General features: G+C 69.4%; 55 protein-coding genes (1 of these 55 cut by a window edge). 35 read left to right on the forward strand and 20 right to left on the reverse strand.

All coding sequences use genetic code 11. From position 1 onward, the window contains the following. Both DJ73_RS20620 and DJ73_RS09235 read right to left on the reverse strand, forming a co-directional pair. On the reverse strand, positions 1 to 272 hold a 272-nt coding region (locus DJ73_RS20620; protein ID WP_217900437.1), incomplete at its 3' end, for a hypothetical protein. 45 nt (positions 273 to 317) lie between these two features. After that, positions 318 to 746 carry a desampylase gene (locus DJ73_RS09235; RefSeq protein ID WP_094525486.1) on the reverse strand — a complete coding sequence of 143 codons (429 nt, stop codon included), beginning with the start codon at positions 744 to 746 and terminating at the stop codon, positions 318 to 320. 127 nt (positions 747 to 873) lie between these two features. Between DJ73_RS09235 and DJ73_RS09240 the strand changes: the two genes are divergently transcribed. Continuing rightward, positions 874 to 1350, forward strand: a complete 477-nt coding sequence (locus tag DJ73_RS09240) for a DUF302 domain-containing protein (protein WP_094525487.1) — start codon at positions 874 to 876, stop codon at positions 1348 to 1350. A gap of 32 nt (positions 1351 to 1382) precedes the next feature. On the opposite strand, the gene DJ73_RS09245 is transcribed toward DJ73_RS09240, so the two are convergent. Next, a complete protein-coding gene (locus tag DJ73_RS09245) occupies positions 1383 to 1847 on the reverse strand; it encodes an MGMT family protein (RefSeq protein WP_094525488.1) in 465 nt (154 codons plus the stop codon). 136 nt (positions 1848 to 1983) lie between these two features. On the opposite strand from DJ73_RS09245, the gene trpC reads away from it, so the two are divergent. From trpC to DJ73_RS09265, 4 genes are all read left to right on the forward strand, one after another. Next, positions 1984 to 2862, forward strand: a complete 879-nt coding sequence (gene trpC / locus DJ73_RS09250; RefSeq protein WP_094557825.1) for an indole-3-glycerol phosphate synthase — start codon at positions 1984 to 1986, stop codon at positions 2860 to 2862. After that, positions 2859 to 4163 carry a tryptophan synthase subunit beta gene (gene trpB / locus DJ73_RS09255; RefSeq protein WP_094525490.1) on the forward strand — a complete coding sequence of 435 codons (1305 nt, stop codon included), beginning with the start codon at positions 2859 to 2861 and terminating at the stop codon, positions 4161 to 4163. Before trpC ends, trpB begins: the two co-directional genes overlap by 4 nt. Continuing rightward, on the forward strand, positions 4164 to 5048 hold the full coding sequence (gene trpA, locus DJ73_RS09260) for a tryptophan synthase subunit alpha (RefSeq protein WP_094525491.1): 885 nt from the start codon (positions 4164 to 4166) through the stop codon (positions 5046 to 5048). An 82-nt stretch (positions 5049 to 5130) separates the two neighbouring features. Further along, positions 5131 to 5922, forward strand: a complete 792-nt coding sequence (locus DJ73_RS09265; protein ID WP_094525492.1) for a 2-amino-3,7-dideoxy-D-threo-hept-6-ulosonate synthase — start codon at positions 5131 to 5133, stop codon at positions 5920 to 5922. Between the two features lie 21 nt (positions 5923 to 5943). Here DJ73_RS09265 and DJ73_RS09270 read toward each other — a convergent pair whose 3' ends face one another. Next, complete coding sequence (locus tag DJ73_RS09270) at positions 5944 to 6522, reverse strand: NADPH-dependent FMN reductase (RefSeq protein WP_094525493.1); 579 nt, start codon at positions 6520 to 6522, stop codon at positions 5944 to 5946. 83 nt (positions 6523 to 6605) lie between these two features. Then, the gene (locus tag DJ73_RS09275) at positions 6606 to 8153 is read right to left on the reverse strand and encodes an HTTM domain-containing protein (RefSeq protein ID WP_094557826.1); all 1548 of its coding nucleotides are present in this window, start codon (positions 8151 to 8153) and stop codon (positions 6606 to 6608) included. A gap of 185 nt (positions 8154 to 8338) precedes the next feature. Here DJ73_RS09275 and DJ73_RS09280 point away from each other — a divergent pair, with 185 nt between their 5' ends. Both DJ73_RS09280 and DJ73_RS09285 read left to right on the forward strand, forming a co-directional pair. Continuing rightward, positions 8339 to 9511, forward strand: coding sequence for a 3-dehydroquinate synthase II (locus DJ73_RS09280; protein ID WP_094525495.1), 1173 nt, complete (start codon positions 8339 to 8341; stop codon positions 9509 to 9511). Between the two features lie 136 nt (positions 9512 to 9647). Continuing rightward, a complete protein-coding gene (locus DJ73_RS09285) occupies positions 9648 to 10259 on the forward strand; it encodes a hypothetical protein (protein WP_094525496.1) in 612 nt (203 codons plus the stop codon). Positions 10260 to 10316: 57 nt separating this feature from the next. Here the strand turns inward: DJ73_RS09285 and DJ73_RS09290 are convergent, their stop codons facing one another. Then, positions 10317 to 11843 carry a carboxypeptidase M32 gene (locus DJ73_RS09290; RefSeq protein ID WP_094557827.1) on the reverse strand — a complete coding sequence of 509 codons (1527 nt, stop codon included), beginning with the start codon at positions 11841 to 11843 and terminating at the stop codon, positions 10317 to 10319. A 104-nt stretch (positions 11844 to 11947) separates the two neighbouring features. Here DJ73_RS09290 and DJ73_RS09295 point away from each other — a divergent pair, with 104 nt between their 5' ends. From DJ73_RS09295 to DJ73_RS09345, 11 genes are all read left to right on the forward strand, one after another. After that, positions 11948 to 12997 carry a low specificity L-threonine aldolase gene (locus DJ73_RS09295; RefSeq protein WP_094525498.1) on the forward strand — a complete coding sequence of 350 codons (1050 nt, stop codon included), beginning with the start codon at positions 11948 to 11950 and terminating at the stop codon, positions 12995 to 12997. Positions 12998 to 13136: 139 nt separating this feature from the next. After that, positions 13137 to 13502 (forward strand): DUF2209 family protein, encoded by a 366-nt coding sequence (locus tag DJ73_RS09300; RefSeq protein WP_094526847.1) that lies wholly within the window; start codon positions 13137 to 13139, stop codon positions 13500 to 13502. After that, entirely contained in the window at positions 13499 to 14854 is a 1356-nt protein-coding gene (gene hflX / locus DJ73_RS09305) for a GTPase HflX (protein ID WP_094525499.1), read from the forward strand. The genes DJ73_RS09300 and hflX overlap by 4 nt, the downstream gene beginning before the upstream one ends. A 63-nt stretch (positions 14855 to 14917) precedes the next feature. After that, complete coding sequence (gene acs / locus DJ73_RS09310) at positions 14918 to 16876, forward strand: acetate--CoA ligase (RefSeq protein WP_094525500.1); 1959 nt, start codon at positions 14918 to 14920, stop codon at positions 16874 to 16876. A gap of 72 nt (positions 16877 to 16948) precedes the next feature. Further along, positions 16949 to 17185 carry a DUF2061 domain-containing protein gene (locus DJ73_RS09315; protein WP_094525501.1) on the forward strand — a complete coding sequence of 79 codons (237 nt, stop codon included), beginning with the start codon at positions 16949 to 16951 and terminating at the stop codon, positions 17183 to 17185. 271 nt (positions 17186 to 17456) lie between these two features. Beyond that, positions 17457 to 19241, forward strand: a complete 1785-nt coding sequence (locus tag DJ73_RS09320; RefSeq protein ID WP_094557828.1) for a bacterio-opsin activator domain-containing protein — start codon at positions 17457 to 17459, stop codon at positions 19239 to 19241. A 145-nt stretch (positions 19242 to 19386) separates the two neighbouring features. After that, positions 19387 to 21381: an acetate--CoA ligase gene (gene acs, locus DJ73_RS09325; RefSeq protein ID WP_094525503.1), complete on the forward strand. Its 1995-nt coding sequence runs from the start codon at positions 19387 to 19389 to the stop codon at positions 21379 to 21381. Positions 21382 to 21514: 133 nt separating this feature from the next. After that, entirely contained in the window at positions 21515 to 22006 is a 492-nt protein-coding gene (locus DJ73_RS09330) for a DUF4212 domain-containing protein (protein WP_094557829.1), read from the forward strand. After that, entirely contained in the window at positions 22003 to 23706 is a 1704-nt protein-coding gene (locus tag DJ73_RS09335; protein WP_094557830.1) for a cation acetate symporter, read from the forward strand. Before DJ73_RS09330 ends, DJ73_RS09335 begins: the two co-directional genes overlap by 4 nt. 3 nt (positions 23707 to 23709) lie before the next feature. Continuing rightward, positions 23710 to 24171 carry a universal stress protein gene (locus tag DJ73_RS09340; protein ID WP_094525506.1) on the forward strand — a complete coding sequence of 154 codons (462 nt, stop codon included), beginning with the start codon at positions 23710 to 23712 and terminating at the stop codon, positions 24169 to 24171. 106 nt (positions 24172 to 24277) lie between these two features. After that, the gene (locus DJ73_RS09345) at positions 24278 to 24535 is read left to right on the forward strand and encodes a hypothetical protein (RefSeq protein ID WP_094525507.1); all 258 of its coding nucleotides are present in this window, start codon (positions 24278 to 24280) and stop codon (positions 24533 to 24535) included. A gap of 20 nt (positions 24536 to 24555) precedes the next feature. Here the strand turns inward: DJ73_RS09345 and DJ73_RS09350 are convergent, their stop codons facing one another. After that, positions 24556 to 26073 carry an MATE family efflux transporter gene (locus DJ73_RS09350; RefSeq protein ID WP_094525614.1) on the reverse strand — a complete coding sequence of 506 codons (1518 nt, stop codon included), beginning with the start codon at positions 26071 to 26073 and terminating at the stop codon, positions 24556 to 24558. Between the two features lie 288 nt (positions 26074 to 26361). On the opposite strand from DJ73_RS09350, the gene DJ73_RS09355 reads away from it, so the two are divergent. Together DJ73_RS09355 and DJ73_RS09360 are read left to right on the forward strand one after the other, a co-directional pair. After that, positions 26362 to 26556, forward strand: coding sequence for a cold-shock protein (locus DJ73_RS09355; RefSeq protein WP_004045866.1), 195 nt, complete (start codon positions 26362 to 26364; stop codon positions 26554 to 26556). Between the two features lie 117 nt (positions 26557 to 26673). Continuing rightward, complete coding sequence (locus tag DJ73_RS09360; protein ID WP_094526810.1) at positions 26674 to 27213, forward strand: hypothetical protein; 540 nt, start codon at positions 26674 to 26676, stop codon at positions 27211 to 27213. Positions 27214 to 27228: 15 nt separating this feature from the next. Here the strand turns inward: DJ73_RS09360 and DJ73_RS09365 are convergent, their stop codons facing one another. Together DJ73_RS09365 and DJ73_RS09370 are read right to left on the reverse strand one after the other, a co-directional pair. Continuing rightward, complete coding sequence (locus DJ73_RS09365) at positions 27229 to 28197, reverse strand: oxidoreductase (RefSeq protein ID WP_094525509.1); 969 nt, start codon at positions 28195 to 28197, stop codon at positions 27229 to 27231. A 91-nt stretch (positions 28198 to 28288) separates the two neighbouring features. Continuing rightward, the gene (locus tag DJ73_RS09370; protein ID WP_094525510.1) at positions 28289 to 29368 is read right to left on the reverse strand and encodes a hypothetical protein; all 1080 of its coding nucleotides are present in this window, start codon (positions 29366 to 29368) and stop codon (positions 28289 to 28291) included. Positions 29369 to 29614: 246 nt separating this feature from the next. On the opposite strand from DJ73_RS09370, the gene DJ73_RS09375 reads away from it, so the two are divergent. The 3 genes from DJ73_RS09375 to DJ73_RS09385 are packed head-to-tail and all read left to right on the forward strand — an operon-like array spanning position 29615 to position 34211. Further along, the gene (locus tag DJ73_RS09375) at positions 29615 to 32092 is read left to right on the forward strand and encodes a DNA topoisomerase VI subunit B (protein ID WP_094525511.1); all 2478 of its coding nucleotides are present in this window, start codon (positions 29615 to 29617) and stop codon (positions 32090 to 32092) included. Next, a complete protein-coding gene (locus DJ73_RS09380; RefSeq protein WP_094557831.1) occupies positions 32093 to 33178 on the forward strand; it encodes a DNA topoisomerase IV subunit A in 1086 nt (361 codons plus the stop codon). A 13-nt stretch (positions 33179 to 33191) separates the two neighbouring features. Then, entirely contained in the window at positions 33192 to 34211 is a 1020-nt protein-coding gene (locus DJ73_RS09385) for a carbohydrate kinase family protein (protein WP_094557832.1), read from the forward strand. 41 nt (positions 34212 to 34252) lie between these two features. Here DJ73_RS09385 and DJ73_RS09390 read toward each other — a convergent pair whose 3' ends face one another. Then, entirely contained in the window at positions 34253 to 34489 is a 237-nt protein-coding gene (locus DJ73_RS09390; protein ID WP_094525514.1) for a CDGSH iron-sulfur domain-containing protein, read from the reverse strand. A gap of 104 nt (positions 34490 to 34593) precedes the next feature. Here DJ73_RS09390 and msrB point away from each other — a divergent pair, with 104 nt between their 5' ends. Both msrB and DJ73_RS09400 read left to right on the forward strand, forming a co-directional pair. Next, the gene (gene msrB / locus DJ73_RS09395) at positions 34594 to 35013 is read left to right on the forward strand and encodes a peptide-methionine (R)-S-oxide reductase MsrB (protein WP_094525515.1); all 420 of its coding nucleotides are present in this window, start codon (positions 34594 to 34596) and stop codon (positions 35011 to 35013) included. Beyond that, positions 35010 to 35189, forward strand: a complete 180-nt coding sequence (locus DJ73_RS09400; protein ID WP_094557833.1) for a hypothetical protein — start codon at positions 35010 to 35012, stop codon at positions 35187 to 35189. The genes msrB and DJ73_RS09400 overlap by 4 nt, the downstream gene beginning before the upstream one ends. Here DJ73_RS09400 and DJ73_RS09405 read toward each other — a convergent pair. The 5 genes from DJ73_RS09405 to DJ73_RS09425 form a co-directional block, all read right to left on the reverse strand. Continuing rightward, a complete protein-coding gene (locus DJ73_RS09405) occupies positions 35167 to 35928 on the reverse strand; it encodes a sensor histidine kinase KdpD (RefSeq protein ID WP_094557834.1) in 762 nt (253 codons plus the stop codon). The two genes, DJ73_RS09400 and DJ73_RS09405, sit on opposite strands and share 23 nt — an antisense overlap. A 76-nt stretch (positions 35929 to 36004) precedes the next feature. After that, positions 36005 to 37159: an acyl-CoA dehydrogenase family protein gene (locus DJ73_RS09410; RefSeq protein WP_094557835.1), complete on the reverse strand. Its 1155-nt coding sequence runs from the start codon at positions 37157 to 37159 to the stop codon at positions 36005 to 36007. Positions 37160 to 37315: 156 nt separating this feature from the next. Next, complete coding sequence (solA, locus tag DJ73_RS09415) at positions 37316 to 38464, reverse strand: N-methyl-L-tryptophan oxidase (protein ID WP_094525518.1); 1149 nt, start codon at positions 38462 to 38464, stop codon at positions 37316 to 37318. Positions 38465 to 38554: 90 nt separating this feature from the next. Continuing rightward, a complete protein-coding gene (locus DJ73_RS09420; RefSeq protein ID WP_094557836.1) occupies positions 38555 to 39697 on the reverse strand; it encodes a pyridoxal phosphate-dependent aminotransferase in 1143 nt (380 codons plus the stop codon). Continuing rightward, entirely contained in the window at positions 39694 to 40182 is a 489-nt protein-coding gene (locus DJ73_RS09425; RefSeq protein WP_094525520.1) for an Lrp/AsnC family transcriptional regulator, read from the reverse strand. The genes DJ73_RS09420 and DJ73_RS09425 overlap by 4 nt, the downstream gene beginning before the upstream one ends. A gap of 134 nt (positions 40183 to 40316) precedes the next feature. Between DJ73_RS09425 and DJ73_RS09430 the strand changes: the two genes are divergently transcribed. The 3 genes from DJ73_RS09430 to DJ73_RS09435 all read left to right on the forward strand — a co-directional run bounded on the left by DJ73_RS09430 (position 40317) and on the right by DJ73_RS09435 (position 42973). After that, complete coding sequence (locus DJ73_RS09430; RefSeq protein ID WP_094557837.1) at positions 40317 to 41183, forward strand: aldo/keto reductase; 867 nt, start codon at positions 40317 to 40319, stop codon at positions 41181 to 41183. A 676-nt stretch (positions 41184 to 41859) separates the two neighbouring features. Further along, positions 41860 to 41997, forward strand: coding sequence for a hypothetical protein (locus tag DJ73_RS20295; protein ID WP_176451111.1), 138 nt, complete (start codon positions 41860 to 41862; stop codon positions 41995 to 41997). Between the two features lie 307 nt (positions 41998 to 42304). Then, on the forward strand, positions 42305 to 42973 hold the full coding sequence (locus DJ73_RS09435) for a helix-turn-helix domain-containing protein (RefSeq protein ID WP_094525616.1): 669 nt from the start codon (positions 42305 to 42307) through the stop codon (positions 42971 to 42973). A 160-nt stretch (positions 42974 to 43133) separates the two neighbouring features. Here the strand turns inward: DJ73_RS09435 and DJ73_RS09440 are convergent, their stop codons facing one another. Beyond that, positions 43134 to 44489, reverse strand: a complete 1356-nt coding sequence (locus tag DJ73_RS09440) for an adenylosuccinate synthase (RefSeq protein WP_094525522.1) — start codon at positions 44487 to 44489, stop codon at positions 43134 to 43136. Between the two features lie 336 nt (positions 44490 to 44825). On the opposite strand from DJ73_RS09440, the gene DJ73_RS09445 reads away from it, so the two are divergent. Next, complete coding sequence (locus DJ73_RS09445) at positions 44826 to 45131, forward strand: hypothetical protein (RefSeq protein ID WP_004045854.1); 306 nt, start codon at positions 44826 to 44828, stop codon at positions 45129 to 45131. Between the two features lie 163 nt (positions 45132 to 45294). Here the strand turns inward: DJ73_RS09445 and DJ73_RS09450 are convergent, their stop codons facing one another. The 3 genes from DJ73_RS09450 to DJ73_RS09460 form a co-directional block, all read right to left on the reverse strand. After that, positions 45295 to 47673 (reverse strand): hypothetical protein, encoded by a 2379-nt coding sequence (locus DJ73_RS09450; RefSeq protein ID WP_094557838.1) that lies wholly within the window; start codon positions 47671 to 47673, stop codon positions 45295 to 45297. 144 nt (positions 47674 to 47817) lie between these two features. After that, the gene (locus tag DJ73_RS09455; RefSeq protein WP_094557839.1) at positions 47818 to 48291 is read right to left on the reverse strand and encodes an NUDIX hydrolase; all 474 of its coding nucleotides are present in this window, start codon (positions 48289 to 48291) and stop codon (positions 47818 to 47820) included. 130 nt (positions 48292 to 48421) lie between these two features. Beyond that, positions 48422 to 49393, reverse strand: coding sequence for a transcription initiation factor IIB family protein (locus DJ73_RS09460; protein WP_094525525.1), 972 nt, complete (start codon positions 49391 to 49393; stop codon positions 48422 to 48424). A gap of 311 nt (positions 49394 to 49704) precedes the next feature. On the opposite strand from DJ73_RS09460, the gene DJ73_RS09465 reads away from it, so the two are divergent. Further along, complete coding sequence (locus tag DJ73_RS09465; protein ID WP_094557840.1) at positions 49705 to 50892, forward strand: Xaa-Pro peptidase family protein; 1188 nt, start codon at positions 49705 to 49707, stop codon at positions 50890 to 50892. 108 nt (positions 50893 to 51000) lie between these two features. Continuing rightward, positions 51001 to 52185, forward strand: coding sequence for a nitrate/nitrite transporter (locus DJ73_RS09470; protein ID WP_094525527.1), 1185 nt, complete (start codon positions 51001 to 51003; stop codon positions 52183 to 52185). Positions 52186 to 52219: 34 nt separating this feature from the next. On the opposite strand, the gene DJ73_RS09475 is transcribed toward DJ73_RS09470, so the two are convergent. Then, entirely contained in the window at positions 52220 to 52456 is a 237-nt protein-coding gene (locus DJ73_RS09475; protein WP_092566076.1) for a hypothetical protein, read from the reverse strand. A 378-nt stretch (positions 52457 to 52834) separates the two neighbouring features. Here DJ73_RS09475 and DJ73_RS09480 point away from each other — a divergent pair, with 378 nt between their 5' ends. The 4 genes from DJ73_RS09480 to DJ73_RS09495 form a co-directional block, all read left to right on the forward strand. Next, positions 52835 to 53428, forward strand: a complete 594-nt coding sequence (locus DJ73_RS09480) for a hypothetical protein (protein WP_141212682.1) — start codon at positions 52835 to 52837, stop codon at positions 53426 to 53428. 54 nt (positions 53429 to 53482) lie between these two features. Then, a complete protein-coding gene (locus DJ73_RS09485; RefSeq protein ID WP_094525531.1) occupies positions 53483 to 53905 on the forward strand; it encodes a universal stress protein in 423 nt (140 codons plus the stop codon). A 377-nt stretch (positions 53906 to 54282) separates the two neighbouring features. Continuing rightward, the gene (locus DJ73_RS09490; protein WP_094525533.1) at positions 54283 to 54921 is read left to right on the forward strand and encodes a hypothetical protein; all 639 of its coding nucleotides are present in this window, start codon (positions 54283 to 54285) and stop codon (positions 54919 to 54921) included. Next, positions 54921 to 55588: the 5' portion of a ubiquinol-cytochrome c reductase iron-sulfur subunit gene (locus DJ73_RS09495; protein ID WP_094525535.1), read on the forward strand. Its footprint extends 82 nt past the window's final position; the window shows 668 of its 750 coding nt (coding positions 1-668); it begins with the start codon at positions 54921 to 54923; its stop codon lies off the right edge, out of view. The genes DJ73_RS09490 and DJ73_RS09495 overlap by 1 nt, the downstream gene beginning before the upstream one ends.

Genomic DNA, 55588 nt, shown 5'->3' on the forward strand with positions numbered 1-55588 from the left:
GGAGTCTCGTGGGCTCGGAGATGTGTATAAGAAAGTGGCGTGAGGCTGCCAGGCGGTGCGGTCGGGTGGGACTCAAACGGGCAGCCGCCGGCGGCGTCGCCGCCGGCTGCCAGCGGCGCGAAGCGCCGCGCTGCCGCGAGGGCGAAGGCGGTCTTCATCGGTGACCTAGCGTCGACCGCGTACAGCCGATCGGCTGTGGATTTAGCGGTTTTCACCGCCGATCTAGAATCAACCACGTATAGACGAGCGGTCGAGGCTGCGAAGCCCGTCACCGCCGACTCCGAGATTCACAAGCGGATGTCGTATCCGAACCCGTCCTATCGCTCGCTCCGCACCGAGACGGTCTCCTGTTCGAACCCCTCCTCGTCGCCCCGCCAGCGCCACGAGCCGACGAACGGGTAGCCGTCCAGCGCGCAGATCACGTACGAGTGACCGGGCCAGGTCGCCCGCGCGGCGTCCGTCTCGCTCGGGTGCGTCGGGCCGGTCGGGTGCGAGTGGTAGAACCCCACCACGTCGAGCCCGTCGTCCTCGATCGCTTCGATGAGCTCGAACTGCTCCTCGGGGTCGATGAGATAGCGGATCTGGGGCGTGTCGGCGACGTTCTCCGCCTGATACGCCTCGGTGACGACGCTCGGCTCGCCGTCGGTGCCGTGGGTGCCGGCGAGCACGCCGCAGATCTCCGCCTCGCCGCCGCCGTACGCGTGGTACACGATGTCGTCGTACACGGCCCGTGAGAGTTCGATCATGGGCGAGCGAAGGCGACTCCGACCGATAAGTCCGTCCCGACCGGCAAAGGGCGCGCTCCGTCACAGGTAGCGGCAGTCGTTGACGGGCCGGGGGAGGGTTTTTCCCGCCGCGGTCGGAGTCACACCCATGAGCGACGCCCGAAGCGGGTCCCCGGCGCCGACCGCCGACGAGGCACTCCACACGACCCTCGACATGCCCTTCGACGACGCGGTCCCGTTCGTGCAGATCGAACACGAGCTCGCCGACTTCGAGACGGTGCAGGTGACGCGGCTCGATCAGATGATCGAGGGGATGCTCGGCCACGACGACGTCGAGCGGACGGCGCTCATCGTCGTCTGTCACCCCGAGATCGCGTTCGACGCGATCGAGATCGACCCCACGCTCGCCGGGATGCTCCCGTGCACCACCATCGTGTACGAGCGCGAGGGCGACGACTTGGTCCACGTCCACCACACGTCGGCGACGAAGGCGATCCGCGACCTCGGCTGCGCGCCCGCGGACTGCGGCGGCGCGGTCGACGACCTCGTCGAGAAGACCGGCGAGCTGATGACGGTCGTCTGGGAGAACATCGAAGAGCACGGTCGCGGGCGGCCGTCCGAGTAGGTCGCCGAACTCCCGGCCTCGGGCCCTCCCCGCTACAGCCCTTCGACGCGACGCAGCGCGTCGCGTACCTCTCCCGGCGTCTTGTAAGGGCCGCCCTGTACCCGGTGGTCGGGAAGGAGGATGGGGATCGGGTTCTCGTCCAGCGCCGTTCGCACGAGTCTGAGGTCGTCGGGGTCGTCCGCGTCGAGCGCCGCCAAGCGTGTGAGCCGACTCACGGACACCTCCTCGCCGTAGGGGACCGTCCGGAGCGCTTCGAGGACGTCGCGGCGGTCCGTCGGCACCGTGAGTCCGACGGCGACCTCGGCGAACTCGTCTCGCTCCCCGCGGACGTACGCGCCGATCCGGTCGAGGAGTTCGTGATCCGGCCTCGCGTCCGCCGGTATCTCCGCCGGGAACGACACCGAGATCACCCGTCCGCCGGCGAATCCGACCTCCACCGCGCGACCGAGGCCATCGAACTCGCGGGCGAAGACGCCCGACGCTCCCGTCGAATTCATACCCGTCATACGACGGCCCCGACGGTTAAAATGATGGGACGGACGGAGCGTCGCGTCGCCGACTCGGCCGCTCGTCCGTTCCGGGCGGGTCACGCCCGCAAGCCTTATGAACAGATACGTGCATTAGTGTACACTAATGGAGGATCCAACCGAGCTGGCCCCCGCGGTCAGGTCGATCCTGTCGGCGGCGCGCGAACGGGCGGCAGAGGGGCGTACCGACCGCGTCGCCGTCGACCCGCGCGACCTGCGCGCCGCGTTCGACCGGGCCGAAGAGGACGGTCGCGTGCCGGTCGTCGCGGAGGTCAAGCCGACGAGCCCCACCACGGACGGGACCCGCGAGGACGACCCCGTCGCGCTCGCCGAGGGGATGGTCGCGGGCGGCGCCGCCGCGCTGTCGGTGCTCACGGAGCCGGAGCACTTCGGCGGGAGCGTCGAGGTGCTCGACCGCGTGCGCGAGGCCGTCGACGTGCCGGTCCTCCGGAAGGACTTCGTCGTCGCCGAGCCCCAGCTAGACGCCGTCGAGAGCGACGTCGTCCTGCTGATCGCGCGGTTCGTCGGCGACGACCTCCCGGACCTGTTGGCCGCCGCCCGCGATCGCGGCTTTCAGGTCCTCGTCGAGGTCCACGACCGCGAGGAGCTGGCGCGGGCGCTCGACGCGGGCGCGACCGCGATAGGCGTGAACAACCGCGACCTCGCGGAGCTGGTCGTCGATCTCGGAACCTTCGAGTCCGTGGCGCCCCACGTCCCAGACGACGTGACGCTCATCGCCGAGAGCGGTGTCGGATCCCCCGCCGACGTCCGGCGGATGCGGGCGGCCGGCGCCGACGCGCTGCTCGTCGGGAGCGCGATCATGGACGGCGACGTCGAGGCGAACACGCGGGCGCTGACGCGGGCGGAGGCGGACGGCGAGGCAGAGACGGACGGCGAGGCTGAGGCGGACGAAGACGCGGAGACGGACGAAGACGCGGAGGCGGTCATCGACGAGACCACCGACACCACGGAGACACCCACATGAGCGAAACCGAATCATCGACGAGCGAGGTTGGAGAGCTTTCGCGCCGCCCGGGCCGCGAGCGCGGCCGAGAGGACGGGAAGTTCGGCCGCTACGGCGGCCAGTACGTCCCCGAGGCGCTGATGCCGGCGATCGAGGAACTGACCGACGCCTACGAGCGGTACGTCCTCGAGAACGAGGACGGCTTCATGGACGAGCTCCGCGAGCGGCTCGCGGACTTCGGGGGGCGCCCGATCCCGCTTCAGCGGGCCGACCGGCTCTCCGAGCGCTACGACACCGATGTCTACCTCAAGCGCGAGGACCTGCTCCACGGCGGCGCGCACAAGCTGAACAACGCGCTCGGGCAGGTCCTGCTGGCGAAGTACATGGGGAAAGAGCGGATCATCGCGGAGACGGGCGCGGGCCAGCACGGCACCGCGACCGCGATGGCGGCCGCCCACCTCGACATGCCCTGCGAGATATACATGGGCGAGCGCGACATCAACCGCCAGCGTCCGAACGTCTTCCGGATGAAGCTCAACGGCTCCGAGGTGAATCCGGTGACCGCGGGCCGGGGCACTCTGAAGGAGGCCATCTCGGAGACGATGCGCGACTGGGCGACCACCGTCGAGAACACCCACTACGTCATCGGGTCCATCGTCGGCCCGCACCCGTTCCCGGTGATGGTCCGCGACTTCCAGGCCGTCATCTCGGAGGAGGCGCGCGCGCAGACTATCGAGAAGACGGGCGCGCTCCCGACCGACGTGGTCGCCTGCGCCGGCGGCGGCTCGAACACGATGGGGACGTTCGCGGCGTTCGTCGACGACGAGGAGGTCGCACTTCACGCGGTCGAGGCCGGCGGCTCGACGCTGGAGGTCGACGAGGAGGCGGGCGTCGCCCCGAACTCCGCCTCGCTCTTCACCGGCGAAGAGGGCGTGCTCCACGGCGCGCGCACCAAGCTCCTGCAGGACTCCGACGGGCAGATCATGGAGAGCCACTCGATATCCTCCGGGCTCGACTACGCCGGCGTCGGTCCGGAGCTCGCGTACCTCGTCGACGAGGGCCGCGTGAATCCCGTCGCCGTCGACGACGACGTCGCGCTGGAGGGGTTCCACCGGCTCTCGCGCACGGAGGGGATCATCCCCGCGCTGGAGACGGCCCACGCCTTCGGCTTCTTAGAGGAGCACCACGAGGAGCTCGGCGAGCGCGTCGTCGTGAACGTCTCCGGGCGCGGCGACAAGGACCTCGACGCGGCCATCGAGGAGACGGACAAGCGCGACATCGACGAGGCGCCGGACATGTCGATGTTCACGGGGGGGATCTGAATGGCGGAGCGGACCGCGGAGTCGACGGCGAAGCCGGAGACGGGAAACTCGGCCGCGATAGCCGAGGCGTTCGCCGACGGCCCCGCATACGTCCCCTACCTCGCCGTCGGCGACCCCTCCTACGAGGCGTCGCTGGAGTACGTCCGCGCGCTCGACCGCGGCGGCGCCGACGTCATCGAGCTCGGACTCCCGTTCTCGGAGCCGATCGCCGAGGGGCCGACGATCCAGGGCGCCCTCGTGCGCTCGCTCGACGGCGGGATGACGCCTGACCGGTTCTTCGCGTTCGCCGAGGAGCTCGACGTCGACGCGCCGCTGGTCTGTATGACGTACTACAACCTGATTTACCAGTACGGAGAAGAGGCCGGTCCCCGTCCCTTCGTCGAGCGCGCCGCCGCGGCCGGCATCCAGGGGCTCGTCGTTCCGGACCTACCGGCGGAGGAGGCCGACCCGCTCCGGGAGGCCTGCGACGAGTTCGGCCTCGACCTCGTCTTCATCGTCGCGCCGACCACGGTCGGCGACCGGCTCGACCGGATCATGGGGCGCGTGTCGGGGTACGTCTATGTGCAGGCGCGGCTCGGGACGACCGGCGCGCGAGACGACGTCTCCGAGCAGACCACGGAGAGCCTCGACCGGCTCGCGGAGTACGACGTGCCGAAGGCCGTCGGGTTCGGCATCTCGGCGGGCGAGCACGCGGAGCGCATCGTCGCCGGCGGGGCCGACGGGATCATCGTCGGCTCGGCGCTCGTCGACATCGTCGCCGAGGGCGTCGAGGAGGATCTGCCCACCGACGAGGTCGCAGACCGGTTGGAGGCGCTCTCGCGGGAGCTGAAGGAGGGCGCCGAGCGCGGCCACGCCGCCCGCGTCGGCGCGGCGGAGTCGCGGTGACCGCGGGTTCGAGCCAATACGACCCCGAACGAAACCCACTTACCTGCGATTGCCACACTCTCACACAACGACCGAACCCATCATGACAGCAGGACTCTCGGCACGACTCGAACGCATCTCCACAAATGACCGGTACCTCATCGTCCCGATGGACCACGGGATCACGATGGGCGCCGTCGACGGCCTCGTCGACATCGAGTCGACGATCGACGGCGTCACGCGCGGCGGGGCGGACGCGGTCCTCACGCAGCGCGGCGTCGCCCCCCGCGTCCATCCGAACAAGAACGACGCGGGCTACATCGTCCACGTCAACGGGTCGACGACGATCGGCCCCGACGAGAGCGACAAGCGCGTCACCGCCACCGCCGAGGACGCGGTGCGCGCGGGCGCCGACGCGGTGTCGTTCCACATCAACGTCGGCTCCGACCACGAGCCCGACCAGATCGAAGAGCTGGCGGAGCTGACCGCCGACGCCGACCGCCTCGGCCTGCCGGTGCTCGCGATGGCCTACGCCCGCGGCCCCGGCGTCGACGAGACCGATCCGGAGTCGCTCGGGCACGCTGTCCGGCTGGCCGAGGAGCTCGGCGCCGACGTGGTGAAAACGGGGTACTCCGGCGACGGCGACTCCTTCGCCCGCGTCACGGAGTCGACCCGGCTGCCGGTCGTCATCGCCGGCGGGTCGAAGGGCACCGACCGCGAGACCGTCGAGATGGTGCGCGGCGCGATGGACGGCGACGCCGCCGGCGTCTCGATGGGACGGTCGATATTCCAGCACGAGGACCCCGAGGGGATCGCCCGCGCCGTCTCGGCGATCGTCCACGACGACGCGGACGTCGAGGAGGCGCTCCGAGCGGGCGGCTTCGTCGAGGCGTAAGGGGTCACGCAGCGCCGGCGGTCACCTCGCCCCGACGTTCTGCTCTCCCTCGAACGAGTCCGGATCGGGCTCGATGTCGGCGTACTGCACCGCGCGACGCCCGAGCGTGAGCGCTCGGTCGTCGAGGGCCTCATCGACCAGGTCACCGTCCTCGAACTGCGCGTGGGCGCGAGGAACGGCGACCTGATGCGGGATCACCCACGCGTTGAGCGCCCGACAGACGGAGCGGAGGTGTTCTAACGCGGTCACCGGGAAGCCGCCGCCGGCGACCGCGAGGAGGCCGACGGTCTTGTCCTCGAACTCCTCGAAGCCGCAGTAGTCGAGCGCCGTTTTCAGCGTCGAGGAGTACGAACCGTGGTACATCGGTGTCCCGAGGAGGACGGCGTCGGCCGCGCGGACCCGCGCGGTGAACGCGTCCGCGTCTCCCGCCGAACCGCGGTCGGCGTCGTACGTCGGCAGGTCGTACTCGCGGAGGTCGATCGGTTCCGGGGTCCCGCCCGCACGGCGGACTCCGTCGAGCGCGCGACCGACGGCCAGTCGCGTGTAGCTCGTCTCTCGGAGGCTCCCCGCGACGCCGACGACGCGTGGTGAGTCGGACATGGCTCACGCCACGCGCCATCGCCACTAATACGATCGGGGCGATCCGGTCTCGGGAAGCGACGCGACGCGGAGCGCCGCCGCGATCAGCAGGTGACGCTGACCCGCTCCTGCGGCTCCGGCTCCCCCACCGGCCCGTTCGGGTCGACCGTCTGCTCGACGTGGAAGACGGTCACGGACTCCACCGAGCCGTCCGTCCGCTCGCACGCGTACGCCGCCAGCGGTCGGTACTGCGTCTCCCCGGCGTACCGGATTCGGTGGCCGTACTGATGCCAGAGGGTCGTCGGATACGTGTCCGCCGCGTCCGGTGGACGGTCGAACGCGACCGGCCCGCCGTCCGACGCGTCGACCGTCGCCCCGGATTCGAGCGTCGCTCGGACGACGTACCAGCTGGAGGTGTCGGGCGGGTTGGGCGCGAAGAACGACCAGCTCACCTCCGAGAGCTCGCCGGCCGACTCCGACGCCGGCATGTCGACGAGCCCGACCCCCGCGGCCTGCCAGACCACGAGCGCGACGAAGACGCCCACGAGCAGGACGGCGGCCGCGACGCGGATCCCGCGACGCGCCCGCGACGTGACCGGAGACGCGGTTTCGGTCGCCCTTCCGTCGTCGCTTCGGTACGCCCGCTCTGGGAGCCGAGACGGCCCGGGGAGGTTCGACGCGAGCAACTCGACGGCGTCCCAGACCCTCGGCGGGAAAAACAGGAGCAGGACCGAGACCATGACGAACGGGAACACGCCGAGCCGCATCGTCGCGGCCATGCCGAGGTGCGCGGAGACGAACGCGAGGGCGACGCCGGTTCGCAGCCACCCGGTGGCGGCGACCAGCAGCACGGACGCCGAGAGGAGCGCGATCCAGAGCCAGTTTATCGCCGCGAGGACTGCGGTGTGGTCCGAGACGAACGGGCCGAACAGCACGACGAACTCCTCTATCTGGAAGATCCGCGGGACCGCGACGCCCGACATCCACGCGTCGCTCCGGTACTTGGAGACCACGTTGGCCGCGTAGATCGAGGCGATCGTCAGGAGGGTGACGGCGGTTCCGAGCGAACAGACCCGCTGACCGACGCCGCTCTCGCCCCCGTCAGACGCGCCTTCATCGGCGTCGTCGCGGTAACCGGGGTCGCTCGACCGGCCGGCACCGAGCGACCACCGGGCGTCGAGCGGGAGAAAGAGGCTCAAAAAGAGGAGTACTATCAGGATCGTGTTCCCGCCGTTGATCACGAACGGGTTGCGAGCGTAAAGCGACGCGAGCAGGACGAGGGAGAGACCCGTCGACGCTCGCGTTCGGTAGCCGACGAGCAGGCAGACGGCGGCGCACGCGCCGAGCGCGAGGAGCCCCGCTTGGACCCGCGCCAAGCCGGACGCCGCGTGGATCGAGACGGTCTCCAAGAACGGGTACAGCTCGGCGAGCGTCGAGCGCGGCAGGACGCCGTCATCGGTGTAGAACGCGCCCACCACCGGGAGGCGGTAGACGAGCAGGTCACCGAGGAGTAGGAGGGCCAGCCCGATCCGGAACGCGCCCAGCGCTCGCGGATCGATCCCGAGGTGCGGCGCGGCGCGCTCCCGGAGGGCCTCGCGCGCAGCGGCGTATCGGGACCCCGCGTTCGAGGGCCACCGGCGTGGTGTCTTCATTCGGGGGTGTACGTCCTACGATACAAGCTTAGTTATAAGTGCTTTGTCGTCTACGGGTCGTTGCGTCGCCAACGGCGGACGGTCCCGCCGCGCCGTCGACCGCGAATGACGCTCCCGTCGCGCAGTCGCCCGCAACGCGCGACCCTTCCGCAGTTTTCAAGCCCGCCCGCCGTGAGGTTCCGACAATGACACGCACGGTCTGGGTGAAAGCCGACGGGAGCGTCGGCGACTGGGAGGCGCGCAAGCGACGGATCACGACCGCCATCGAGGCCGGCGCGGACTGGGTACTCGTCGACGAGGCGGACGTGGGGCGCGTCCGCGAGCTTGGCGACGTCTCGGTCGCGGCGTTCCGCTCGGAGGCGGACGTCATCGACGACGCCGAGAGCGACGCCGAGGCCGACGCCTACTTCGTCGGCAAGGGCGGCGAGGGCGACGGGACGATCGACCTCCCGAACGACTTCTCCGGTTCCGCGGACCTCACGACGGTCCGCCGGAGCGACGACCGCGCCCAGGGCGTGTACGTCCGCGTGCTGGGGACCGAGTACGAGCGGTTCGCCGAGGAGGCGGCGGCGGACGCCGAGTACACGATCGTCGTCGGCGAGGACTGGTCGATCATCCCGCTGGAGAACCTGATCGCGCGGGTCGGCGAGGAGACGCACCTCGTCGCCGGCGCGACGACCGCGGCCGAGGCCCGGACCGCCTTCGAGACGCTGGAGATCGGCGCGGACGGCGTCCTCCTCGACAGCGACTCCCCCGACGAGATCCGGGGCGCGGTCGACGCCCGCGACGCCGCCGACCGCGAGACGCTCGACCTCCGACACGCCGAGGTGACCGCGGTCGAGCGCACCGGGATGGCCGACCGCGTCTGCATCGACACCGGCTCGCTGATGGACGACGACGAGGGGATGCTCGTCGGGTCGATGTCGCGCGGGCTCTTCTTCGTCCACGCCGAGACCGCGGAGTCGCCGTACGTCGAGTCGCGCCCCTTCCGCGTGAACGCCGGGGCCGTCCACGCCTACGTCCGCAACGCCGAGGGCGGCACGAACTACCTCGCGGAGCTCTCCAGCGGCGACGAGGTGCAGATCCTCGACACCGCGGGTCACACGCGCGAGGCGATCGTCGGGCGCGTGAAGATCGAGAAGCGACCGATGTTCCGGCTGCAGGCCGAACTGGAGACCGAGGACGGGGTCGATCGCGTGGAGACGCTCATCCAGAACGCCGAGACCGTGAAGGTGGCGACGAGCGACGGCAAGAAGGCCGTCACCGATCTCGAAGCCGGTGACGAGGCGCTCGTTTATTACGAGGACGTCGCGCGCCACTTCGGCGAGGCGGTCGAGGAGAGCATCATCGAGAAGTAGCGAGGCCGAGCAGCGAAACGTCGAGCGTCGCGGTAGCGGGACGGCGAACGAGGCCTTTTAAACTGATCCGCGTGTCGGTGATCGTCAAAAATGTCGCAACGAAAACCAATATGTTCTGCATGTTCCATCCGCTTCCATGGCAGTCATTCACGAGCATGACCGCGTGGAGGAGGCCAACTGGCTGGAGCGCGTCGCGCATCTCGCGCAAGCCGCCAACCCGGCGTTCGCGGCCGGGAGCGTCATTGTGCCGCTGTCGTTCGTCGCCGCCGGCGTCCTCCTCTCGAGCACGACACTCCTGTTTTATACCCACGTCGCCGCCGGCGCGGTCTGGTTCGGGTTCGCGCTGATCTTCCCGGCGGTCATCGGGCCGACCCTCGGCGGCCTCGATCGCGAGACCGCGGCGGACGTGACGACCGCGCTGACGCCGAAGGTCGTGTTCTTCGTGCTCGGGTTCTCCCTGACGACCGTCGTCTCGGGGACGATCCTGCTCGGGTCCGTCTTCGGACTCGGCTACGGGTTCTCCGGACGGTGGCCGACCCTCTCGCTGACGCTGGGCTGGGGACTCTTCGTCTTCGGGCTGCTCGTCCCGAACCGGATCCACCTGAGCGCGTACTACGAGAGCCGGTCGGCGGAGCCCGACGCCTCACGACTCGAGGCGATCGAGAAGCGGAATCTCGTCGTCGGACTCCTCGAGGCGGGCGCGATGCTCGCGATTATCGTGCTGATGACGGGGCTCCGGCTGGGGTGAAGCCCGCATAACCCACGAAACCGCGGAGACCGCCGAGAACGCGGAGACCTCAGTGCCTCAGAGGTCGTACAGCTCGCCGTACTTCTCCTCGACGTAGTCGGTGAACGCGTCGGCGGAGAACGCCTCGCCGGTGGCGCGTTTCACCAGCTCGTTCGTCTCGTAGCGCGAGCCGTGTCGATGGACGTTCTCGCCGAGCCACGACTGCAGCTCGTCGAAGTCGCCGTCGGCGATCTTCGCGTCGAGGTCGTCGATCTCCGCTTCGGCGGCCTCGAACAGCTGGGCGGCCATGACCGAGCCCAGCGAGTACGTCGGGAAGTAGCCGAAGTTGCCGTGGCTCCAGTGGATGTCCTGGAGACAGCCCTCGCTGTCGGTGTCGGGGCGGATCCCGAGGTACTCCTCGTACTTGTCGTTCCAGACCTCCGGGACGTCCTCGACCGCGAGGTCCCCGCGGATCAGGTCGCGCTCGATCTCGAACCGGACGATGATGTGGAGGTGGTAGGTGAGCTCGTCGGCCTCGACGCGGATGAGGTTGTCCTCGTGCACCTGGTTGAACGCCTCGTAGGCGTCCTCGACGCTCGCGTCTTCGGTCTGCGGGAACTGCTCTTGGAACCGCGGGAGGAACAGCTCCCAGAACGGTCGGCTCCGCCCGACGTGGTTCTCCCAGAGCCGCGACTGCGACTCGTGGACGGAGAGGTCGCGCGACTCGCCGAGCGGGGTGGCCCACTCCTCCCGCGGGAGCCCGAGGTTGTACTGCGCGTGGCCGTACTCGTGGATCGTCGAGCCGATCGCGCCGAGCGGGTCCGACTCGTCGAACCGGGTGGTCACGCGGCAGTCGAACTGGTTGCCGGAGGTGAACGGGTGCGAGGAGACGTCGAGCCGGCCGCGATCGAAGTCGTAGCCGAGGAGTTCGAGCGCCTCGCGGGCGAGTTCCTCCTGCTCGTCCTCGGGGAACGTGCCCTCGAACGTGTCGACGGCGAGGTCCGCGTCGGCGTCGCGGATCGCGTCGATCATGGGGACGAGCGTCTCGCGGAGCTCCTCGAGGATCGACTCGGCGCGGTCGATCGAGAGGCACGGCTCGTAGTCCTCGAAGAGGACCTCGTAGGGGTCGCGGTCGGGGTCGATGTGTTCGGCGTACTCCCGTTTGAGCTCGACGTGCTTCTCCAGGTACGGCGCGAACGTCTCGAACTCGTCCTCAGCTTTCGCCTCCTCCCACGCCTGCAGCGCCTCGGAGCCGGTCTCGGAGATCTCCTCGACGAGTTCGACCGGGACCGCGTCGGCGCGCTCGTACTCGCGGCGGACCTCGCGGACGACCGCCGCCCGCTCGTCGGAGAGGCCGGCGTCGTCGAGCTCGGCGAGCAGCTCGCCGGTCTCCTCGTCCGTGATCATGTCGTGGCGGATCGACGAGAGCGTCGACAGCTGCTTCGACCGGGCGGGGGTGCCGCCCTCGGGCATCATCACCTGTTGGTCCCACCCGAGCACGCCGGCGGCGCTCCCAACCGTGTTCCAGCGTCGAACGCGGTCCAGGAGGGCCTCGTACGCATCGGGGGCGTCGGTCGCGTCGTCGGCCGCGGCTTCCGTTGCCATACGTCACGGATCGGTCGCGTCGATTAAGAAGGGACCGAATCCGGAACGCCCCGGCCGGGTGAGCGCGACCTATTTCCGATCGGCCGCCGAACCGACGGTACCGAATGGAGACCGACGAGGACACCATCGACCTGCGATCCGACACCGTCACGACGCCCTCGGCCGAGATGCGCGAGGCGGCCGCGACCGCCGAGGTCGGCGACGACGTGTACCGCGACGACCCCGCGGTCAACGAGTTAGAGCGCCGCGCCGCCGAGGCGGTCGGGACCGAGGCCGCGCTGTACGTCCCCTCCGGGACGATGGCCAACCAGATCGCCGTCCACGTCCACACGGAGCCGGGGCAGGAGCTCCTCTTGGAGCGCGAGTCGCACATCTACCGGTGGGAGCTCGCCGGCGCGGCGAAGCTCTCGGGCGCGCAGACTCGCACGATCGACGCCGGCGACCGGTGCGTCCCGACCCCGAAGGAGGTTCGCGAGGGACTCGTGAGCGAGGACCTCCACCGGCCCGGGACCGGCCTCCTCTCGCTGGAGAACACCCACAACTACCGCGGGGGCGTCGCGGTGCCGGTCGAGGGGATCGCCGCGGCCGCCGACGTCGCCCGCGACGCCGACGTGCCGGTCCACCTCGACGGCGCCCGCGTGTTCAACGCGGCTGTCGCGCTCGGCGTCGACGCGAGCGACGTCGTCGACCCCGTCGACAGCGTCACCTTCTGCCTCTCGAAGGGGCTCGGCGCGCCCGTCGGCTCGATACTCGCGGGCGACGAGGCGTTCGTCGAGGCGGCCCGCCGCGTCCGGAAGCTGTTCGGCGGCGGGATGCGACAGGCCGGCATGATCGCCGCGCCCGGCCTCCTCGCCCTGGAGAACGTCGACCGGCTCGCGGACGACCACGCCAACGCCGAGCGGCTCGCCGCCGGGCTCGACGCGCTGGACGGGGTCGACGCGCCCGCGCCGGACACCAACATCGTCGTCGCGCACACCGAGGACGCCGGGATCCCCGCGTCGGACCTCGTCGAGGCCTGCAAGTCGGCCGGCGTCGGTTGCGTGGAGTTCGACGAGCACACGACGCGGTTCACCACGCACCTCGACGTCGACGAGGACGACGTCGACGCCGCGATCGACCGCATCGGCGACGCGGTCGCGACGCTGTCGGCCTGAGCCGGCGGACTCGAATTTCCGGCGCACACCACGGAAACGTTCAATTCGGCGGGCAAACAACGACGGGTTATGGAGCTGACACCCGTCGGTAGGAGCTCGCGGCCCGGGCGAACCGAGGTGGCCGGTGCCCGCCCCTGAGGTGGTCGGCGTCGACATCAGCGGCCGCCACGAGGAGGCGGGCGAGTACCTGATGGTCGCGGCCGCGGTCCACGCCCGGGTCGGCTCGACGCGGATCCGGTCGGTCGAGGGGATGGGCTTCGCCGCCGTGCGCGAGGGACCGACGCTCGACGCGACCCTCGGCCTCGTCGCGACCGCGGTCGGGAACCTGCCGGAGCCGCCGGACGGCCCGATCGTCGCCGAACACGGCGAGTTCTACGAGGAGCCCCCCGATCGAGTCGGGCTGAGCTTCCGACCCGAGTTTAAATACGTCGAGAGCATAGGAGAACGCGAAACAGTGCAGGCAGCACACCACGCCGCGTACGCCGCCCGAGACCTCCTCTTATGACCGGGAGCGTCGAGGGGGCGAGCGCCGACGGCGACGCCGAATCGGTCCCCCGAGAGCGGCGGGCGGTCGTCGCCAAGCGCGTCGACTCCGGCGACGCCGACCTGGCCGAGATCACCCAGCTCGCCGCGGCCGCGGGGTACGAGGTCGTCGGCGAACTCACCCAGACCCGCACCGAGGACGCCGCGTTCATGTTCGGGGAGGGAAAGGTCGCGCAGCTGCGCGACTTGGTCCGCCGGACCGACGCCGGCGCCGTCATCGTCGACAACGACGTCGGCCCGTACCAGACGTTCAATATCGGCGGGGAGCTCCCCGAGGGCGTCGAGGTGATCGACCGGTTCACGCTCATCCTCGAGATATTCGGTCAGCGCGCCAACACCCGGAAGGCGCAGCTCCAGGTCGAGCTCGCGGAGCTCCGGTACGAGCTCCCGCGCGCCGAGGCGAAGGCGAGCCTCGCGAAGCGCGACGAGCGCCCCGGCTTCATGGGGCTCGGCGAGTACGACGAGAGCGTCGAGCGCGACATCAAACGCCAGATCTCCGAGATACAGGACGAGCTGGAGTCGATCGCGGAGAAGGAAGAGGCGCGCCGCGAGCAGCGCCGCGACTCCGGCTTCGACCTGGTCGCGCTCGCGGGGTACACGAACGCCGGGAAGTCGACGCTGATGCGCCGGCTCGCGGCCGAGATCGACGTCGACGAGAACGCCGACCGACACCCCGACCTCGACACCACCGCCGAGTCGCAGGACATGCTGTTCACCACGCTCGGCACGACGACCCGCAGGGCCGAGATGGAGAAGCGAGACGTGCTGCTCACGGACACGGTCGGGTTCATCGCGGACCTTCCCCACTGGCTCGTGGAGTCGTTCGAGTCGACGCTCGACTCGGTCTACCGCGCCGACCTCGTGCTGCTCGTCGTCGACGCGAGCGAGCCGGTCGAGGACATGCGCGAGAAGCTCGTCACGAGCCACGACACCCTCTACGAGCGCAACGAGGCCCCCGTCGTGACCGTGTTCAACAAGGTCGACCGGCTCGCGCCCGGCGAGTTGGCCGATAAGCGCGGTGCGCTCTCCGGTGTCGCCCCCGACCCCGTCGCCGTCTCGGCGAAGACGGGCGCGGGCGTCGCGGAGCTCCGCGACCGCGTCGAAGACGAGCTCCCCGACTGGGAGCGCGAGCGGCTCGTCCTCCCGGTCTCCGACGAGGCGATGAGCCTCGTCTCGTGGATCCATGACCACGGCCACGTCGACGAGGAGTCGTACGCGAGCGACCAGGTGACCGTCGACTTCGAGGCCAAACCCTCGATCGTGGCCCGCGCGCGGTCGAAGGCGGCGGATCTCGCGCCCGCGGAGTCGACGTAGCCGACTCGCCGCCGACCGGGACCGCGGACAAAGTATACATTCCTCCACTTGCGAACGGGTATCATGGACGACGCCGGAGTCGACGGCCGACGGCGGGACCGCCCCGTCGCCGACGACGACGCCATCGAGCCGCCGACCGGGTTCCGCGAGCGGGCCGTGGCGAGCGACGCGGGGGTGTACGACGCGTTCGCGACCGAGGGGCCCGACGCCTGGCGGCGGGCCGCCGACCTCCTCGACTGGGAGCGACCGTACGAGAGGGTGCTCGACGACGGCGACCCGCCCTTCTACGAGTGGTTCCCGGACGGGCGGCTCAACGCCGCCGTCAACTGCGTCGACCGCCACCTCGACGAGCGGCGCAACCAGCTCGCGATTCGCTGGTTCGGCAAGCGTGGCGAGCGGCGGTCGTACACCTACCTCGACTTACACCGCGAAGTGAACGCGCTCGCGGCCGGCCTGCGGGAGCTCGGCGTCGAGGAGGACGACGTGGTGACGCTGTACCTCCCGATGGTTCCGGAGCTGCCGGTCGCGATGCTGGCGTGCGCCCGCATCGGCGCGCCGCACAACGTCGTCTTCGCGGGGCTCTCGGCGGAGGCGCTCGCGACCCGCCTCGACGCGGCCGACTCGTCGTACCTGATCACCTGCGACGGCTACTACCGCCGGGAGGACGCGTTCAACCAGAAGTCGAAGGCGGACAACGCGCGACTCCGGGCCGACGGCGACCTCGCGGCGACGGTCGTCGTCGACCGGCTGGGCGACGCGCTGGACGTGTCGCTCGGCGCCGACGAACACGCGTACGAGTCGCTCGTCGACGCGCACGACGGCGAGACGGTCGAGCCGGTCGCGCGCGACGCCACCGACCTCCTGTTCGTGATGTACACCTCGGGGACGACCGGCCGGCCGAAGGGCGTCGAACACGCGACCGGTGGCTACCTCGCGCACGTCGCCTGGACGACCCGGAACGTCCTCGACGTCCGCCCGTCGGACACCTACTGGTGCGCGGCCGACATCGGCTGGATCACGGGCCACTCGTACGGCGTGTACGGCCCGCTCTCCGTCGGGACGACGACCGTGCTGTACGAGGGCTCGCCGGACTACCCGGACCGGGACCGCGTGTGGGACCTCATCGAGCGCAACGCGGTCAGCGTCTTCTACACCTCCCCGACCGCGATCCGGTCGTTCATGAAGTGGGGCGCGGAGTACCCCGACCGCCACGACCTCTCGTCGATCCGGCTGTTGGGCACCGTCGGCGAGTCGATCACGCCGAAGGCGTGGCGCTGGTACCGCGACCACGTCGGCGGCGGCGAGGCGCCGATCGTGGACACGTGGTGGCAGACGGAGACGGGCGCCATCGCGCTCGCGACGCTGCCCGGGATCACGCCCATGAAACCGGGGAGGGTCGGGCCGCCCCTGCCCGGGATCGACGCGCGCGTCGTCGACGAGGACGGCGAGCCGGTGGACCCGGGCGAGCCGGGCTACCTCACGATCGGGTCGCCGTGGCCCGGCATGCTCCGCGGGCTCCGCGAGGGTGACGAGCGCTACCGCCGGGAGTACTGGGTCGAGGCCGAGGACGGGTGGCGGTACCGGACCGGCGACGGCGCGACGGTCGACGAGGACGGCTACGTAACCATTCTCGGTCGCGTCGACGACGTGATCAACGTCCGGGCGCAGCGGTTCAACACGGCCGAGCTGGAGTCGGCGATCGTCGGCGTCGAAGGGGTCACCGAGGCCGCGGTCGTCGGCGACGACGACGGCGACGTCGTCGCTTACGTGACCACTCGGAGCGACGTCGAGCCCGGCGAGCCGCTCAGGACGGCGATCGGCGAGGAGCTGGCCCGCGAGGTCGGCGACCTCGCCCGCGCGGACCGGATCGTGTTCACCCCCGACCTCCCGAAGACGCGCTCGGGCAAGATCATGCGCCGCCTGCTCGAAGACATCGCGCGCGGCGAGGAGTTCGGCGACGTCAGCGCCCTCCGGAACCCTGAGGTCGTCGGAGAGATCGAGTCCGCCGTTCGAAGTGAGTAACCGAATACGGTTCCCAAACACCGCTTTCGAAATTTCTTAAGGATCCATAAGCGTGGCCGCCGAAGCGTCGGTATGGGAACGCTGGTCTCGCGGTCCGCGCTTCACGACCGGAGGCGCGCGGTCGCCAAGACGCACTGTTACCGCGCGTTCATGGTCATGATCACCGTGACCGTGGCGTGGGCGATCGTCGGCGACGTCGGCGACGCCGTGAACATCGGGCTGGTGACCAACGCCCTCAAGACCGCGACTTACTACGCCTACGAGCGCCTGTGGGACCACGTCGCGTGGGGCGTCGCCGACGGCGTCTGAGTCGGCCGCCCGGTCGCGGCGGTCTCGGCGGCCTCGGCAGGGGCGGACCGCGGGTGCTCGGGCGGATCCCCGTCGTCCGGGGCGCACCGCCTTCGGGCTGACCGCTCGACGGCTATTTCGGGTACTGTCTGAAGACCGAAATTCTGACCGTCCATAAGGTGCGATCAGAGCGGTCGGTCGACCGCGTCGGCTGAAGTTCGCCTTGCAGACCGCGCGAGGCGACTAAAGGGGGAAGATTTTTCTTTCGGGTTTCTGTCTACTTACGAAACAAATGGTCGACGGCCTCGACGGCGACGCCTACGACGCGCTCCTGACCGCCGCGGAGACGTACCGCGCCGCGGTCGTGGTTCGCCTCGCCGGCGAGGCCGGGCTCCGAACCGGCGAGATCACCCGCGTCGCGCCGCGGGATCTCCGGGACTCGGGCGTCGCCTCCGGCGCGTCCCTCCTCGCCGTCCCGGACGGCTCGGGAACCGACGGCGAGGCCGAAGGGGAGCCGACGAACGGCGCCGAGTCGACGGTGGCGATCGACCGCGAGACAGTCGTCCCCGCCTCGCTGGCGTCCGAGCTCCGCCGGTACGCCGAGAGCGAGGGACTCGACGACGCGGAGCCGTTCGTGGGCGTGTCGCCCCGGCGCGTCCAGATGATCGTGTCCGAGACGGCCGAGCGGGCGGCGGCGCGGACCGACGGCGCGGTGCCGGCCGACGTCACGCCGAGCGATCTCCGGGAGACGTTCGCGCGCCGGCTCCTCGTCGATCGGGGCGTCGACCCGCACGCCGTGCGCGAGGCCGGCGGCTGGGAGACCCTCGGCACGCTCGACGAGTTCCTCGGCCCGCTCGACGGGCGGGAGATCGCCGAGGCGTTCGCCCCCGCCGGGGGCGCCGAAGCCGGCGGTACCGGCGCTCCGGATCCGGACGCGGGCGGACGGGCCCCGAGCGCGCTCGGCGGATTCGAGGCCCTCGCCGACGGCGAGGCGAGGGAATCGCCGCTCGCCGCGGTCCCGGAGCGACTGGTCGAGTCCGGTCGGTGGGCCGAGGCGTGGGTGGTCCGCGGATCGGTCGACGACGGCCGGGCGGAGGTCGTGGGAGCAGCCGGGGTCGACCGAGAGGTCCTCGTCGACCGCGGCGTCACGCGGGAGGGGCCGTGGCTCGGCGCGGTCGAGGACGGCGAGCCGGTCCTGACGGACGGGGAGCCCACCGCCGGCGGCCGGCCCGGGATCGCCGTCCCCGCCGGCTACCGGGACGTGACGCACGGCGCGCTCTGCGTCGTCGCCGACGACGGCGCGCCCGTGTCGGACGTCGAGCGGCGGGAGCTGGTCGCGCTCGGGCGCTGTCTCGGCTGGGCGGTGACGGCGGGCCGGTGGCGCGACCTCCTGCACTCCGACGCCGTCACCGAGGTGGAGTTCCACACCGCCGACGACGGAGCGTTCCTCGCCCGCGCGAGCGCCGCCCTCGGCTGTGCGATAGAACTCGACTCCACCGTCGGCGTCACCGACGAGGCCTCGCGGCTCTACCTCTCCGTCGCTGGCGCGAGGCCCCAGGGCGTCGCCGACGTCGTCGACGGCGCGGACGGCGTCTCTGACCTCCGGGTGACCGAGACGCGCGAGGACGGCTGTTCGGCCTCGGTCCGCGTCGAGGGAGGGTCGGCGGTCCGGACGCTCACCGAACACGGCGCGACGGTCCGCGAGGCGACCGCGGAGGACGGTCGCGTCCGCGTCGTCGCCGACCTCCCCGGGGGCGCCGACGTCAGACCGGTGGCCGACGGGCTCCGCGCGGCCTTCGACGACGCCCGCCTCGCGAGCAAGGAGTCCGTCGTCCGGGCGTCACGGCCGGAGTCGTCGTTCCGCGAGGGGGTCGCGGACCGCTTCACCGACCGCCAGTGGGCCGCGCTGTCGGCCGCGTACCACGGCGGCTACTTCGACTGGCCGCGGGAGAGCACCGCCGAGGAGGTCGCCGACGCGATGGAGGTCTCCTCCCCGACGTTCCACAACCACCTCCGGAAGGCCCAGCGCGCCCTGCTCGACGGCCTCTTCGACGAGGAGTACCGAGAGCGCCGTTGACGCGACCCACGCGAATCGTTTATATTGGGGTTCGAGAGCGCGACGCGGACGGGACGGAGCCGGGCAACGCGCCGCGTATTCATCATGATTTTTCGTATTTAGCGTCAGCGTTTATATGCCGAGATCGGTTGGATACGACCGTACCATGACAGAGGGTGACGGTCAACTGGAAGCGAGACTTGAAGAGCAGGAGGTGTTCGAGCCGCCCGAGTCGTTCGCGGCGCAGGCGAACGTCTCCGACCCCGAGATCTACGAGACGTTCGAGGAGAACTGGCCGCAGTGCTGGCAGGCCGCGGCCGACCTCCTCGACTGGGAGTCCGACTACGACCAGGTGCTGGACGACAGCGACCCGCCCTTCTACGAGTGGTTCACCGGCGGCGAGCTGAACGCGTCCGCCAACTGCCTCGACCGACACCTCGACGAGCGCGGCGACGAGGCCGCGATCGAGTGGGTCGGCGAGCCGGTCGACGAGGACGACCGCACGTACACGTACGCGGAGCTCCACCGCGAGGTGAACGAGTTCGCGGCCGCCCTCCGCGATCAGGGCGTCGAGGAGGACGACGTCGTGACGATGTACATGCCGATGATCCCGGAGCTACCGGTCGCGATGCTGGCGTGCGCCCGCATCGGCGCGCCCCACAGCGTCGTGTTCGCCGGGTTCTCGGCCGACGCGCTCGCGACGCGGATGAACTCCGCGGAGTCGGAGTACCTCGTCACCTGCGACGGCTACTACCGCCGCGGCGACCCCCTCGACCACCTCGACAAGGCGAACGAGGGGCTCGCGGGCGTCGACCACGACACCACGACCGTCGTCGTCGACCGGCTCGGGCCGAACGGCGACGACTTCGGTCACGACCTCGGCGACGACCAGCTCGATTACGGCGACCTCGTGGCCGAGCACGAGGGCGCGGAGGTGGAGCCTGTCACCCGCGACGCCGAGGACATGCTGTTCCTGATGTACACCTCGGGGACGACGGGACAGCCGAAGGGGGTGAAACACACGACCGGCGGCTACCTCTCGTGGGTGTCGTGGACCTCGCAGTCGGTCCTCGACATCAAGCCGGATGACACGTACTTCTGCTCGGCCGACATCGGCTGGATCACGGGTCACTCCTACATCGTCTACGGGCCGCTCGCGCTCGGGACGACGACGATGATGTACGAGGGGACGCCGGACCACCCCGAACAGGACCGCCTCTGGGAGATCGTCGACGAGCACGACGCGACCCAGCTGTACACGGCGCCGACGGCGATCCGCGCGTTCATGAAGTGGGGCTCGGAGTACCCGGACCGCCACGACCTCTCCTCGCTGCGGCTGCTCGGGACTGTCGGCGAGCCGATCAACCCGCGGGCGTGGAAGTGGTACTACCAGCACATCGGCGACGAGGAGTGCCCCATCGTCGACACGTGGTGGCAGACGGAGACCGGCGGGATGATGATCACGACCTTACCCGGGATCAAGGACATGAAGCCCGGGGCGGCGGGCCCGCCGCTGCCGGGGCTGGACGTCCAGATCCTCGACACGCTCGGCGACGAGGTAGAGCCGGGGAAGGCCGGCTACCTCACGGTACAGAAGCCGTGGCCCGGCATGCTCCGGACGCTGTACAACAACGACGAGCGCTACATCGACGAGTACTGGGCGGAGTACTCCGACACCGACAGCGACGACCCCGAGGACTGGGTGTACTTCCCGGAGGACGGGGCGAAGATCGACGAGGACGGGTACATCACCGTCCTCGGCCGCGTGGACGACGTGTTGAACGTCTCCGGCCACCGGCTGGGGACGATGGAGATCGAGTCCGCCATCGTCGGCGTCGAGGGGGTCGCGGAGGCCGCCGTCGTCGGTGGCAACCACGAGATCAAAGGGGAGGCCGTCTACGCGTACGTGACGACCGAGGACGGGTACGAGGGCAACGAGGAGCTCCGCGACGCGATCGTCGCCGGCGTCGAGGACGCCATCGGCCCGATCGCCCGGCCGGAGCAGGTCGTGTTCACGCCCGACCTGCCGAAGACGCGCTCGGGCAAGATCATGCGGCGCCTGTTGGAGAACATCGCCGACGGCGAGGAGCTCGGAAACACGAGCACGCTCCGGAACCCGGAGATCGTCGAGGAGATCCAGCGGAAGGCAGAGGGCGAGTAGCCGCTCACCGGCCTCGTTTTCGACACGCAACCGGTACCGGAGCACGCCGACGCGCCGACGACCATCACGATCGATTCAGATAATCGACGCGCGACGACACGCGATACCGACACACCACGGCACACCGATACACATGACAGATAATAGTTCACACGATACTGACGACGCGGCCACCGAGGGTGGACGAGCAGCGGGCGACGCGGCCACCGATGGTGGACGAGCAGCGGGCGACGCGGCCACCGACGGCGGCGTCGCCACGGGCGCGGCACAGCAGCACCGACAGACCGACTACCTCAGCGAAGAGGTGAACCTGCTGAAACCGAGCACCGCGTATATGCGGGACCACCTCAGAATCGTCTGGACCGGGTTCATCGTTTGGGCACTCATCGTCTTCGGTCCGGTCACGATGACGATGCTCGCACCGGGCACGATGACGACGACCATGCCGGTGCTCGGATTCCCCTGGCACTACTTCTTAGTCGCCTTCGGCGCGCCGACGGGCGCGCTGATCTTGGCGGCCGTCTACGCCCGCCAGCGGGACAAGTTGGACGATAAGTACGGCATCGACCACAGCACCGACACCGGGTCGGCCGACACCGCCAGCGACGGGGGGCAGCGGGAATGACGCTCCCGCTCCAAGCCGAGGCGCTCGATATCTCCTTTAAGCTCCTCCCGGCTATCATCGTCTTCCTGATGATGGCCTCTTTCCTGGCCATCGGCTTCGTGTTCAAGGTGGCAGACACCGAGGGCATGTGGGTCGCCGGTCGGGGTATCGGTAACATCGAAAACGGGATGGCGATCGGCGCCAACTGGATGTCGGCCGCCTCGTATCTCGGCCTCGCCGGGCTGGTCGCGCTCGCCGGCTTCTACGGGCTCGCGTTCATCGTCGGCTGGACGACCGGGTACTTCGTCCTGCTCATCTTCCTCGCGGCCCAGATGCGCCGGTTCGGGAAGTACACCGCGCCGGACTTCGTCGCGGACCGATTCAACTCCCCGATGGCACGCGCACTGGCCGCGTTCACCACGCTGCTCATCGCGTACGTCTACTCCGTGGGCCAAGCCCGCGGGATGGGGCTGGTCGGTCAGTACGTGTTCGGACTCGACATCATCCCGATGATCATCGTGATGATGACCATCACCGTCGGCTACCTCGCGCTCTCGGGCATGCTGGGCGCGACGAAGAACATGGCCGTTCAGTACGTGATCCTCATCGTCGCGTTCCTCGCGGGCGTCTACGTCGTCGGCTTCTCGCAGGGGTACTCGACGGTGCTCCCGCAGATCGAGTACGGCACCCTGTTCAGCGAGCTCGGCCGGCAGTTCAGCGAGCCGTTCATCGGCGGGAACAGCTACTACCTGTGGGTCGCGACGGCGTTCTCGCTCATCTTCGGCACGTGCGGCCTCCCGCACGTTCTGGTCCGGTTCTACACGGTCCAGAGCGAGCGGACCGCCCGCTGGTCCACCGTGTGGGGGCTGTTCTTCATCCTGCTCCTGTACTGGGCCGCGCCGGCGATGGCGGCCTTCGGCGTCGACCTCTTCGCGACCGTGAACGGCATCTCGTCCGAAGCGGTGTTCAGCGGCGAGCAGGCGATGTCCGGCGCGGAGGGCGACGTCATCGTCGTGCTGGCCGCACAGTTCGCCCAGTTACCGACCTGGTTCGTCGGGCTGGTCGCCGCCGGCGCGATGGCGGCCGCGATCGCGACGACGGCGGGGCTGTTCATTACGGCCTCCTCCGCCGTCGCTCACGACATCTACGCCGAGCTCATCAACCCCGACGCGACCCAGCGGCAGCAAGTGCTCATCGGCCGGGCGACCATCGTCGGGATCGGCGCGCTCGTCACGGTGACCGCGTTCAACCCGCCGGCGCTCATCGGCGAACTCGTCGCCTACGCGTTCTCGCTCGCGGGCACCGTCCTGTTCCCGATGTTCTTCCTCGGGTTGTGGTGGGAGAACACCAACCGGCAGGGAGCGCTCGCGGGGATGACCGTCGGCCTGGTGCTGTGGTTCACCTCGATCGTCAACAGCGTCCTGCCGGCCTACGTCGGCTTCCTCGCCGACATCGCCGGTGGCTCCGGACAGGCGCTCATCCCGGTCTACGCCCAGTACGTGCCGCCGATCGGCGCCGCCTTGGTCGGCACGCCGCTCGTGTTCCTCGTCACCATCGCCGTCTCGATGGCGACGCCGGAACCCCCGCTGGAGACCAAGCGGATGGTCCGCCAGTGTCACAGCCCCGAACCGATGGGCCAACAGCAGACGGCAGAGGACGTCGTCGCCGACGGCGGCGAGGAGATGACGGCCGACGGGGGCCGCGCGGCCACGGAGGAGTGATCCATGTACGAACACATTCTGATCCCGACTGACGGCAGCGACGTCGCAGAGTCAGCGGTCGAACACGCGCTCGACCTCGCGGAGCAGTACGACGCCGAGGTCCACGCGCTGTACGTGGTCGACATCGACTCGGTCAACCTCGGCCTCGGGACCGAGCAGGTCGACCGGCTCAAGCAGGGCCGGTTCGACGAGATGGAGGAGCTGAAATCGAAGGCCGACGAGGCGACCGGCGCCGTCGCCGCCCGCGGCGCGGAGCGGGATATCGAGGTCGTCGAGCAGATCTCCGGCGGCCGCCCGCACACGGTGATCGCCGACTACGCCGAGAACCACGACGTGGACCTCATCGTGATGGGGAGCCACGGCCGCGCCGGCGTCCGGCGCGCGCTCCTCGGGAGCGTCACCGAGCGGACGCTTCGGTCGACGCACGTGCCCGTTCTCGTCGTCGACTACGCCGACGAGGACTGAGCCGCGACCGCGGGCGCGGCCGCGTTCCGTCGCGGCCACGGGCGTTCGACCGACCGACTCGCACCGCTTCCGGAACACCGACGTACCCCGACCGACACGCACACTCATGACAGAGACGAAGCCGATCGACGACAGCGACGAGGAGAGCCTCGCCGACCGCGTCCGATCGCACGTCACCGAGCACCGGACCGGCATGGTGCAGGACCTGCTGTTCGCGGTCGTCTGGGTGACGCTCGTGTCGCTCCTCTTCGATTACGCGTTCACGAACGCCCCGCAGTGGGTGTTTTACATGTTCATGCTCGCCGGAATCCCGGCGTACTTCGGCTTCTTTATCTCGCTGGAAATGGCGAAGGAACAGCGGTAGTCCCGGGTCGCGGTCCGGCGTCAGTCGTCGACCGTCTCGGCCGAGACGTCCGGGCCTTCGACCCCCTCCCCCTCCCCTTCTTCCCGGTCTCCGCGGTCGTCGCCCGGCGCGACCGCCGCACCGTCCGACTCGTCGACGACTCCCTCCGTCCACGTCCCGCGCAGGAACCACGCCACGCCGACCGCGAAGGAGACCACGGCGGCCATCGCGTACGCCCACCAGAGCCCCACGACGCCCCAGTCGAGCCCGACGTAGCTGATCTCGATCGCGGGGACGTCGACGGGACCGACCGCCCCGCCGCCGAGCGTGATCCCGACCGCCCCGAACGCGAGCAGGGCGGCGAGCGGAATCCGGACGGCCCACCGGGAGAGCAGCGAGAGCGCCAGCGCCGCCTTGGTGTGGCCCGCGCCGCGGAACGCGCCCTGTATCACCATGAGCCCGCCGAAGAACGCCCACGACAGCGCGATGACGCGGAGGAAGACGACCCCCTCGGCGACCGTCGCCGGGTCGTCGATGAAGACGCGCATCGCGACCGCCGGAAACAGCCAGACCGCGCCGCCGGCGACGCCGAGTAGCGCCATGGTCCCTAGCGTGGCGACGCGGGTGACGGCGACGGCGCGGTCGGGCGTCTCCGCGCCGAGGTTCTGTCCGACCCCCGTCGCGGTCGCCTGCCCGACCGCGCCCGCGACCGACCACGAGACGGACATGAGCCTGACGCCGATCCCGTAGGCCGCGGTCGCGGCCGGGCCGAACCGAGCGACCAGCGCGGCCATGAAGACGGCCGCGAACGACCGCGCCCACCCGTCGAGCGTCGCCGGGTACCCCACGCCGATCAGCTTCCGGAGGATCTCCGGGTTCGGCGCGAGGTCGCGGACGTACAGCTTCACCCCCCAGTCGCCGCGCAGCAGAATCCAGACGCCCGTCGCGGTCGCGAAGAGGCGCGCGATCAGCGTCGCGATCGCGGCCCCGCGCGTCCCGAGTGGCGGGACCGGCCCCCATCCGAGGATGAAGACGGGATCGATGACGATATTGATCCCCGCGGAGATCCCGACCAGCCACATCGCCGTCGTCGTGTCGCCCGCGCCCTGCAGGGAGGCGCGGAACGCGAAGAAGAGGAACGTGAGCGGGAGCGTGAGGAGGATCACCTCGATGTAGGCGAGCGACTCGACGAACACCGCGTCCCGCGCGCCGATCCAGTAGAGCAGCCGGTGACGGGCCGCGAACCCGAGGGCGGCGAGGGCGACGGAGACCGCGACCGCGAGCAGCACCGTCTGTCCCACGACCTCGTCGGCGCGCCGGTCGTTGCCGGCGCCGACGTGCTGGGAGACCAGGGCGATCGTCGCGGCCGTGAGGCCCACCGCGGTCGAGACGAACATCCACGACAGCGGGAACATGAGCGAGACGGCGGCGACGGCCTCGGTGCTCACCCGCCCGACCCAGAACATGTCCGCGAGGTTGTACAGCGTCTGGAGGAGGTTCCCGAGCACCAGCGGCCACGCGAGGTCGAACAGCTTCGGCGAGATGGCTCCCGCCGTCATGTCGACCCGAGCGTCGTCTTTCGCCACGAGTTACGTTCGAGCGTACGGCCGCTCGCGACCTAACGTTTCGGGAAACGGTTCGCGATCCGACTCGCGGGCCGATGCGGGCGCGGACGGTGCCGCGCGCGACCGGCGGCGATTCCGACGTTCCGGCCGCGAAGGGGTCCGCCGCGGCGATCCGGTCCGGAAAAACGGACATAGAGCCTGTCCGGGTCTGAGAGCGTCGAATACGGGTGGATCGGAGCGCACACAACACTTATCATCCAGTCGGGAGTGTGTCCGAATGCGATGGCGACAGGTAAGGTCGACTTCTTCAACGACACCGGCGGCTACGGATTCATCGAGACTGACGACGCTGACGAAGACGTATTCTTCCACATGGAAGACGTCGGCGGCCCGGACCTCGAGGAAGGCCAGGAGGTAGAGTTCGAGATCGAGGAGGCGGACAAGGGTCCGCGCGCGACGAACCTCACTCGGCTGTAGCTCGCTCGGCCGTACCCGCGACCGGCGACGGCGGACAGCTCTCGAAACGCGTTCCGCGTATATTACACCGCGAGCGGCGTCGCCGGTGTTTTGACCTCCGAGCCAGAGGACGCCGACATGGACGTCGACGACCTCGACGAGTTCGTCGCCGAGCACCTCGACCGCTACGCCGAGACGCAGGGAGTCCTCCCCGAGCGGCTCGACGAGTTCGGCGACAGGTACCGGGCGCAGGGGCACCTGACCCGCGAACAGCTGTACGACATCGCCTACGAGTCGTCGACGCGGAGCGCGTACCACGTCCGGAAGAACCCGGAGCGGCGCTGTCGGGAGGTGACCCGCAACGCCCGCGCCGTCGACGGGGACTTCTCGACGATCCACCTGATCACGGGGCTCACCGGGTTCAAGGCGCCGACGGCGTCGTGCGTGGTCGCCGCGCTCGACGGCGACCGCCACGCCGTCGTCGACACCCGCGTCTGGGCGTCGCTGGAGCGGTTGGGGTATCTCGACGGGCGGAAGGAGTCGTTCGACGCCGCCGACTACGTGACGATGATCGAACCGATCCGCGAGATCGCCGAGGAGACGGGTCACCGCGCGGTCGACGTCGGCTACGCGCTGTTCGCGCACGACGACCGCGTGCGGGAGGGCACGCTGCATTAGTCGCCGCGGTTTCTTTTAAATAGGAAACTCGACGCCGGTCGCCTCCTCGGAGTACTCCCAGAGCCGGCGGGCGTCCGCGCGGTCGTACGAGGCGTCGTTCGACCGGCCGACGGTCGGCGTCCCCCGCATGTTCATGAGACCGCCCGGCTCCACGTAGGCGCCGCCGTCGACGTCGGCGGTCGCGGCGTACAGCATGGGGAGGGCGCCCGTCGCGGCGTCCTGTCCGAGCACCGCGTTCGCGGCCTTCATCCCGACCTTCATCAGGGGGTTACCGCTCGCCTCCGCGGTGCGGTGCTGGAGGTTCGTCGCCGCGTAGCCCGGGTGGCAGGCGACGCTTCGGATCTCGGGGTCGTCGCCCCCGTCGTTCCCCCTCGCGTCGGCGATCCGCCGCTGGAGCTCGTAGGCGAACAGCAGGTTCGCGAGCTTGCTCCGGCCGTACGCCTTCCACTTCCCGTACGAGCGCTCCCAGTTGAGGTCCGAGAAGTCCATCTCGCCCTGCTCGTGGGCGCCAGACGACTGCGTGACGACGCGGGCCGCCCCGCCGATCCCCTCGGCGGCGTCCAAGAGCGGGAACAGGCGCCCCGTGAGCGCGAAGTGGCCGAGGTGGTTGACGCCGAACTGGGTCTCGAAGCCGTCCTCGGTCTCGCTCCGCGGGATCGCCATCACCCCGGCGTTGTTACAGCAGACGTCGACCGCGTCGTAGTCGGCGGCGAGTCCCTCGGCGAAGGCCGCTACCGAGTCGAGGGAGGCGAGGTCGCACTCGCGGACGTCGAGGTTGAGGTCCTCGCGATCGAGGGCGCTCTCGCGTCGGATCTCGTCGGCGGCGCGATCGCCGCGCCGCACGCTCCGGCACGCCATCACGACCGTCGCCCCCTTTTCGGCGAACGCACGGGTCCCCTCGTAGCCGAGTCCGCTGTTCGCCCCGGTGACGACCACAGTTTTTCCGTCCAGTCGCGGCATCTCGTCGGTCGTCCAGCCTGACATGGGAGACGGAAGGGGTCTCACGCGGAGAAAGCTGTCGGCGGGCGAACCGGTAACGGATAAATACAGCGCGAAACGAGACGCGTCCCCGCGATCAAACCTGCTCGAATTTCTCGAGCACCACGGCGATCACGTCCTTCGACGGAACGTCGCGGACTCTGTATTTGGTCGGGTGCCGCTGGTCGTGCGGGTACGCATCCGGCTGTGGGACGCTGTACTCTTCGTTGCCGTTGAAATTCCGGAGGAACTCTCGCGTGATCATCGGCTCGACGAACGCCAGACGCGACGAGTCGGCGTCACCGATGAACCCCTGGATGAGTGTGTTATCGAAGGCACCCGGATCACCGACATCGTCCGGTCCGTCGGGTAGTTCGGGCGCGTCCGCAGGGGCCGTGTGTTCGCCCATGTCCCTGATGTATCGCTGGTCGGCGACCGGATCGGGCGCCCGCGCGTACCCCTCGGGGAGCTGGTCGTAATCGAAATTCGTGTCGGTCACCTTTCCATCAAAATCCGGTGCTGGGCTTCCGGACGTGTACTCCCCGTTCCCGGTGTCATACGGCGGGAGCCGCGGCCCCTCGACGGCGTCGACCGTCGCGGGGTCGAGCATATGGAAGTGGATGTCGAAGTGCGGCTTGAGCCACGCGCCCTTGCCGCCGAAGTGACCGCCCGGATTCCAGTTGAGTCCCAAGAACGTGAATGGTGTGTCTGCCGTGTCCGGGAACGGGACGAAGAACTGAAGCGAGTACTTGTAGTGCACCTCCAGCGCCTCCCCGGTCGGGTTATATTTATCCGCGTATGGACCGCGGCCTGAGCTCTCTGCGGCATTCTTGAGCTCTTCTGCACTTGGTAACGCTTCCAGCGCCGCGCGGTCGAACTCAACACCGTGGTACTCCGTTTCTCCCGATGGCGTCACTTTCGTGAACGTCCTGACGATACCCTTTCCGAGTTTTATGCGTCTCCCGTACTCTGTCAGTCGCTTCGGAGGGAATTTGCCTCCTCCGGAGTCGCTTCCGCCGTTTCCGTTGCCCGGTTTGCCTGCGACGGTCGACGACCCCCAGACGATGGCGGCACCGGCCGCGGCCACTCCCCGGAGAACCCCGCGTCGGTTCGCGTCCCGCGGTCGGTCCGCGTTTCGCGCTCGACTCGGCTCTCCACTCGCGTCGTCGTTTGCCATGGGTGTGCTGCCTCCCGGCACGGTCGTTGACAAGGCACATGTTACCATGCCACTATATACAATAATTTTATGTTATTTTAAATTATTGATGACAGGGTCGCGACGGAAGCGCTCTCGCAGTCGCCCGAAGTCCACAACGCGAGAGCGACCAATATATCCGAATGAGACGGCGTCTGACGCCGGGATCCACTTTCACCGCGCCGGCGGTGCGTTTTTAGGTGCCTCGGTGGAAGGGAGGGGTACCGAATGACGTCCTTCCAGTCGACGATCGGCGACGAGGAGGGGATCGCGGAGGAGCTGGCCGAGGGCCAGCGCGAGATCTCCATCGCCGAGTTCTTCGAGAAGAACAAGCACATGCTCGGGTTCGACTCGGGCGCCCGCGGGCTCGTCACCGCCGTCAAGGAGGCGGTCGACAACGCCCTGGACGCGACCGAGGAGGCCGGCGTCCTCCCCGACATCTACATCGAGATCGAGGAGGTGGGCGACTACTACCGGCTCGTCATCGAGGACAACGGGCCGGGCATCACGAAAGCGGAGCTCCCGAAAGTGTTCGGGAAGCTCCTGTACGGTTCAAGGTTTCATACACGTGAACAGAATCGCGGTCAACAGGGAATCGGGATTTCAGCGGCCGTACTGTACTCGCAGTTGACGTCCGGCCAGCCCGCGAAGATCACCTCGCGCCCGAAGGGGCAGTCGCGGGCGCAGTACTTCGAGCTCATCATCGACACCGACACGAACGAGCCGGAGATCAAGGCGGACGAGGAGGCGACGTGGGACCGCCCCCACGGCACCCGCATCGAGCTGGAGATGGAGGCGAACATGCGGGCCCGTCAGCAGCTCCACGACTACGTGAAACACACCGCGGTCGTCAACCCCCACGCCCGGATCGAACTCCGCGAGCCGGGGCTCGACGAGCCGATGAAGTTCGAGCGCGCGACCGACGATCTACCGGCTGAGACGAAGGAGATCCGCCCGCACCCCCACGGGGTCGAGCTCGGCGCGCTCATCAAGATGCTGGAGGCGACCGAGTCGTACTCGGTGTCCGGGTTCCTCCAGGAGGAGTTCACGCGGGTCGGCAAGAAGACCGCGGACAGCGTCATCGACAACTTCCGGGACGTCTACTACGGGCGCGAGCTCTCGTGGACGCCGCCGCGCGCGCACGACGACCGCGACGTCGCGGCCGCGGTGAGCGAAGCGGTGGCCAACAAGGGGAAGGCGGCGACGACCGCCTTCGCGGAAGGCGTCGCCGAGACGGTCTCGGGGAACGACCGGCTGAGCCGGTCCGAGCTCGCGACGATCGTCGGGAACGTCGCCGACGGCGTCGAGGACGACACCGGGAAGACGTTCGGCGGGACCGTCCGGGAGAACGCGGTCGACGCGGCGTGGCGGGCGATCACCGGGGTCGACACCGACGGCGAGCCGGTCGGGGCCGCCGCGGGAGACGCGGCCGGCGACGGCGAGGACGACGGGGGAGAGGCCGACTCCCCCCTCGTCGCCGACGCGTACGCGCTCGTCGACGAGGTGACGTCGACTCGGAAGGACGACGCCGCGGTCCAGGCGATGGCCGACGCGCTGACGCGCCGGTTCCTGAACCTCGACGGCGACGCCTTCCGGATCGCTCGCGACGACCTGGATCGGCTCGTCGCCGACGCGGCGAACTTCGTCGCCGAACAGCACGACGCGACGTTCGGAGAGACCGCCCGCGAGAACGTCGTCGAAGCGTTCTGGTCCCGTGCGCGCACCGTGCCGGACGACCCGCCGAAGGTGCGCGACGTCGCCGCCGACCGCGACGCCGCGGCCGACCTGCTCGAAGCGATGCGCACCACGGACATCCTCGCGCCGCCGACCGACTGCCTCGCGCCCATCACGGCCGAGCTCGTCGAGGCCGGGCTCCGCAAGGAGTACGACGCCGACTTCTACGCGGCGGCGACGCGCGACGCCGAGGTCCACGGCGGCGACCCGTTCATCGTCGAGGCCGGCATCGCCTACGGGGGGAATATTCCGGCGGAGGGCTCCGTCGAGCTGCTCCGGTTCGCGAACCGCGTCCCCCTCGTCTACCAGCGGGGCGCCTGCGCGACGACGGACGTGATCAAGTCGATCGGCTGGCGCAACTACGGGCTCGACCAGCCCGGCGGCTCGGGGATGCCGAACGGGCCGGCCGTGATCAGCATCCACGTCGCCTCCACGAACGTCCCGTTCACGAGCGAGTCGAAGGACGCGCTCGCGAACGTCCCCGCGATCGAAGACGAGATCGAGCTCGCCGTGCGGGAGGCCGCTCGGGAGCTGAAGTCGTTCCTCAACAAGCGCCGCTCGATGCAGCAGCGCCGCGAGAAGCAGGACGTGCTCGGGAAGATCCTCCCGGAGATGGCCGACAAGGTCTCCGAGGTCACGGGCCGCCCGCGCCCCGACATCGACGGCGCGCTGGCGCGGATCATGAACAACGTCAGCGTCGATCGCGAGGTGTCCGACGGCACCGTGACGCTGGTCGTCGAGAACCACTCGGACGTGAACGAGCAGTTGGAGATCACCGATATCGTCTCGACCGAGCCGACCGACCCCTCGGACGGGACGGTCGTCGACATGGACGGCGAGTGGTTCGTCCAGTGGAAGCCCGAGGTCCCCTCGGGCGACGAGCGGGAACTGACGTACGCGGTCGACGGCGACGCCGAGTTCGAGGTCAGCGTCGGCGGCGTCGAGACGGAGAAACTCACGGTGAACGCGTAAATGACGACAGACACTGACGCACGAGACGAGCTGATCGACCTGGCCGCCGACTTCTACGACCAGTTCGCGGACGGGACGATCCCGGAGTTGCAGCTCCCGACGCGGACGAAGAGCAACATCGAGTACGACACGGAGAGCGGCGTGTGGACGTACGGCGACCGCACGTCGACGCGCAGCGCCAACTCGGTGCGGGGCGCCCGCAAGCTGCTGAAGGCGGCGTACACGATCGAGTTCCTCGCGAACCAGCTCGACGAGGGGCGCTCCTCGACGCTGCGGGAGCTGTACTACCTCTCGGAGTCGTGGGACAACGACGAGGCGCAGTTCAAGTCACAAGACGAGTCCAACGACCTCGTGGAGGACCTGGAGATCGTCACGGGGGTCACCCGCGAGGACTTCCACATGCGCCCGGAGGAGTCGGGGGCGACCCTGATGGGTCCGCTGGAGATCCGCGAGCAGACCCGCCGCGGCGAGCGCGAGATCCACTGTCAGAAGGACGTCGGCGAGGGCGGCTACCAGATCCCGAACAACCCGGACATGATCGAGTTCCTCGACGACGACATCGACTTCGCGCTCGCGGTGGAGACCGGCGGGATGCGCGACCGGCTCGTCGAGAACGGGTTCGACGAGGAGTACGACTGCCTCGTCATCCATTTAAAGGGCCAGCCGGCGCGAGCGACCCGCCGCATCACGAAGCGCGTCCACGACGAGCTCGACGTCCCCATCGCCGTCTTCGCCGACGGCGACCCGTGGTCCTACCGGATCTACGGCTCCGTGGCGTACGGCTCGATCAAGTCCGCGCACCTCTCGAAGTACCTCGCGACCCCGGAGGCGCAGTTCGTCGGGATCCAGCCCGAGGACATCGTCGAGTACGACCTCCCGGCCGACCCGCTCTCGGATTCAGACGTGAACGCCCTCGAGTCGGAGCTGGAGGACCCGCGCTTCCAGACCGACTACTGGGAGGAGCAGATCGAGCTCCAGCTCGACATCGGGAAGAAGTCCGAACAGCAGTCGCTCGCGAGCCGCGGGCTCGACTTCGTCACCGACACGTACCTCCCCGAGCGGCTCGGAGCGATGGGCGTGCTCTGAACGGAGGTGTCGCATGCCCTACGATCGGCTGCGGCGGCGTCTCACTGAGTCGGGGTCTCCGACTGTGACGACGCTCCCCGACGGAAGCGTCGACCACTTCTGTACGGTCGCCGAAGACGACGCCGAGTCGCCGGAGACCCGCGACGCGTTCGGCCGGGAGATCCTCGGAGATCGGTCGTCGTTCTCGTTCGCCGTCGAGGCGACCGAGCCCGGCGGCCAAGCGGTCAACGCGGCGAAACAGCTCCACGCGCTCGGCGGATCGGTCACCTGTTACGGCCACCTCGACGCGCCGGTATTCGAGTCGCTACCCTTCGATACCGTGTCGATGGGGGCTCCGGCGGTCGTGTACGTGTTCGGCTTCAGCGATCGGGACGTGATGTTCGTCGAGGCCGCCGACGTCGCGGAGTGGACCCTCGCGGAGGTACGCCGAGTCGCTGATCTCCCGGACGTGTTCGGGGGTGACGCCGTCTGCTGTAGTAACTGGGACTCCGTGGCGGGGCTCGAAAGCGCGTTTCACCGGCTGAGCGACGCGGACGTCCCGCGGATCCCCTTCGTTTTCGACCCGGGCGATATCGTCGGGTGCGAGCCCGACGAGATCGGTGCGTTGCTCGACGCAATGGCCGCTCTCCAAGACGCGTTCGACGTGGTGTACTCCGCCAATCGGCAGGAAGTCCGGGCGACGGCCGCGCCCCTGTCCGGACCGTTCGACCACGACCTCGCCAGACTCGCCGCGATCCGAGCGGAGACGGGGATCACGGCCGCGGTGATGCACGCGAGAGACGAGGCCGCAGCCGTCACGTCCGACGATCGCCTGCGGGTCAGCAACTACAGCGTCGAGCGTCCGGTCCGACACACCGGTGGCGGCGATCGATTCACCGGCGGGCTCGGCCACGCGCTGGCGTGCGGGTGGGATTGGGACGTCGCGCTGGCGTGTGGAAACGCCTGTGCGGTCTCCTACGTCGAATCCGGCAGTACCGGCGGTCCGAATGAGATCGCCGCATTCCTCGAGGAAAGGCCTCCCGTCGACTCCTGAGCGAACGCCTCCCCGCTACCACCCGACCGTCTCAGGTTCGCTTACCGGTCTTCGGACGCGATCTCGTCGATCTCGCGCCGCTCGCCGTCGGCGTCGTCGTTCGCGTACTTATATACGACGCCGTCCGCCTCGTCGGCGGTCGCGTTGTGCGACCCGTCACAGAGCGGCTTCGAGTCGGAGAGGCCGCACTGACAGACGTATATCTTGCCGTCGTCGCCGGTGTCGGACTCGTCGAGTATCGCCGGACCGCGCTCCTCGTGGGTGACTTCGCGCGCCATGTCACGTCGATCCGTGCCCGCAGGCATACGGTTTGGGGCCGGTCCGGGCGGGGCGACCGAGACCCCGCCGGAACCGCCTTGGGCGTGGGGCCCGTACTCGGCGTATGAGCGAGACCGAGGAGGGAGACGCGGTCGACCCGGGAGAGCTGACCGACGAGGAGTGGCGCGAGCGGCTCTCCGAGGAGGAGTACCGCGTGCTCCGCGAGAGCGGCACGGAGGCGAAGTTCTCGGGCGAGTACGTCGACCACCACCCCGACGACGGGGAGTACCGCTGTCGGGCCTGTGGAACGGTGCTGTTCGACGCCGAGACGAAGTACGAGTCCGGCTGCGGCTGGCCGGCGTTCTACGCGGCCGAGGAAGAGTCGGTGACGACGACCGTCGACACGAGCCACGGGATGCGCCGCACCGAGGTGCGGTGCGCGAACTGCGATTCCCACTTGGGCCACGTGTTCGACGACGGCCCCGAGCCGACCGGGAAGCGGTTCTGCATCAACTCGGTCGCGATGGAGTACGACGACGAGTGAGCGCGCTCGGTGCGCCCGGGGAACCGACGCTGGCGGCGTTGATCACGCTGGCGGCGTTGATCACGCTGGCGGCGTTGATCACGCTGGCGGCGTTGATCACGCTGGCGGCGCGGACGGAGAGACTGGCGGAGAGACCGGCGACGCCCTCGCGCCCTACTCCGCCACCGAGAGCCTGACGACGAACGCCGCCCCCTTCGGCTCGTTGCCCTCGATCCACACGTCCCCGTCGTAAATCTCGACGAGCGACCGGACTAGGTACAGCCCGATACCGGCGCCCGGGCTGTCGAGTCCCTTCTCTCCTTTCCCGAACACCTCGTCGCGCTGGCCCTCGGGGATCCCGGGCCCGTTGTCGGCGACGCGTACCTCGACGACGCCCTCGCCCTCGTCGAGGGTCGCCGACACCGTCACCGTCGGCGGCGTCTCGTCGTTGTGCTGGACCGCGTTCCGCAGGAGGTTCCGGAACACCGAGCTCAGCATCTCGTCGGCGACGACCGCCTCGTCGGGGAACGATCCCTCGACGGTGAACACCGCCTCCGAGTACGCCGAGCGGACCTCCTCGACCTGCTGGGAGAGGACCCTATCGAGCGCGACGCGGCTCGGGTCGGTGTCCTCCCGGAGCATGACCTCGGCCAGGTCGCGGACCGTCGTGGTCAGCGAGACCGCGCTCTGGGTGTTGCGCTTTATGACCTCTAGGTACTCCTTCCCGTCCTCGTCGACGTGGTCGTCGAGCAGTTCGGCGTACGCCCCGACCAGCTGGAGGTCGTTGCGGATGTCGTGGCGCATCACCTGGTTCAGCAGGCGGAGGTCGTCGCGCTGGCGCTTGAGGCGTTCCTCCGGGGTCACGCCGTCGGCCGACTCGGCGTCCGCGCCGTCGCTCGCGCTCCCGGCCGGCTCGGAGTCCGCACCGTCGCTCATGTCGGTGACGAAGGGCCGCCGCCGGTTTTTATATACCGGTCGCGAGCGGGGGGCGCGAGCGACCCGACGGAGTCGCTCACAACCCCTCGTCGAGCAGTTCGCGAGCGATGATGTTCTTCTGGATCTCGGTGGTCCCCTCGTATATCTGGGTGATCTTCGCGTCGCGGTAGAGCCGCTCGACGTCGTGGTCGTTGACGAAGCCGGCGCCGCCGTGGACCTGGACCGCCTCGTCGGCGACGTCGACGGCGACCCGCGAGGCGAACTCCTTGGCCATCGACGCGAGCGCGGTGAGATCGGCGGCCTCGTTGTCGACCGCCCACGCGGAGCGGTAAGTGAGCCAGCGGGCGGCCTCCGTGTTCGTGTGCATCTCCGCGAGCTTGTGTTTGATCGCTTGGAAGTCGCTGATCGGGCGGTCGAACTGCTCGCGCTCCTCCGCGTACTCAAGTGCGCGCTCGGCCGCGCCGCGGGCGATCCCGACGCCCTGCGCGGCGACCGCGGTGCGTGTCTCGTCGAAGAACTGCATCAGCTGGAGGAATCCCATCCCGCGCTGGCCGATCAGGTTCTCCTCCGGCACCCTGACGTCGTCGAAGCGGAGCTCCGCGGTGTCGCTCGCTCGGATACCGAGCTTCCCGGTGATCTTGTCGCGGGTGAGCCCGTCGCGGTCGCCCTCGACCAGGATCTGCGAGTAGCCGGAGTAGCGGTCGTCGATCTCGGGGTCGGTCTCGCAGACGACGACGAAGTAGTCGGCGACGGTGCCGTTCGTGATCCACATCTTCGACCCGTTGATCACCCACTCGTCGCCGTCCTTCTCCGCGCGGGTCTCGACCGACGTCACGTCCGAGCCCGCCTGCGGCTCCGAGATCGCCGAGCCCATCACCGCGTCGCCGGCGGTCACCTCAGGGAGGACGCGCTCCTTCTGTTCCTCCGTACCGAACTCCATCAGCGCCTCGGCGCCGAACCCGGCGCTGGAGACGCAGAGGCCGATCCCGGGGTCGGCCGCGAACAGCTCCTCGGTCAGGATCGCGTTCTCCACCGACGAGTACCCGACGCCGCCGTACTCCACCGGCACGTGCGGCGCGAGCAGGCCCATCTCGGCGGCCTTCTCCATGACCTCGTGCGGGTACTTTTCATCGACGTCGTACTCCGTCGCGACCGGTCGGATCTCCTCGTCGGCGAACTTCCGCACCTCGTCCCGCAGGTGTCGTTGCTCGTCGGTCAGCTGGAACTCCATGTTCACCCGATCCGCCGAATTCATCATAATTATTCGTAAATGACGAGGAATCCGGAGCGCGTTTATCACGGCGTCCCGGCACGGCGGGCGTCGGATCGCGCCGTGTCTTCCGGTCGGCGCCCGTGTCGACGGATCGTCGACCGCGAGCGGTCGGGGTTACCCCCGTCCGTCACCGACCCCGTCGAACCGATCGAGAGCGAACGGGTCTGCGTCGACCGGCGGGTCCGAGTCCGTGGCGAGCGCGGCGGCGACCTCGCCGACGACCGGCGCCGTCTTGAACCCGTGTCCGGACATCCCGACCGCGACGACGACGTTCCCACCGTCGGGGAGCGTGTCGATGATGTAGTCCCCGTCCGGCGTCTGCGACAGCACGCACGCCTTCGTCCCCAGCACCGCCCCGTCACCGGTCGGCGCGAAGTCGCGGGCGAACCCGCGCGCCGCCTCCGTCTCGGCCAGTCCCGCGTCGTGAATCTCGTCGGGATGGACGGCGCTCCCCTCGGCGTGGGTCGCCCCCACCTTGAATCCGGGAACGCGATGCCGGGGGAGGCCGTAGAAGTGCCGGCCGTCCTCGGTGTCCATCACGAACACCGGAAACGAGTCGGGCGCGAACGCGGCCGGGGTCCGCGGCCGGATCCGACAGGCAACGTGCCGCTCGCGCTCCACCAACCCCTCCACCGCGGCGACGTGGTCGGCGGCCCAAGCGCCCGACGCGACCACGAGCGAGTCGGCGTCGTAGTCCCGTCGCGGCGTCCGAACGCGGACCCCGTCCTCGCCCGCGGTCCAGTCGACTACCGGCTCGCGGGCCCGCAGCTCGGCGCCGTCCGCCATCGCCGCCTCGGCGAGCGCGACGAGACACCGCTCCGGGTCGAGGAGCCCGCCGTCGGGCTGGAACACGGCTCGGTACCCCTCGGGGAGGTCGTAGGCCGGAAACCGGTCGTTGACAGCGGCCGCGTCCAGCACCTCGTGGTCGATGTCGTGGGTGTGACAGGTCGCTCGCGCGCCGGTGAACGAGTCGCCCGACTCGGGCCCGACGGTCAGGGACCCGGTTCGATAAAAGAGGTCGGCCTCCGCGTCGCGGTCGAGTCGCTGCCACGCCCGTCGGCTCCGGCGAAGCATCGGCACGTACATCTCGCCCTCGTGGTAGGCGAGTCGGAAGATGCGGCTCGGTCCGTGCGAGGTCGCCCGCGGGTTCGGGAAGTCGCCTCGCTCCAACAGCAGCACGTCTCGACCCTCGCCGGCGAGCGCGCGGGCGGCCGCACACCCCACCACGCCCGCACCGACCACGACTGCGTCGTACTCGCCCATACCCGCTCGTGGCGGGCGACCGCGTTAGTCGTTTGGCTCCGAGAAGCGAGACCGACCGGGCGCGCTCGGCGGGCGCTCGGCGGACGCTCGTCAGTTACGCCCGTTGACGAACGTCGCGATCCGGTCGGTCGCCTCCTTCAGCTCGCGCATCGAGGTCGCGTACGACACCCGGAGGTGGCCCTCGCCGCCCGCGCCGAAGACGGAGCCGGGGACGACGGCGACGCCCTGCGCCTCCAGCAGCTCCTCGGCGAAGACCTCGTCGTCGCCCCCGCAGTCGGGGAAGGCGTAGAAGGCGCCGCCGGGCTCGAACGTGTCGAGGCCCATCTCGTTGAACCGGGAGACGACGAGTCGGCGGCGGCGGTTGTACTCGTCGACCATCTCGGTCACTTCGTCGTCGCAGCGGTCGAGCGCCTCGATCGCCGCGTACTGCGGCGTCGTCGGCGCCGACAGCATCGTGTACTGGTGGATCCGGTTCATCGCGTCGATCGCCTCGGTCGGTCCGAGCGCGTACCCGAGCCGGAGGCCGGTCATCGCGTACGCCTTCGAGAAGCCGTTGACGACGACGGTGCGCTCGCGCATCCCCGGCCGCGTGACGATCGAGGCGTGGTCGGTCCCGTACGTGAGCGCGGCGTAGATCTCGTCGGCGATCACCCGGATGTCGTTCTCGCGACAGAAGGCGGCGACCGCCGCGTACTGCTCGTCGGTCATGGTCGCGCCGGTCGGATTGTTCGGGTAACAGAGGACGAGGAGGTCCGTGTCGGCGGCGCCCGACGCCTCCAGCGCGCTCCGCGTGAGCGCGAAGTCGTCCTCGGCCCGCGTGGGGACCGTCAGCCGCTCGCCGCCGGCCAGTTCGATCCCCGGGCCGTAGGAGATGTACGTCGGCTCGTGGACCGCGACCGTGTCGCCGGGGTCGACGAGCGCGCGGAAGGCGAGGTCGACCGCCTCGCTCGCGCCGGTGGTGACGAGCACCTCCTCGGCCGGGTCGTACGACTGGTCGTAGCGCTCGTGTTGGGCCGCGATCCGCTCGCGGAGGGCGGCCATTCCGCGGTTCGACGTGTAGGAGGTCTTCCCGCGTTCGAGCGAGTCGATCGCGGCGTTCCGGGCCGCCCACGGCGCCGAGAAGTCCGGCTCGCCGACGCCCAGCGAGATCACGTCGTCGCGCGCCTCCGCGAGCTCGAAGAACTTCCGGATCCCCGACTCGGGGAGGTCGCGCGCGCGCTCCGAGAGCCTCATGGCGAGACGGAGAGGCGGTCGTCGTCGTCGCCGTCCTCGAACCGCACCCCGCCGTCCTTGTACGTCTCCATGATGTAGTGAGTCACCGTCTGGGTGACCTCCGGCATGGGCGCGACCTGCTCGGAGATGAACCGGGAGACGTCCTGCATCGTCTCGCCGAGCACCTCGACGGCGAAGTCGTAGTCACCGGAAACGAGGTGGAGGGCGTCGACCGCCGGGAACTTCGCGATTCGGTCGGCGACCTGCTCGTACCCCGTTTCGCGGTCGAGCTCCACGTTGATCTCGACGACCGCCCGGATCTTCCCCTCGTCGACGCGGTCCCAGTCGATGACCGCCTGGTAGCCGTGGACCACGTTGTCCGCCTCCAGCGCCGCGATGGCCTCCTCTACCGCGGCGGCGTCGAGGCCCGTCTGGGCCGCGATGTCGTCGATGTCCTCGCGGGCGTTCCGCGCCAACACGTCGAGTACCTCGCGCTCGGCGTCCATACTTTACGATCACGCGGGGGCGGTTTATGAGTAGCGACGCGCGCAAGACGGGCCGTCGGCCGCGGCGCGCCGGTCGGCGCTCTCCCCCCTCCGCTATCCTTACCACTTTGGGGGCCGCACGCGTACGCCCGGCCATGTCACCAGCGACGACGACCCGGAGCGAGACGTTCGACGTCGGCGGCGACCTGACCGTCAACCGCCTCGGCTTCGGCGCGATGCGAGTCACGGGCGAGGACATCATCGGGCGGCCGGCCGACGAGGAGGAGGCCAAGCGGGTCCTCCGGCGGGCCGTCGAGCTCGGCGTCGACTTCGTGGACACCGCCGACTCCTACGGGCCGGGCGTCAGCGAACGCCTGATCGGCGAGGCCCTCGGCGACCCCGACGACGTGGTCGTCGCCTCGAAGGCCGGGCTGCTCCGCAACCGCGAGGGCGACTGGCTCCCCCACGGCGACCCGGACTTCCTGAAGAATCAGGTGCTGTGCAGCCTCGACCGGCTCGGGGCCGACACGATCGACCTCTACCAGTTCCATCGGCCCGACCCGGACACCGACTTCGAGGCCTCCGTCCACGCCTTCGCGGAGATGAAGGACGCCGGGCAGATCGCCCACGTCGGCCTCTCGAACGTCACCGTCGAACAGCTGGAGACGGCGACGGAGATCGTCGATATCGCGACCGTCCAGAACCGGTACAACGTCGGGCACCGAGACGACGAGGACGTGCTCCGCGCCTGCGAGCGCGACGACGTGGGGTTCATCCCGTGGGGGCCGATGTACGCGGTCTTTCAGGAGGGGCCGGCCGCCGTGCTCGACGAGGTCGCCGAGCGTCGCGACGCCACGCCACAGCAGGTCGCGCTGGCGTGGCTGCTCGAACACTCCGACGTGACGCTCCCGATCCCGGGCACGTCGAGCGTCGAACACCTCGAAACGAACGTCGCGGCCGCCGACCTCTCGCTGACCGACGAGGATATGACAGCTCTGGACGAGATCGATCTGCGGGCGTAGAGCGCCGACGAGCGATGCGCCCCGATTCCTGAGCCCTCTCACGGCGTCCGGCCTCGGGTGCGTCGGCGTCAGTTCCCCGCGCTCAGGACGGCAGCCGCCGTGGCGGGGTGTCCAGGATCGTTCGGCGGCTAGCGGCGCGGGCGCTTGGACCTCACGGTCCGGAACGGCCGTCTTCGGCGACGACCGGCGCGGGCCGTTCGCGTGGACCGTCGATACCCGCCGCCGCTTCAGGAGCACCGTTCGGGCGGCCAGAGCGGCCGTCGCCGACGAGTGTGTCGAGCGAGCTAGCACCGCGGACGGAGGTACGCACGGCCCGCGTCGGAGGACTCACGTCGAACGACGCGACCCCCGTACCGTGAACGACGGCGTCCGGGTGCGGGTCGGTAACGACGGAGCCGATCGAGCCCGTTGGAGCACCCGATCGCTTTGACGTCGAAGGTCTCTCTCGGTCGGAGACGCGCCGACCCCCGGGCGATGACGGTCGCGACCCACACCCCTCGTTCGCCGTCCGTTGTCACGATGGCCGCCGTTCTCACCGACCTCGACCGCCCCGCCATCGTGTACGGCAGGTGGCCGCCAGTGGCGGCCGGCAGGGGCGCGATCGGCCGTTAGTATATAAGTGAGTTATACTCATAAGCCGGAGACCGATGGGCCGCGGGCTCCACGTTCCACCCGTATGACACGGAACGACCGCGTCCGCGACGGCGCCGACAGAACCGAACCGAAGTTCTACCTCCCTGCCGCGTCCGCTCGCCCGGCCGCACTCGATTGGTTTGACCGGGTCCGCGCGACGCTGTTCAAGCCGCCACGGTGACGAGTCGAGAACGCTGCGAACGGGTCCGCCGGAGGGTCTTCGAACAGCCGAACCGGACCGGTCGGTTCGGGCCGACACCGTGTCGGTCCCCAAGTCGCCCTCCCGGTCCGAACCGCACACGTATGAGACATAGGTATATCACCGCGACCCGCGTATCCGAAGGCCGTGCCCAACCGGGCGACGGGACTCACCGAACGACCGCCGCACTGACGCCGGTCGCGAGCGTTCGATCGTCGATTTGCGCCGACCACCTCGGCACCCGTCGCTCACGGAGGTGGAACTCCGGAGGCAGTTCCCTCACAGAACGATGAGCGATATTAAAGCGGTCGTCCGAGTCGAGCACGCCGACATCGTCCTCACGGGCGCGGTCCGTCACGACAGCAGTGCGAGCGTCGAATCGGTATCGGAGGCGGGCACCGATCCGACGTCCGGGCGGTTCTTTTACCGCGTGGAATCGTCCGATCTCCGTCGGTTCGAGAGGGGATTGCGGAACGATCACACAATCGGGGCGTTCGAGCGCCTGCGTGAAACCGGCGACGGGAGGGCGATTTACAGCGTGGAGTATTCGGACGAAGCAACGATCGTCTCGCCGGTCGTCTCGGCGGCGAGCGGTGTCATCCTCGACATGGAAAACGAGGGTGGCGCGTGGAACCTGACGGTGTGGCTGCCCGAGCGAGCGAATCTGACTCGCCTGTGGGACTACGCACGACGGAATGACATCAGTATCGAGCTCGTGCGTGTCAACGAGTACGATGGCATCGGTACCACGGACGCGGGACTGACCGACAGCCAGCGGGAGGCGCTCCTCGTCGCGGTCGATGCGGGGTATTTCGAAGAGCCCCGAGACGTGACTCTCAGTGACGTCGCCGCCGACCTGGACATCTCTCAGCCCGCGGCTAGCGGGCTCCTTCGGCGCGGAATCAAGCGACTGATCATCTCCTCTCTGATGGACGACAGCGAAGAGCCGAACAGGTGAGCCCCCGTCGCAAGTGCGAGCGTGTCGCGAGGACTCCGGGACGTACCGTGCGTGTGACCTCAGTGTCCGGAAAGTCGGATGGCCAGAGAGAGCCGTCTGAACGGCCAGTTCACACCCGTCGAACGCGTCGCACCAAACGACGTATGCCCGCGACGGGGGCCTACGCGTCGAACGGGTTCACCAGCTCGACCGTCTCCTCGCGGTCGGGACCGACGCCGACCGCGTAGACGGGCGTGTCGGTCTCGTCGGCGACGAACTCGAGGTACTCGCGGGCCGCCTCGGGGAGCGCGTCGTAGCCTTCCTCGGCGACCGCGGCCGAGTCGAACTCCGCCCAGGTGTCGAGGGACTCGTACACCGGTTCGCACCGCTCCCATCGGTCGGTCGTGGTGGGGACGGTATCGATCTCCTCTCCATCTAGCTCGTAGCCGGTACACACCTTCAGCCCGTCGAGCCCGGCGAGCACGTCGACGTGATTGACCGCGAGCCCCGTGAAGCCGGAGACGCGCGCCGCGTGGCGCAGCATCGGGAGGTCGAGCCAGCCGATCCGACGGGGGCGACCCGTCACGGTGCCGAACTCACCGCCCTTCTCTCGGATGTCGTCGGCGAGCGCCTCCTCGTCGGCGTCCCCGTCGAGCTCGGTCGGCATCGGCCCCTCGCCGACGCGGGAGAGGTACGCCTTCACGATCCCGACGACCTCGCCGTCGCCGACCTTCGTGACCCCGAGCCCGGAGCCCACCGCGGCGGCGCCGGCGGTCGGATTCGAGGACGTGACGAACGGGTAGTTCCCGTGGTCGACGTCGATGTGCGTCCCCTGAGCGCCCTCGAAGAGGATCTCGTCGCCGGCCTCGTGGCGGCGGTGGAGGTAGTCCGAGCAGTTGACCGTCATCCCCTCGTCGGCGAGGCGCTCTCCGATCGCGGCGAACTCCTCGTGGAGCGCGTCGACGTCGAACGCCTCGGCGCGCTCTTCATCGCCGTCGATCTCGAGCCCGTACACGTCCTCGACGATCGCGCGCTTCTGCGGGACGGCGTACTCCAGTTTCTCTCGGAGCACGCCGGGGTCGAGCAGGTCGGCGACCCGGACCCCTCGGCGGCCCGCTTTGTCCTCGTACGTCGGCCCGATTCCGCGGCCGGTCGTGCCGACCTCGTCGCCGGCGTCGTCGTCGGCCTTGACCTCCTCTTCGATCCCGTCCAGCACGCGGTGGTACGGCAGGATCACGTGCGCCCGGCGGGCGACCCGCACGTCCGGGTCGAGCCCGCGCTCGCGCAGGCCGTCTATCTCGCTGAACAGCGTGCGCGGGTTGACGACGCAGCCGTTGCCGAGGACGCCGACCGTGCCGCGGACGGCACCGCTCGGTACCAGCGAGAGCTTGTACTCCGCGCCCCCCTCGACGACGGTGTGGCCGGCGTTGTCGCCGCCCTGATAACGGACTACGACGTCCGCGTCCCCTCCCCACCGGTCGACGAGCGCGCCCTTGCCCTCGTCACCCAGCTGGGAGCCGACGATGGTGAGTGTCATACGGCCCGGTGGTTCCTTCCGGGGGGTAAAACAGATTACGGTCCGCGGACGCGATCACCCCACGAACGTGCATCAGATTGCGGCGTACTCATATGAGGTATGCCCGTTCGTGCGATAGATCCCCGTCTGACGGGCTCGCGACGAGCGAAGCGACGAACTCCGCCACCGATTCGCGGGGCCGCTGCTCGCGGAGTCGGCCGTCGATTCGCACGACCACTCGGTCCCCGATCGATCGAACACGTTAACTACTGCCACGTCGAAGTCGGGGATCGAGCGACCCGGGGGCGGCCGACGACAGCAACTTTTAAACAGGGGCATGACGAGTTAACATGTGCCATGATAGATCGACTAGAGAAGGAGGTAGACATGCTGGAACGACACCTCCAAGTCCTGCGGATGGTCATCGAAAACGAGCCGATCGGCATCGTGAAGATGTCGAACGAGACGGGATACCCCCATCACAAGGTCCGGTACTCCCTGCGCGTGCTCGAGGAGGAGAACCTCATCGAGCCGTCGAGCCAGGGCGCCATCACCACCGAGCGAACCCACGAGTTCGTCGACGAGCTCGACGAGAAGCTCGACGAGACGGTCGACAAGCTCGGCTCCATGCGGATCGACGACGCCGCCGAGCTCGAGAACTGAACGCCTCCGTTCGTACGCGCCGCCGGCCGCGGGTCCGCGTTTCGATCTCGGGTCACCGCAGCCGCAGTTGTCTCTCGCCCCGACTCTGATTGCCCGCCGCGGTTTCTCTCGCCGCCCGCCCGGAGTCACGGGTCGCCGTCTCTCCGCCGCGAACAGCGCCGAGCTACAGGTCGGGGACGGTCATGTGGAAGCCGCCGTCGCGGGCCTCGACCAGACAGAGGTGGTACCCCTGCTTGCGCGAAAGCTTCACGAAGCTGGCGCGCTTCGATCGGCTGAACAGCCCGCCGCCGACCGCGTCGCTCGCCGTCTCTAACGCGCCCGGCTCGAAGAAGCTCTCAGTCACCGCGAACGCAGCCGCGAACGAGTCGTTCGACTCCGCGATGTCGCGGCCGTTGCCCACGAGGGACTCCAGCGTCCCCTCGGCGGTCGGGTCCCGGCTGTCGTTGAGGTCGGCGACGAACAGGGGGTTCCCCATCCGGTCGCGCAACACGAGGTCGAACGCGCGCTGCTCTCGCGTCTCCTCGCCGTTCTCGCGGATCGCTATCGACACCGAGCCGCCGATCTCCGCCCGGTCGACCTCGGGGATCGCGTCGTACAGGTCGCGGAGAACGCTCTGGTTGCCGGTCCCGCTCACCTCGAACGGGAGGTCCTCGACGAGCCAGCGGGTGAAGCCGTACTCGATCGTGTCCCGCAGGAACTCCTCGTACGGCCGCCCGTCGACCGTGAGCCCGTCCGTCTCGAAGCTCGTGTGGTGCTCGATCCGCAGGTTCTCGCTGAGCGCGTCGCGGTCGACCGCCCCGTCGTGGGCGTCCTCGAGCGTCGCGCCGCCCTTGGAATCGTACCGCACGAAGAGGTTCGTCCCGCTCCGCGCCTCCGCGGGAGACAGCGAGCGGTCGCCCTCGGGGAGCCGGTCGCGGGCCGCGGCGAGCTCCTCGCGCAGGCGGTCGCGCTCCTCGCGGAGCGTCGAGAGCTCCGACTCCAAGCGGTCCACCTCGGCGGCCAGCTCGTCGCGCTCGGCCTCGACGTCGTCCCGGTCCGCGACGGTCTCGTCCAGCTCCGCCGCCAGCGACTCGCGCTTCCGCTCCGACTCCTCCAGCGCGCTCTTCAGCTGGCGCAGGCGATCCTGGCCCCGTCCGTCGCCGGTCGATCCGTCGGCGCCCCGCGAGCGCTGCGACACGGCGGACCGGTTCGAGTCGGCCTCGGCCGTCGACCGCGGATCCGGAGAGTCGTCCCCCGCGGACTGCCCGCCCGGTTCGGGATCGTTTCGCCGCGCGGCGCCGTTCGATCCGCGGGACCGCCGGGAGCCGCTGGCGGAGCCTCCCCCGTTTCCGTCGCGGCCGGTCGGCGGGTCGCTCGATTCCGACGGGTCCAACGCGGGGATCGACTTCTGTTCGCGCCACTCCTCCTCCTCGGAGAACACGTCGTCGCTCGGGTGCGGCTCGCCCTCGGGCCGGTCCGAGTCCGCCGAGACGGCGGCCGCGTCGGAGAGCTCGCGATCGTCGCGGGCGTCCGACGTGGCCGCGGCCTCTGCGTCGCTCGCCGGTTCGTCCGCGCCGGCGCCCGCGTCGAGGGCGGCGTCATCAGCGCTTCGCGCCTCGTTCGCGCCACGTTCCGCGTCTGCGCTGCGCTCTCCGTTGGCTTCCCGTCGTTCGCCGTCAGTATCTCGGCCGTCGGTATCGCGACCGTCAGTATCTCGGCCGTCGGATCCGCCGACCCTGACGGGCGACGGTCCGTCGTCGCCGCCGGCTTCGGTCTCGTCCCGACCAGCGGGACTCTCGCGGCTCTCGTCCGCCCTCTCGCTTCCGGCGACTCCGTGGCGCGCCGGACTCCCGTCGGCGTCGTCGGCCGCCGCGTCACCGGGCTCGTCGGCCGCGGTGACGTCGTCTCGATCCGAGTCGCCGTCGCGGCCCGCAGCGCTCGGCTCGGGGTCCGCCGCTGCCGACCCGTCGAGGGACGGTTCGGCTGTCGAGGCGGCCCCGGACTCGGCTGCTCCGGCGTCGCCGTCGGACGGGATCTCCCTGACGCTCAGGTCGACCTCGTAGACGGTGTAGATGCCGACCTCGTCGTCGGCCAGCGAGAACGCCTTCTCGCCCGTCTCCAGGCGTCGCGAGTTGCCGACGTACGCGGCGGTCATCGACTCGCCCGCCGTGTACGTGACGTAGTAGTCGCCGGAGAGCACGTTCTCCGACAGCTCGACGTAGCCCGTGAACCCGCCGCGAGAGAGCTTCTGGTCCGCCTCCGAGAGCGGGGTGTCGTTCGTGTAGTACTGCGCCCGGGGCTCGCCGCCCCGCTCCTGCATGGCGAACAGGACCGGGAGGACCGGTTCGGGGGCCTCGTACAGCGTGCCAGAGGCCTCCGAGAAGTCCGCGAGGTCGCCGTCGACCGCGCCGACGACGCGGCCCTCGAACACGAACAGCCACGCCGTGCCGTCGGTCACCGCGCCGGAGAATCCGCGGTCGACGAGGCGCCCGAGTTCGGCGAATCCGCCCGAGAACCCGCGGGAATCCCACTCGGTGATCTCCGATCGTCGCTGCGCGTCCATCTTGGTTTATGTCGCCTGCAACGACCCAAATACCTTCCGGACCGTGAGACGCCCGTCTGACGCCGATCGAAGCCGATCCAGTCGGTGCCGACCGGCGCGCAGGCCCGGGGTTTCCGGCGATCGCTCCCGCGGGTCGTCGACCGACTACGGCTCCTCGACGGTCGCGATCGCCTCGCGGCCGAGTTCGATCACGTCCGGCTGCAGCTCGCTCGCGGCCAGTTCGGCCGGCGTGTACCAGCGCCACCCGTCAGAGTCGACCTCGTCGTCGCCGTTCGGCGCGATATCGCGGGAGCCGACGCGGGCGTAGTAGAGGTGGTCGACGTGTTGGTGCCCCACGGCCCCGTCCTCGCGGACGTTGATGTCGTGGAGCATGAGGTGGGCCGGCTCCGGGAGCCCGCGCGTGTTCGGCCCCTCGATCGACGACTCGGTCGCGACCAGCTCGGCCTCCAGCCCGGTCTCCTCGCGGACCTCGCGGAGCGCCGCCTCGTGGGGGAGCTCGTCGCGGTCGACGTGGCCGCCCGGCGGGAGCCGGATCCCGAGCCGGTCGTGCGCGTGGAGCGCGGTCGCGCCGTCGTTGACGACGTACGTCGTCGCGGTGAAGTGACGGGTGGTCTCCATACGCGCCGCTCGGCCCGCGGGGGCTTGGGCGTTCTGAAAGGGGAACCGCGTCCGGACGCCCGAGCGTCCGGACGTCGGTCAGAAAGGGCGGAGCGTCGACCGCGTGCGGTCGTCGTGTCCGGCGCGCCGATCAGCTCAGCGCGACGCCGTCCTCGGCCTCCAACAGCTCGTGGTACCGGTTCCTGATGGTCACTTCGCTGATGTTCGCGACGTCGCTGACCTCGCTCTGAGTCACCTTCTCGTTGACCAGCAGCGAGGCGGCGTACACCGCCGCGGCGGCGAGGCCGACCGGCGACTTGCCGGAGTGGATCCCCTGCGACTTCGCGGTGTCGAGCAGCGACCGGGCGCGGCGCTCGGCCTCGTCCGAGAGGCCGAGGTCGGAGGCGAACCGCGGGACGTAGCTCTCGGGGTCCGCGGGCTGGATCTCCAGCTTGAGTTCGCGGACGACGTAGCGGTACGTCCGGGCGATCTCGTCCTTCTCGACGCGGGAGACGGCCGCGATCTCGTCGAGGCTGCGCGGCGTGCCGGCCTGCCGGGCGGCCGCGTACAGCGAGGCCGTCGAGACCCCCTCGATCGAGCGGCCGGGCAGGAGGTCCTCGTCGAGCGCGCGGCGGTAGATGACCGAGGCGGTCTCGCGGACGTTGTCCGGGAGGCCGAGCGCCGAGGCCATGCGGTCGACCTCGCCGAGCGCCTGTTTCAGGTTCCGTTCCTTGGAGTCGCGGGTGCGGAACCGCTCGTTCCAGGTGCGGAGCCGCTGCATCTTCTCGCGCTGCCGGCTGGAGAGGGACTTGCCGTAGGCGTCCTTGTCCTGCCAGCCGATGTTCGTCGAGAGCCCCTTGTCGTGCATCATGTTCGTCGTCGGGGCGCCGACGCGCGACTTGTTGTCCTTCTCCTTGGAGTCGAACGCGCGCCACTCCGGCCCGCGGTCGATCTCGTCCTCCTCGACGACGAGCCCGCAGTCGACACACACCGTCTCGCCGTGCTCCGTGTCGGTCGCGAGCTGGCCGCTGCACTCTGGACATCGCAGTTCCTCGTCCGACGACTCGGTCTCCTCCTCGTCGTCGACGTGCTCCGCCGTGTACGTTCGAACGTTTTCGCTCATTGGTTGGTTCAAATGGAGGGAACGAGGGGACCGAGAGACGCGTCTCGGTTAGTCTCCTCACTAACGGGTAAGGCCTGAGAGTATTTAAATCCTTGTGCCGATATCGATTCTGAAAACCTACGGAAGAGGGCGTCTTGAGCGCCACCACGGCAAAAATAGCCGTGATTTTTCGGCCGTCGGTCTGTCGCGCGCGCTTCGTGGCGGCTCGCCTATCGCTACTATATAGATATTTCGTGAGATACCGGGGATTCGAGGCTCCCGCACGGTTCCGCGAGGACAACCGATTTGAGCGTCGCCCGAGCAACTGACGTATGAACCGGACACGCCTCGACGAGACGCTCGCCGCCCTCGAGACCGACGGCTACCTGCTCGACGCCTCGCAGGAGGACGCGAACCAGCTGTACCTCTCCGGGTTCACCGGCCCGGACCCGTTCCTGACGCTGTACGCCGACGGCGAGGTCCACGTGCTGGTCTCGGGGCTGGAGTACGGGCGGGCGCGGTCGGAGGCCGCCGCCGACACCGTCGAGCGCCACGCCGACTACGACTACGAGTACGGCGGGCGCGAGGAGCGCTACGACATGTACGCCGCGTTCGTCCGCGACAAGGGCGTCGAGTCGGTGTTCATGCCGCCGCGCGGCCCGGTCGGGACCGCCGACGCGATGCGGGAGCGCGGGGTCGACGTCGCGGTCGACGGCGACGACCTCCTCCGGGAGGTCCGCGCCGTGAAGACCGACGAGGAGGTCGACGCGATCCGCGAGGCCCAGCGCGCGAACGAGGCCGCGATGCGCGCCGCCGAGGACCTGCTCGCGAGCGCGGACGTCGCCGGCGAAGCCGCGTCCGCCGACGCCGACGTCGAGCCCGGGACGCTCCTGATCGCGGACGGCGAGCCGCTCACCAGCGAGCGCGTCGCCGAGGAGATCGAGGCGACGCTGCTCCGTCACGGCTGCGCGCTCGACGAGACGATCGTCGCCGGCGGCGCGCAGGCGGCCGACCCCCACGACCGCGGCTCCGGCCCGCTCCGAGTGAACGAGGCCATAATCGTCGACGTCTTCCCGCGGTCGAAGGCGACGAAGTACAACGCCGACATGACCCGGACGTTCTGCGTCGGCGAGCCGCCGGCGGCGCTCCGGGAGTGGTACGACCTCACCGAGCGCGCGCTGGCGGCCGCCCTCGACGCCGTCGAGCCGGGCGCGACCGGCGAGGACGTCCACGCCGCGGCCTGCGAGGTGTACGAGGAGGCCGGCGAGCCGACGTTCCGCACCGACCCCGAGGCGGAGACGGGGTTCATCCACTCCACCGGCCACGGGATCGGGCTCGACGTCCACGAGTCCCCCCGGCTCGCGAGCGGCGGCGGGGAGTTGGAGCCCGGTCACGTGATCACCGTCGAGCCCGGCCTGTACGACCCGGACGTCGGTGGGGTCCGGATCGAGGACCTCGTGGTCGTCACCGAGGACGGGTACGAGAACCTCACCGAGTACCCGATCGCGTTCGAGGTCTGACGGGGCTCGGCGGTCCGGTCCGCGGTGCGTGCGAGGCGACCGCACACCACACTCGGCCCGACTGGCCGCGACCGGAACCCGCTTTGACCCGGGTCGAGAACGGCGACCGTGAACTGGCGGTACCGGCACACGGCGCTCGCCCTCTGCACGCTCGCGTTCACCGCGACGATGGTCGCGCGGCTGGCCATCAGCCCGCTGGTCCCGCGGATCACGGCGCGGTTCGGCGTCACGAACGCGACGGTCGGCCTCGCGCTCTCGGGGATGTGGCTGGCGTACGCGCTGGCGCAGTTCCCCTCCGGCGTGCTCGGCGACCGGTACGGGGAGCGCACGGTCATCCTGACCGCGGTCGGCGCCACCGCGGTCGCCTCGCTCCTGATCGCCGCCTCACCGTCGATCGCCGTCTTCATCCTGTTCACCGTGGCGCTCGGCGCGGGCGCCGGACTCCACTACTCCGTGGCGACGACGTTCCTCGCGAAGCAGTTCGACGACATCGGCCGCGCCATCGGCGTCCACGTCGCGGGCGGCCCGATCGCCGGGCTCGCCGCGCCGCCCCTCGCCGCGCTCGTCGGCTCCCGGTACGGCTGGCGCGCCGGCATCCTCCTCGGCGTCGCCGTCGCGGTACCCGTGTTCGCCCTGTTCGCGTGGCGGGTGCGGCCCACCGAGCCGATCCGCCCGGATCAGCCGATGCGCGAGCGGTTCGCTCTCGCGCCGCTCCTCGAACTGCTCTCGCGGCCGCCGATCCTCTACACGACCGCGCTGGCGACGATGGGCGCGTTCTCGTGGCAGGCGACCGCCTCGTTCCTCCCGACGTTCCTCGACGTCGGGAGCGGGCTCTCGACGGCGCTGTCGGCGCTGCTGTTCTCGCTGTACTTCCTCGTTCACGGCGGGACCCAACCGGTCACGGGCTCGCTCTCCGACCGGTTCGGTCGCGACGTGACGGCGATGGGGACGATGAGCGCGGGGATCGCCGGCTACGGGCTCCTCGTCGCGACGGCGCGCTTCGACCTCGGGCTCGGCCCCACCGTCGCCGCCGTCTGTCTCGTCGGCGTCGCGATGTCGTGGGGCGCGCCCGTTCAGTCCCGGTTCATGGACCTCCTCTCCGACGCCGAGCGCGGCGCCGGGTTCGGGCTCGTCCGAACGGCCTACATGGTGCTCGGCGCGTCCGGTAGCGTCGTCGTCGGGACCGTCTCCGACGTCGCGGGCTGGGGCGTCGCGTTCGGCCTGCTCGCCGGCGTGATGACGCTCGGGCTGGTCACGCTGCTCGCGAACCGAGCGCTGGGGCTGGGGTACTGACGGGAACGAAAAGTCGGGACGAGACCGAGGTCGCCTACAGCCGGTCGTCTTCGAGGCTTCCGGGGTCCTCGGCGGTGTCGAACATGTTGTTCTCCGCGCCGTCCAGCATCTCGTCGCGCGGCTCGTCGTCGACGACGCTCACGTTGTACGCCTCGATGCCGGAGGCGATGAGGTCCTCCGCGGCCTGTTCCTCGGAGACGAACTCCTGGTCGGCGAGCTGCTGGAACTCCGCGTAGACGTCGTCCGAGAGGTTCAGTTCGAAGGTTGGCATACCCCCTCGTTCCGGCCGGACGCTTTTAAACGTTCCCTCGGCGGAGACGCCGGAGACCTGGGCAAATCGAGGGCCGCGACGCACCGGAGCTCACCCGGTGGCCCGCCGTGAGCAACGATCCGAACAGAGTGGACGGGAATATTGGTCGCCGTTCGGTCGCGATCGCTTGGCCCGCGACCGCTCGACTATACGTCGCTGTCGCGTGCGGTCGAGCGAACGACCCCCGATACTTTCCGTCTCCCGTTCTACCATACGGTATGTCCCACTGGCGCCGCCGCAACGAGGCGGTATCGACGACTGCCGGTTACAGGGGCCAGACCGCCCGTGACTAATGAAACATCGGACTGGTCCGGTCGACTTCACCGGTCACGGATCGCGTTGGTACTGTACTTTCGGCGGCTGTTGTCGCCGCCGCTTCCCGGAGACGGACTGCTGTTGTTCGGCTTTCTCGAAGGCGTTCTCGGATGGGGAATCTCGTGGCTGTTCAGTCGTAACCCGGGTCTCGCTCCGTTCGGACTGATCCAGTCGATCGTCGTCGTCTGGATGGTGTTGACCGTCGGAATCGTGTTCTTCGGCGTGACGTATACCACACCGACCGTACGGCGGAACCGCGTCTGGTTAGTTTGGGGTGGCCTGAACGTCGCCGCGACCGTCATTAACGTCGCCGCCCTCGCTGACCTCGTCCCGTCCGCGATGTTGCAGTACGCGTACTGGCACCCGTGGTTGGCGGTACTCGGAATCGGCTACCTCGTCACCGCACTGTACAACTGGGAGAGCCCACAGATACGACACCAAGAGCGCGTCGTCTACGCCGCGACCGGCGTGGTGACGCTCGGTCTCCTCGCGGGGAGCCTCGGCCCGCTACGCGCGTTCGTCACGCTGAACATCTTCGCGATCGGTGCGGTCGTTCACCTTGTTCCGATCGGCCACGACGTGCTTGCCGACGCAGTGCTTATCGCCCGTCGACAGTGACTCAACGACCGCCATCCGAACGACACCGACCGACGATTCGACGGATCCCACAGAATGTACGAGACCATCCTCTTTCCGACGGACGGCAGCGAGGCGACGACCAGCGCCGCGACACACGCATTCAGCCACGCAGAGCGATACGACGCGGCGATACACGTGCTCTCGATCGTCGAACTCGCGAGCGGTCTCGGCACCGCCGGGCGTGACGAAGCGGAGCTCGCCGAGCGGCGAACCGAACGAGTGTCGGCGGCTGAGAAGATTGTCTCGAAAACCGCGCCCGACGATGTCGAGGCGACCATCGCTGTCGAGGTCGGTAGCCCGGCGAGGGTGATCACGGAGTACGTCGACGACAACGATATCGACCTCGTAGTGATGAGTACAAAGGGCCGAAGCGGAGCGGAACGCATCGTCTTCGGCAGCATCACCGATGAGGTCGTCCGGCACGCGAACGCTCCCGTGCTCGCGGTTCGACGATAACGCGTCCGCCGACCAGTAGCGCCGTCGCTTAGCGGTCCGAACTCGGTCTGGCCACGTCGACCGTCTCGGAGCCCTTCGCTCGTGACGGCGACCCTGCTGTCCCAGTTGTTCGACGACGACTCGGAAGACACCGACGCCGGCCCGGTGGTTTTGCGACCGTATTTAAACCGCCGAACAGTTCGGGAGTAGCTAGTTGTTCGTTTCCGGTCCAACGTTACAGTATGTCAGAGATCTGTCTACCGTAAGTAACACCGACCAGACGCCCACAGGGAATCGAGATCTCACGAGCGATCACCGCGGCGGACGGTGGGCCGGCGCCGCGGGAGCGCGTTCGCGCCGCTGAGCCGGCTCATCGACACGACACACGATACAACACAATGGACCGACGAACGATTGCCATCCTCCTCATCGTGCTCGCCGTGCTGCTGCCGACGTGGTACGTCGGGCTCCACGGCGAGCCGCCGTCAGAGGAGGTTCGGATCGACCAGAGCGTGAGCGAGATGCAACCGCTGGAGGGGTTCGTAGACACGCCGAACAAGCTCTCGCCGAGTCAGGTTGGCGTGATCGTCTGGGTCGCGCTGCTGGGCCTCTTGGGAGCCATGGCCTTTTTTCACCGCTTCATGAACCGGGCCGCGCGGCCCGACGCGAGCGGTGGGGGCCCGGGCGATGCGGCCGACACAACAGAGGCAACGGCCACAGACGGCGGCGGACTCGACGCACCGCCGCCGGAGGGAGTGAATCGAGCGACGTTCCCCTGGCTCGAGACCGAGGACCGGTGGGTCGTCGAGTACCACGACGCGAGCGACGCCATCGAGGGGCTCGTCGCGATGGGCGGGCTCACCGCCCTCGCCATAGTGTTCTCTGCGCTGCTCACCGCCGAGTACCTCACGCTCGCCCGGACCCAGTACTTCGGGATCTACGCCTTCGGGCTGTTCATGTCGCTGCTGGGCTCGACGGTGTCGTACTACGCGTGGTTCATGCCTCACGTCGAAGTCGCCGAACGGAGGGACCACTGATGGAAGACGACGTAACCGACCCACGACCGACGGGAGACGGAACCGACGCCCCGCCGAACGCCGCGTCGCACGGAGACGAGGGCCCTGGCGGGCGGACCGACGCCGGCGACGGCGAGCTGTGCGACGCGTGCCCGGATAACGACGACGGGCCCGCGGTCAATCCGAGCATCTACCGGCCGTATTGGCGGGACGCGCGCGCCGAACTCAAGCGCCGTGACTACGCGAAGGTCCTCGCGACCGTCGGGGGGATCACCGCGGTCGGGAGTCTCGCAGCCCCCGTCGCCGGGCTCACTCGGGTGTTCGACACGAAGTATCGGGGACCGGTGTACGAAGACGGGATCCCCCTCGTCGACGACGTCGGCGAACGGATCACGGAGGACCGCATCGCTCCGGGCGAACAGCTCACGGTGTTCCCCGAGCCGCGTCCGGGGATCGAAGACGCCCCGACGCTGCTCGTGCGCTTCGAGGAGTCGGCGTACAGCGACGACGTGCGCGACGAGTACACCGTCGGCGGGTACGCCGCGTTCTCGAAGGTGTGTACTCACGCGGGCTGTATGGTCGCCGACCGCGACGGCGACGTGCTCGTCTGCCCGTGTCACTCCGGGCGGTTCGACCCGGTAACCGGCGGAGAAGTCGTCGGTGGGCCGGCGCCGCGGTCGCTGCCGCA

Source organism: Halorubrum sp. Ea1 (assembly GCF_002252965.1).
Taxonomy (GTDB): Archaea; Halobacteriota; Halobacteria; order Halobacteriales; family Haloferacaceae; genus Halorubrum.

Excerpts from the sequence above, each read along its gene's own strand:
- DJ73_RS09440 (WP_094525522.1), bottom strand. The coding sequence starts at position 44,489 with ATGACACTCACCATCGTCGGCTCCCAGCTGGGTGACGAGGGCAAGGGC.
- DJ73_RS09405 (WP_094557834.1), bottom strand. The coding sequence starts at position 35,928 with ATGAGCGACGGTGCGGACTCCGAGCCGGCCGGGAGCGCGAGCGACGGC.
- solA (WP_094525518.1), bottom strand. The coding sequence starts at position 38,464 with ATGGGCGAGTACGACGCAGTCGTGGTCGGTGCGGGCGTGGTGGGGTGT.
- DJ73_RS09375 (WP_094525511.1), top strand. The coding sequence starts at position 29,615 with ATGACGTCCTTCCAGTCGACGATCGGCGACGAGGAGGGGATCGCGGAG.
- DJ73_RS09465 (WP_094557840.1), top strand. The coding sequence starts at position 49,705 with ATGAACCGGACACGCCTCGACGAGACGCTCGCCGCCCTCGAGACCGAC.
- DJ73_RS09455 (WP_094557839.1), bottom strand. The coding sequence starts at position 48,291 with ATGGAGACCACCCGTCACTTCACCGCGACGACGTACGTCGTCAACGAC.
- DJ73_RS09475 (WP_092566076.1), bottom strand. The coding sequence starts at position 52,456 with ATGCCAACCTTCGAACTGAACCTCTCGGACGACGTCTACGCGGAGTTC.
- DJ73_RS09460 (WP_094525525.1), bottom strand. The coding sequence starts at position 49,393 with ATGAGCGAAAACGTTCGAACGTACACGGCGGAGCACGTCGACGACGAG.
- DJ73_RS09490 (WP_094525533.1), top strand. The coding sequence starts at position 54,283 with ATGGACCGACGAACGATTGCCATCCTCCTCATCGTGCTCGCCGTGCTG.
- DJ73_RS09320 (WP_094557828.1), top strand. The coding sequence starts at position 17,457 with ATGGTCGACGGCCTCGACGGCGACGCCTACGACGCGCTCCTGACCGCC.
- DJ73_RS09355 (WP_004045866.1), top strand. The coding sequence starts at position 26,362 with ATGGCGACAGGTAAGGTCGACTTCTTCAACGACACCGGCGGCTACGGA.
- DJ73_RS09335 (WP_094557830.1), top strand. The coding sequence starts at position 22,003 with ATGACGCTCCCGCTCCAAGCCGAGGCGCTCGATATCTCCTTTAAGCTC.
- DJ73_RS09450 (WP_094557838.1), bottom strand. The coding sequence starts at position 47,673 with ATGGACGCGCAGCGACGATCGGAGATCACCGAGTGGGATTCCCGCGGG.
- DJ73_RS09370 (WP_094525510.1), bottom strand. The coding sequence starts at position 29,368 with ATGGCAAACGACGACGCGAGTGGAGAGCCGAGTCGAGCGCGAAACGCG.
- DJ73_RS09390 (WP_094525514.1), bottom strand. The coding sequence starts at position 34,489 with ATGGCGCGCGAAGTCACCCACGAGGAGCGCGGTCCGGCGATACTCGAC.
- DJ73_RS09275 (WP_094557826.1), bottom strand. The coding sequence starts at position 8,153 with ATGAAGACACCACGCCGGTGGCCCTCGAACGCGGGGTCCCGATACGCC.
- DJ73_RS09240 (WP_094525487.1), top strand. The coding sequence starts at position 874 with ATGAGCGACGCCCGAAGCGGGTCCCCGGCGCCGACCGCCGACGAGGCA.
- DJ73_RS09245 (WP_094525488.1), bottom strand. The coding sequence starts at position 1,847 with ATGAATTCGACGGGAGCGTCGGGCGTCTTCGCCCGCGAGTTCGATGGC.
- trpC (WP_094557825.1), top strand. The coding sequence starts at position 1,984 with ATGGAGGATCCAACCGAGCTGGCCCCCGCGGTCAGGTCGATCCTGTCG.
- DJ73_RS20295 (WP_176451111.1), top strand. The coding sequence starts at position 41,860 with ATGACACGGAACGACCGCGTCCGCGACGGCGCCGACAGAACCGAACCG.
- DJ73_RS09420 (WP_094557836.1), bottom strand. The coding sequence starts at position 39,697 with ATGAGGCTCTCGGAGCGCGCGCGCGACCTCCCCGAGTCGGGGATCCGG.
- DJ73_RS09425 (WP_094525520.1), bottom strand. The coding sequence starts at position 40,182 with ATGGACGCCGAGCGCGAGGTACTCGACGTGTTGGCGCGGAACGCCCGC.
- DJ73_RS09340 (WP_094525506.1), top strand. The coding sequence starts at position 23,710 with ATGTACGAACACATTCTGATCCCGACTGACGGCAGCGACGTCGCAGAG.
- DJ73_RS09235 (WP_094525486.1), bottom strand. The coding sequence starts at position 746 with ATGATCGAACTCTCACGGGCCGTGTACGACGACATCGTGTACCACGCG.
- DJ73_RS09385 (WP_094557832.1), top strand. The coding sequence starts at position 33,192 with ATGCCCTACGATCGGCTGCGGCGGCGTCTCACTGAGTCGGGGTCTCCG.
- DJ73_RS09360 (WP_094526810.1), top strand. The coding sequence starts at position 26,674 with ATGGACGTCGACGACCTCGACGAGTTCGTCGCCGAGCACCTCGACCGC.
- trpB (WP_094525490.1), top strand. The coding sequence starts at position 2,859 with ATGAGCGAAACCGAATCATCGACGAGCGAGGTTGGAGAGCTTTCGCGC.
- DJ73_RS09365 (WP_094525509.1), bottom strand. The coding sequence starts at position 28,197 with ATGTCAGGCTGGACGACCGACGAGATGCCGCGACTGGACGGAAAAACT.
- DJ73_RS09290 (WP_094557827.1), bottom strand. The coding sequence starts at position 11,843 with ATGGCAACGGAAGCCGCGGCCGACGACGCGACCGACGCCCCCGATGCG.
- DJ73_RS09285 (WP_094525496.1), top strand. The coding sequence starts at position 9,648 with ATGGCAGTCATTCACGAGCATGACCGCGTGGAGGAGGCCAACTGGCTG.
- DJ73_RS09380 (WP_094557831.1), top strand. The coding sequence starts at position 32,093 with ATGACGACAGACACTGACGCACGAGACGAGCTGATCGACCTGGCCGCC.
- acs (WP_094525500.1), top strand. The coding sequence starts at position 14,918 with ATGGACGACGCCGGAGTCGACGGCCGACGGCGGGACCGCCCCGTCGCC.
- DJ73_RS09315 (WP_094525501.1), top strand. The coding sequence starts at position 16,949 with ATGGGAACGCTGGTCTCGCGGTCCGCGCTTCACGACCGGAGGCGCGCG.
- DJ73_RS09345 (WP_094525507.1), top strand. The coding sequence starts at position 24,278 with ATGACAGAGACGAAGCCGATCGACGACAGCGACGAGGAGAGCCTCGCC.
- DJ73_RS09295 (WP_094525498.1), top strand. The coding sequence starts at position 11,948 with ATGGAGACCGACGAGGACACCATCGACCTGCGATCCGACACCGTCACG.
- DJ73_RS09435 (WP_094525616.1), top strand. The coding sequence starts at position 42,305 with ATGAGCGATATTAAAGCGGTCGTCCGAGTCGAGCACGCCGACATCGTC.
- DJ73_RS09485 (WP_094525531.1), top strand. The coding sequence starts at position 53,483 with ATGTACGAGACCATCCTCTTTCCGACGGACGGCAGCGAGGCGACGACC.
- trpA (WP_094525491.1), top strand. The coding sequence starts at position 4,164 with ATGGCGGAGCGGACCGCGGAGTCGACGGCGAAGCCGGAGACGGGAAAC.
- DJ73_RS09330 (WP_094557829.1), top strand. The coding sequence starts at position 21,515 with ATGACAGATAATAGTTCACACGATACTGACGACGCGGCCACCGAGGGT.
- DJ73_RS09445 (WP_004045854.1), top strand. The coding sequence starts at position 44,826 with ATGATAGATCGACTAGAGAAGGAGGTAGACATGCTGGAACGACACCTC.
- DJ73_RS09280 (WP_094525495.1), top strand. The coding sequence starts at position 8,339 with ATGACACGCACGGTCTGGGTGAAAGCCGACGGGAGCGTCGGCGACTGG.
- DJ73_RS09270 (WP_094525493.1), bottom strand. The coding sequence starts at position 6,522 with ATGTCCGACTCACCACGCGTCGTCGGCGTCGCGGGGAGCCTCCGAGAG.
- acs (WP_094525503.1), top strand. The coding sequence starts at position 19,387 with ATGACAGAGGGTGACGGTCAACTGGAAGCGAGACTTGAAGAGCAGGAG.
- DJ73_RS09350 (WP_094525614.1), bottom strand. The coding sequence starts at position 26,073 with ATGACGGCGGGAGCCATCTCGCCGAAGCTGTTCGACCTCGCGTGGCCG.
- DJ73_RS09410 (WP_094557835.1), bottom strand. The coding sequence starts at position 37,159 with ATGGAGTTCCAGCTGACCGACGAGCAACGACACCTGCGGGACGAGGTG.
- msrB (WP_094525515.1), top strand. The coding sequence starts at position 34,594 with ATGAGCGAGACCGAGGAGGGAGACGCGGTCGACCCGGGAGAGCTGACC.
- DJ73_RS09265 (WP_094525492.1), top strand. The coding sequence starts at position 5,131 with ATGACAGCAGGACTCTCGGCACGACTCGAACGCATCTCCACAAATGAC.
- hflX (WP_094525499.1), top strand. The coding sequence starts at position 13,499 with ATGACCGGGAGCGTCGAGGGGGCGAGCGCCGACGGCGACGCCGAATCG.
- DJ73_RS09430 (WP_094557837.1), top strand. The coding sequence starts at position 40,317 with ATGTCACCAGCGACGACGACCCGGAGCGAGACGTTCGACGTCGGCGGC.